We start from the raw sequence: 57671 nt of genomic DNA on the forward strand, positions 1-57671 counted from the left end.
GTAGGACACTGATCCTGGTAGTCAGCAACGCCGTCACCATCTGAATCGATAGGGCAACCATCTTTATCAACCTGTACGCCGGTTGGAGTGTCAGGGCATTTATCGCGTCTGTCACCAACACCGTCCATATCAGTATCTACAGCTTTACCTAAGTTAAAGCCAAGACCAAAGTTGTGCATCAGGAAACGGTCGTTATCGCCACCTGTTAAGCCATCAAACTTGTCGTTACCGGTCAGCATGTAGCCTGTTTGCACGAAAGCACTTACACCATCAGAGAAACGGATACGGATACCAGCACCACCCAGCAGGGCACTTGTTACAAAGTCATCATCAAAGGTAACTCCATCGTTTGTTGCATCTGCTTTTGCAAAGGCACCACCACCGGCTACGGTCAGGTAAGGTCCGATCAAAGCATCTTCTTTCAGAATAGTACCATACATTTTCAGGCGGATGCCCAGCATAGCAGTACCAATAGAAGTATCAAACTTGTTCAGGCCGTTGCTGGCTTCAGCGCCGCCATACGTGAGGTGTAAGCCTGCATCAAAAGATGGGCTTAAATAACGGTTAAGCGAGAGTCCCCCGCCCCACTCCATGTCTTTTTCAAAAAACTGGTTGCCAAGCTCCCCTTTGTATTGAAGCGCGCTACCATATATCTGGAGATTTGTCCGTCTATCAGCATTTTGTGCAAACAAGGCTGTATTCGCAGATAACAGGAATACAAGCACAAAAGCTATTGCACTAAATTTTGTTAATTGTGTTCGCATAGTTTTATTAAGTATATGTTGATATGTCAATACGTACATATTTAAAGCAGGTTTATTTGTACGCCAATAATTAATTGCACAGCAGAAATAAAGATTTATTCTTCCGGGGAGGTTTTTGATGTGTTGTAGAGTTTTACCCATAAGCAAAGGTTAATAGTGAAACTATAGTTATAGTACTAAGCAGTATTGCACTGTTCTGTCGTTTTCCTTTGGCTTTGTTTTATTCCTATACTTCAAACTGATACTACAGTACAAGGTTTTGTATTTACATATTTATTTAAGGTATACGTGTTTTTGAGTGGTAAAAGACAATAAAAAAGACTGCCGGTTTTGCACCGGCAGTCTCTAAGAATTAGCTATATTTTTATAGTTTACTAGCGCTTCATCAGGCGTTCAATATCATCGGCTTCCAGCGGAATATCCTTCATCAGGTCAACAGGACCGTTTTTAGTTACCTGGATATCGTTCTCTAAACGCACGCCAATACCTTCATCCCAGATGTAAATTCCCGGTTCGCAGGTAAACACCATGCCTTCTTCAAACGGACGATACTTGTTGCCAATATCATGCACATCCAAACCTAAGAAGTGCGATGTTCCGTGCATAAAGTATTTCTTATAAAGCGGCGCTGCAGGGTCCTGGTTACGCACATCCTGCTCGTTCAACAGGTCCAGGCGAATCAGCTCATTCTCCATAACCGTACCCACAAAAGCATGATACTGATCGAGTGTGTTGCCTGGCACCAGCATGGCTGTTGCAGCTTTCATAACACGTAGCACAGCTTCGTATACATCGCGCTGGCGTGGCGTAAATGTACCATTCACCGGCACCGTACGGCTCAGGTCAGAGGCATAGTTTGCATACTCTGCACCAAAGTCCATCAGTAGCATATCGCCATCTTTGCATTCCTGGTTGTTATCTACATAGTGCAGAATGCAGGCGTTTGAACCCGACGCAATGATAGAGCCATAAGCAGGCCCGCGCGAACGGTTGCGTAAAAACTCGTGGTATAGTTCTGCTTCGATCTCATACTCCATCACACCCGGCTTTATGAAGTTCAGTAGTCTTCTGAAACCAAGTTCGGTAATGTTACAAGCCTTGCGGATAAGGGCAATTTCGTGATCTGATTTTATAGCACGCAGGTAATGCATGATCGGGGTGCTGCGCTCGTACTTATGTAACGGGTAGCGTTCCTTTATCCATTTGGTGAAGCGGGCATCGCGGGTCTCCACTTCTACCACGGCACGCAGGTGTTCGTTGCTATTTAAATACACGTGCTCGGCTTCAGCCATCAGTGTGTTCAGCACCGACTTAAATTCGTGCGTCCAGAGAATGGTTTTGATGCCTGATACTTCCTGCGCCTGCTGCTTTGTAAGTTTATAGCCTTCCCAAGTCAGGATGTGGTCGTTGGTTTCGCGCACAAACAACACTTCTTTCATGCGGGGATCTTTTGCATCCGGGAAAAGAATAAGTATGGTTTCTTCCTGATCTGCACCCGACAAGTAGAAAAGATCGTTGTTCTGGCGGAACGGCATAGAACCATCCGCGTTGGTCGGCATTACATCATTAGAATTGAAGATGGCGATTGAAGATGGTTTCAGCTCTTTAACAAAGTTGTGCCTGTTATGTATAAACAGGTCCTGGCTGATAGGCAGGTATCTCATGGTTCAGCTTATCTGGTTATATAAAAGTGCAGGATCGAATATCCTGCATTCTGGATGTACGAAGTTAAAACTTATCTCTAAAAGATGAAGAGATAGACTATATTTTATACTTGTAACTATAAATCAACAACTATAACGGTGTTCTGTTCAGGTAAATTATGCATTCTGAATGCCGAATTTTGAATTGCAGAAACTATAATTGCGCAGCTTCGGCCAATTCTAAGACATGTAAAAGTTGCTCGTTACGGATATCATGGGCACATTTAAAATGGCCTTCGGGACAGGCTTTGTAGCCGTGCAACCCACATGGCCGGCAATATAACGGTTCTTCCTTCTCTACGATCTTTGCAAAGTCAGCAAGCGGGCCATAACCGAAACGCGGCACTGTAGAACAATACACTGCGCAGGTGGGCGCATTAACCGAAGTGGCCAAATGCATCGGACCCGAATCGTTTACATAGTTCAGTATGGCATCGCGCATAAGGGCGGTCGACTGTAAAAGATTCAATTGCCCGCACAGGTTTTCCATGTTTGGATGTTGCGCTCTGGTTATTATTTCCTGAGCATGAACTTTATCGGCTGGCGAGCCCAACAGGTAAACTTTATAGTTGGCAGGCAGGCTGTTAAGCAGATCTACCCACTTCTCGGCCGGGTATTGCTTTGTAAACCAAACTGATGTAGGAGCTATCGTTATAAAAGGTACGGTTTTGAGTGGCTGTACTTTTTCGTAGTCCTGGGCTGTTGGGTATAGTTTAGGCCTGGTGGCCGGCCCTTGTGTAATACTACTGATAAGTAACTGGTTTCGCTCTACTTCGTGGCTGCCATTCTCCATGTTATGGGTATACCGGCGCGTGAAGAAACGTGAGAATGGATTTTTATCGAAGCCAAACGTTTGCTTTGCACCTGAAAAAGCGGTGAGCATGCCGGTAGCGCCGTAGCGCTGCACATTAATTACCACATCATATTTTTCGGAGCGGACCTGGCGCAGCAGTTTCCAGAGACTTTTGTACTTGCCTTCGAGTTTGTTCCAGATCAGAACCTGGCGCAGCAGAGGATGTCCTTTCAACAATCCTTCATTACCTTTTCTTAACAAAAAATCAAGTTGAGCACCAGGGTAAGCGGCATATAGTTTTTCAACGAGTGCGGTTGCAAGCACGACGTCACCCAGAAAAGCGGTTTGTATAATAAGTACTTTCTTGATCTCAGGTTGCTGCATCCGGCAAAATTACGGTTTAAACCCAAGAGTTGAAAATGGCAAAAAACAGACTTAAACTATGATGAACTATAACTCCGGTTTCCGTTTACTAAATTTGTAAAAAATGAAGCATAGCTATACTTAATATTTTGTAAAATGCATCGTTGAGAGTCTTAATCCGGAGGACTATTGCTGTAGCATCAGTTACTCGGTCAAAGAGAATTAATTTAAAAGAAGGATGTGCGGGGAGTTAATTTCTCTTGCCAACATAATCACATGAAAAAATCTTTACTATTCTTAAGTTTCGGGATTACAGTCCTGTTATCAGGTTGCGTATCTACCTACATGCCCAATGTGCCCAACGTACCTATGTTTACCGAAAAAGGTGAACTAAGCGCCGGCGGCCACATCACGCCCAAAGGTAACATCACGTTTAATACCGCCTATGCCGTGTCGGACCATTTTGCAGTGGTGCTTAACGGTTCTATGCTCAACAGCGAGCGTCGCAAGCGAGATCTGCGACATAATTTATTAGAAGCTGGCGGTGGTTACTTTACAACTTTTGGCCCGGACGGCAGACGCATACTGGAAGTGTATGCTGGTTACGGCGGTGGCTCCAGTGACCGAACCGACAAGGATGAGCACAGCGAAACCGGCGAAATGACTTATACCCGCCACGAAGCCAACTTCAGCAAATATTTTGTGCAGGTTAATTTCACTTCAAAAAAGAAGAAGTCGCTGGTGCTGTTAAACCGCGAGTTTCCGCTGAACTATGGCACGGCCCTGCGCGCCAGCTACGTTAACATGCACGACTACAAGCTTAACAACGAGCCTGCCACCGAAGAGGACAATATTTTCCTGGAGCCCATTTTTTATACCCGCCTGACGCTCAACCCATCAGTACAATTGCAATACACCAGCGGCACCACCTTCGGCCTTAAAAACCGGAAAACCCTTACCGCAGCCTATTCTGTGTTTTCAGTAGGGTTCGTGATTAATGTGGGAGGAAGAAATTTAGATAGGTAGCGTAATAAATTGCAGCCCGTCGCTTTCGTGAGTAGAATTTTGGCTTTTGCTATAGTTGGGGTTATCGTTTTATAGTTTCGGTGGTCCCAACCATCCCTTTATCCCCTCCTTGGCTAAGGCGGGGAGTTTTAGGTTACTGCTGTAGTTAGATCTTTAGTTCTATAGTTGGTATTTTAACCACCCCTGCCCCTCCCAAGAGGGGAATTGCTGCTGTTGCTATAGCTCAGGCAAACGTTCTATATTTAGTGCATTAACACCCCTGTAGTCCCCTCAAAGGGACAATTCTGCCATTGCCAATTTATAAACTATAGTTCTATAGTTACAGCACATGATCAGGACAGGTTTACCTGTCCCCTCTGAAACTATAGCCACGATAAATATCGAAGCGAGCAGGTTCAAACTATAGTTTAACTGTAACTATGAGAAATGTATCAGTCTTTGGGTGGAGCGCCTTTGATTTGTTGCGGTGGCGAAGCCAACCCGAGCAGAGCGAGGATAGCAAGAAAGCAGCAGCGCGATGCCCGAAGACGAGGCCTCCCGGCCGTGAGGGCACCAAAGCTAACTATAGAACTGTAGGCAAGTAAAGCTCCCAGGATAAAAGGTAATTTGAAAGAAAAGGCTTGATTCAAAATATGGGAGGTTTCAACTATAAGCTGAGATAGATTTCTCGCTTCACTCGAAATGACAAAAGAGGAATTATTGAACAAGTAGATCCTTCGGCTAACACTTGAAATGACAAGTAAGAGAGTTAAACTATAACCCTGACGTTAGCAGGAGTAGTACACTGCCAAGCCTAAATGAAGATCAATAAGCTAACTATACATTACACTGGAATCTCCCCTAACCAATCGGCAGCTTCTTTGTAAGTTATAAACTGCCTCACTTGTAAGTTACCAATGGAAATAGGTTCAGCGCGTCTGACAAACTGTTCAAACTTGGCATGACTTCCGGTATCTTCACCGGCTATGCGGGCCAGCTTTAAAAGATTTGTATTGGCTATAGTTGGAATCAATTCCTGCAGGGTCCATCGCTCATCTTCTTGCGAGATATCACCCAGTTTAGAGGAATCTGCAATCCAGTTTTGTATGTCTTTTTCGCGCAGCTGCTCGATCAATAAAGTATTGCCTTCTCTGTATTCCTGGCTCGTTACGGGGCGCTGCCAGTCGCTGTACATCAGGTGTATAGTTTCATCTACCCAAAGCAGAAGGTAATTATTTTCAAACTCGAACATGCTACCGCCAGTTATTACAGGCCTAATGTAGTAATATTCCGACCACTTTAAAGCCTTTTATAAGTTACGCAAAGCAGCATATAAGGTAAGTTACTTGCTCAGGTAAAAGCAAAATTAGAGGCGCTAAGCCACTGCCAGGTGATCTTTTAGGGGTTTACTATCGCGGCAGTTCAGCAGCATATCTATAACAGCCAGATTTACACCGTATTTAATGTGATCTGATTCCAGTTCGCACCATGTTGTGAAAATGCGCCATGTTGGCTCGTTACCGAAGCCTCTGCTTTCGGCGGGAGTGATGCTGCGCTGGAAAAAGGCATGTAACTGCACATCTTCTTCAGGAACCGGAATATAAATAGTATCTGAGGCGCAATTAAGCACTGCTATTACTTCGGCGGGCTTACCGTTTAGAGTGGGCAGGTAAAAATAACAAACCTGCGGAAGCTGATAAGGGTGATGTAGCATAAATCTGGTTGTATAATTAGCGTCCGAAATCCTTCTCCTGCCATAGCCAAAAATTTTATGGTTTAATCCAAAAAACCACCGACCAACCTAAAGACGTTTATCACATACACCCATATACTTACGACTATAAAAAGGGTTTTACGCAACGTATTAATTCAGAAAACAATGCAATTTTTTATAGTTCGCACAATACAATATTTTAAAAACGCTGCCGGATTTAAACTGGTGATATAGATCATCTTCGCATCTGCTAATTATTTCGTAAATTTGCAGTTGTAGTTTAATCTTAATTAAGAACGATTATGGGAATGTATCCTGAATATATGGTTGCACCTATCCGCGAGGATCTTACCTCAGCAGGATTTGAACAACTAATGACTCCTGAAGAAGTAGAGCAGGCGCTATCTACTAAAGAAGGAACAGTATTAGTGGCTATTAACTCTGTTTGCGGTTGTGCGGCATCTAAGGCGCGTCCTGCCCTTAAAATGGCTGTGGCATCTACTGATCAGAAGCCAGATAAAATGATCACGGTATTTGCAGGCATGGAAGCTGATGCAGTTGCGAAAGCACGTGAGTATATGCTGCCTTATCCTCCGTCATCACCATCTATCGCGCTGTTTAAAAATGGCGAGCTGGTACACATGATTGAGCGTTACCACATTGAAGGCAACGAGCTTAACCGTATTGTAGATAACCTGAAAGGCGCTTTCGAGGCTTACTGCTAACTATAAGCTTACTTTTTTAAACAGAAAGGCCGGTTGATGCAACCGGCCTTTCTGTTTTTATAGTTCAATCTATCGTTTCTATACTTTTTCCTGCTTCAGGTCAAACCCAATATCGCGGCGGTAGTAGCGGCCTTGCCAGGTTATAGTTTCGGCAGCCTGGTTTGCTTTGGCCAGCGCCTCTTCCATCGTATCGCCCAGGGCAGTTACAGCAATTACACGGCCGCCGCTGCTTACCAGTTTATCGCTCACCATTTTAGTACCAGCATGAAACACCAACACATCCGGGCTCACCTGATCTAAACCGGAAATTTCTTTCCCTTTCTCAAAACCTTCGGGGTAACCGCCTGAAACCAGGAAAACCGTAGCGGCAGTACGCGGATCAACATCCAGCTTATAGTCTGCTAGCGTATGATCGTGTAACGCTTTAAACAGTTCAAACAGATCAGATTTAATGCGCGGTAAAATGGCTTCGGTTTCAGGGTCGCCGAGGCGTACATTATATTCAATTACATAAGGCTCGTTGTTTACTTTTATCAACCCGATAAATAGGAAACCGGAGTACTCTAAGCCCTCTTGCTGTAAACCAGCTATAGTTGGCTGTATCACGCGCTCCTTCACCTTCTGCATAAATACTTCATCGGCAAACGGTACCGGCGAAATAGCGCCCATACCACCAGTGTTCAGGCCAGCATCGCCTTCACCAATGCGTTTATAGTCTTTTGCTTCCGGTAGCAGCACGTACTCTTTCCCGTCTGTCAGGATAAATACGGATACTTCAATACCATCCAGAAACTCCTCTATCACTACTTTAGCACCGGCATTGCCAAAGCGCTTGTTGCGCAGCATATCTTCCAAAGCATCCAGGGCATGTTCAAAATCCGGAGATATGATAACGCCTTTTCCGGCAGCAAGGCCATCCGCTTTTAGCACCACCGGGTAATTATGGTTGCGCAGATATTCTACAGCTTCACGGTAGGTATTTTCGGTAAAGGTTTGGTAACTGGCGGTGGGGATGTTGTACTTCTGCAGAAAGGCTTTACAGAAATCTTTGCTGCCCTCCAGCATAGCGCCGGCTTTTTTAGGACCTATAACCAATATGTGCTTCAGGTATTCTTTCTCCTGAAAATAATCGTGAATGCCCTCTACCAGCGAGTTCTCCTGTCCAACTATAAGCATCATAATATTAAAGTCGGTCGCAAATTTAGCTACCTCTTCAAAGTTATGGATGTCAACGGTGGCGTGTGTTCCGAACTGCATGGTTCCGGCGTTGCCAGGTGCCACAAATACTTCCTCACAATATTCACTCTGCTTCAGTTTCCAGGCTATCGTATGCTCGCGGGCGCCGGATCCGATTATCAGTACATTCATAGTTTAATTGCTGGTTGTTGATTGCTGTACTAAGCGTTCTTTAAAAGTGCTGCTGCGAAGTTATAAATTTATAGTTGCGTGTGCAGCACAAACTATAGTTTTATAGTTGCTTCAGCTTATAGTTTACTTTAAAACAAAAAGACCGCTGCTTTATTACAACGGTCTTTTCATAAATTCTATCGCTAATAAAAAAATTAGTTCGCGTACTCACTCAGGAACTTGATACGCATTAAACGCAGATCTTCTTCTGTATAATCGTCGGTGCCCAGTTCTTTCAGGGCTACAGCAATATTGTCAGTGCTGGCCTGCATAAAGTAATCGTAGATCTCTTCCTGGCGCTCATCATCCAACACATTGTTGATGTAATAGTTCAGGTTAAGCTTGGTGCCGGAATAACAGATGTGTTCTACTTCCTCTATCAGTTCCTGCATGGTCAGGCCTTTAGATGACGCAATCTCTTCCAGGTCTACCTTCTTATCTATCTGCTGAATAATATAGATCTTGATCTTGGATTTATTAACGGTTGTTTTCACCACCACATCGGCAGCGGTAACAATGTCGTTTTCATCCACATACTTCGTGATCATGTCCAGGAACGGCTTACCGAACTTCTGCACCTTGCCCATACCCACGCCGGCAATATGCGCCAGGTCTTCTTTAGTGGTCGGGTAAACAGTTGCCATCTCTTTTAATGACGGGTCCTGGAACAGCACGTACGGTGGCAGGTTCTTTTCTTTTGCCAGCTTTTTACGCAGGTTTTTCAGTAAGTCGAAAAGCACTTCGTCGTGGCCGGCAGCAGCTTGTGATTGCTCATTCTCTTCGTCTTCTTTTACCTCCTGCTCAAAGTTGTGGTCTTTGGTTAGCTCTATTGGCTGCGGGTTAACTATAAAATTACGGCCCTTATCTGTCAGCTTTACAACGCCAAAATTCTCGATATCCTTTTCCAGGTATTCCGATAACAGCACCTGGCGCAACACCGAACTCCAGAACTGTACATCCTGCTCTTTGCCAATGCCAAACACTTCCAGGGTATCATGCTCGTAACTACTTACATGCTGGTTACGCAGGCCGGTAAGTACAGCAGTAATATGTTCTATAGTAAAGCGCTCTCCTGTTTGCTCAACTGCTTTCAGGGCATTTACTACTTCGTTCTGCGCCTGGAAACGCTCTTTCGGGTGCAAACAGTTATCACAGAAACCGCAGTCTTTTTCGTAGGCTTCCCCGAAGTAATGCAGCAACTGCTTACGGCGGCAAACGGCCGAGTCAGCGTAAGAAGCCATTTCCTGAAGCAACAGTTTTGAATTATCGCGTTCGGTTACCGGCTTATCTTTATTAAATTTCTCGAGCTTGACGATATCATCGTAACTATAGAACATCAGGCAGTTACCTTCCAGTCCGTCACGCCCGGCGCGGCCCGTTTCCTGGTAATAACCTTCTATAGATTTCGGGGTATCGTAATGGATCACGAAGCGCACATCCGGCTTATCAATACCCATCCCGAAGGCTATAGTTGCCACGATCACATCGCAGTCTTCGTTCAGGAAAGCATCCTGGTTAGCCATACGGATATGAGAATCCAGACCGGCATGGTAAGGCAGGGCTTTTACATCGTTCACACGAAGCAGCTCGGCAATTTCTTCTACTTTTTTGCGGCTCAGGCAGTATACTACGCCGCTTTTGCCTTTATTTTTCTTTACATACTGGATCAGCTGCTTTTTCGTCTTGTGCTTCGGGCGTACCTCGTAGTATAAGTTGGTACGGTTAAACGACGACTTAAAAACAGAAGCCTCATCCATCTGTAAGTTTCGCTGTATATCCAGCTGTACTTTTGGCGTGGCTGTAGCGGTAAGTGCAATAATCGGCAGGTTGCCTATCTGGTCAATAATGCCACGGATGCGGCGGTACTCCGGACGGAAATCGTGCCCCCACTCCGAAATACAGTGAGCTTCATCTATCGCTACAAACGAGATGTTAGAGCTGCGCAGGAATTCTATAGTTTCTTCTTTGGTAAGCGACTCCGGCGCCACGTACAATAACTTTACCTCCCCGGCCAGTGTTTCTTTTTTAACCTTGTTTATCTCAGACTTAGAAAGCGTAGAGTTAAGGAACTGGGCATTAACGCCAAAGGCATTCAGCTGATCTACCTGGTTTTTCATCAGGGCGATAAGCGGCGAGATAACGATGGCCGTACCCGGCAGCGACAAAGCAGGCAGTTGATAGCACAACGACTTGCCGGCGCCTGTAGGCATAATCACAAAGGTGTTCTTTCCGTTGATAATGTTGTTTATTATCAGCTCCTGATTTCCTCTGAATTGATTATACCCAAAAACTTCCTTTAATTTGTTCTTGAGATTGACCTCTGTAAGTGACATGTAATTCCTGCAAAAAATAAGTAAGGTTGCAACGTACTCAAATAAGAGTACATTAACACAAATTTAACTTGAATCTAATTAATAATATAACCCAAATAGCAAAAAAAGTCTTACTATCTGAGGCCGAAGCTATCGCCAGACTGGCAGATTTTATCGACGAAGATTTTCAAAATTGCGTCGAAGCTATTTTAAACATAAAAGGGCGCGTAGTTGTAACCGGGATCGGTAAAAGTGCTAATATAGCCCAAAAAATCGTAGCAACCTTAAACTCTACCGGCACCCCTGCCCTGTTTATGCATGCTGCCGATGCCATCCACGGAGACCTGGGCATGATACAGCCCGAAGACTTTGTCATCTGTATCTCTAAAAGTGGAAATACACCTGAGATCAAAGTTTTAGTTCCGTTGCTTAAACGCAAAGGCTCCAAGCTGGTAGCACTCGTATCAAGCATCGATTCTTACCTGGCCGAAAGCGCTGATTTTGTGCTGAATGCCAACGTAGAACGCGAAGCCTGCCCTAATAATCTGGCCCCTACCACCAGTACCACCGCTGCTCTTGCCCTTGGCGATGCGCTGGCCGTTTGCCTGCTGGAAGCCCGTGGTTTTAGCAGCTCCGATTTTGCACGCCTGCACCCGGGTGGCTCGCTGGGCAAACGTCTTTACTTAAAAGTAGAAGATATTTACAGGCAGAACCAGGCACCTAAGGTTACAGAGAACGCATCATTACGACAGGTTATTATCGAAATATCTTCTAAAAGACTGGGTGCTACGGCTGTAGTAAAAGAAAACTCAGATGAGCTGGTTGGGATTATAACCGATGGCGACTTACGTCGTATGTTGGACAAATATGAATCAACAGAAGGTATAATTGCCACTGATATCATGACTGCCTCTCCGCTAACTATAGAACCGGACCACTATGCTGCTGAAGCAATGGCCATTATGCAGGAGAAAAATATAACTCAACTAATTGTAACCGACTCCGGAAAATTTGAAGGTTTTGTGCACCTGCACGACCTCCTGAAAGAAGGACTTGTATAAAAACTACCCATGAACAACAACACCTATGTGGTGATAATGGCAGGCGGCATTGGAAGCCGTTTCTGGCCATTCAGCCGTACAAACTACCCAAAGCAATTTCATGATGTGCTGGGTATAGGCGAAACAATGCTTCAGATGACGATGAAGCGATTTGAGCAGATCTGCCCGGTTGAAAACATTTTTATAGTTACCAACAAGGACTATGAGCAACTGGTAAAAGAGCAACTGCCGCAACTAAGCGATAACCAGATCCTGCTGGAGCCAGTTGGGCGTAATACGGCACCGTGTATTGCTTACGCATCTTACAAAATTGCCCAGATCAACCCGAACGCTAACCTTATAGTTGCGCCTTCAGACCACGTGGTACTGAAACAGGAGGCTTTTAATCAGGTAATTAACACTGCCCTGGAAGCAGCTGCTGCCGACGATGTGCTGATAACCCTAGGCATTACCCCAAGCCGCCCTGATACCGGTTATGGTTACATTCAGTTCATTGCCGATGGTGATCAGCCTATTAAAAAGGTAAAAACCTTTACCGAGAAACCTAACCTGGAGCTTGCGCAGATGTTCCTGAACAGTGGGGACTTTGTGTGGAATTCCGGTATTTTTATCTGGAGTGTAAATAGCATTCTGAACGCTTTCCGCCAGCACTTATCCGAAATTTCGGAGATCTTTGAAGAAGGTAACACCCAATATAACACCGACCAGGAATCTAACTTTATAGTTAAAGCCTACTCACATTGCCGCAACATCTCGATTGACTATGGCATAATGGAGAAGGTTGATAACGTTTATGTGGTTTTAGCTGATATCGGCTGGTCAGACCTGGGTACCTGGAACTCGCTATACACTATCAGCAATAAGGATGAGCAGGCAAATGTGATTGATGGCGATGTAATGCTCTACGATACGAAGAACTGCATCATTAAAACACCAAAAAATCGCCTGGTTGTAGTGCAGGGTTTAGAAGGCTACATTATTGCCGAGCACGACAATGTACTGATGATCTGTAAGCTGGAAGAAGAGCAGAAAGTAAAAGATTTCACAGCTGATGCCAAGTATAAAAAGGGTCAGAACTATATTTAATCTATAGTTGACTAAGTATTAAAAAGAGCTGAAACGGTCATTCGTTTCAGCTCTTTTTGTTTTGTCTGAATCAGGATTTGCAGGGTTAAAGGATTTGCAGGATTGGGCTTTTGCTATAGTTTCGGTAGTCTAACCACCCCTTTATCCCCTCCTTGTCTAAGGCGAGGAGCTTTACAGCCTTGCTATAGTTTGGGTTATAGTTCTATAGTTGACAATTAACCCACACCTGCCCCTCCCGAGAGGGGAATTTGGGCTATAGCTATAGTTAGAAGTATTGTTTTATAGTTACTACCTTAACACCCCTATAGTCCCCTCAAGGGGACTATCTTGTTATTACCAATTTCTAAGCTATAGTTTCATAGTTACAGCCCAAGAACAGGGCAGGTTTACCTGTCCCTTCGAAACTATAAAGCAGATAAATCTCGAAGCTTATCTTTTCAAAATATAGACAAACTATAGCTATGAGAAACTTCTCAGTCTTTGAGTGGAGCGCCTTTGCTTTGTTGCGGTGCCGCCAGGCAATCCGACGCAGGAGGATAGTAAGAAAGTAGCAGCGCGATGCCCGAAGACGGGGCCTCCCGGCCGTGAGGGCACCAAAGCCAATTATGACAACTATAGGTGAGTAGAGCTCCCAGGAGTAAAGGTTATTTTAAAAGAAGGCTTGGTTCGAAGTGCAACTATAGCAAACCATAGAACTATAAGCTGAGATAGATTTCTCTCTGCGTTCGAAATGACAAAAGTAATATGACAGGACTTTAGCCCAAACACTTATAGCAGCTACGCACACTTCTTAGTCAAGCAACTATAAGCAATACTATGAAACAGAACAGGCTGCCTTTTGAGGGCAGCCTGCAGTAAAGAATATCACTGAATCTTTTAGTTATTAGCTTCGCGCAAACGCTGACTCATAGCTTCGTAAAGAATAATTCCAGTGGCCACAGATACGTTTAGAGAACCGATCTGACCCATCAGCGGAATACGCACTCTGGCATCGGCACGCTTCAGATACTCCGGAGAGATACCGTCTTCTTCACTACCCATCAGAATAGCAGTAGGGACAGACATGTCTACTTTACCGTCTGTCAGGTTCTCTTCTGTTTTTTCGGTACAAGCTACGATCTGCACACCATAATCTTTCAGATAGTCTATCGTTTCTTTCAGGTTTGGCTCGCGGCAAACAGGCACTAGGTTAAGCGCACCCGCCGATGTTTTCATAGCATCCGCGTTTACCTGTGCACCGCCACGGCTAGGTATTACGATCGCATCCACACCCATACATTCTGCATTTCGGGCAATAGAACCGAAGTTACGCACATCAGTAACGCGATCTAAAATAAGCAGCAACGGTGTTTTACCTTTCTCGAAAAGCGAAGTTACAATTTCGTGCAGCGGCAAATATGTGATCGGAGAGATGAATGCTACCGCTCCCTGGTGGTTCTTACGGGTAAGGTTATTCAGCTTCTCAACCGGAACGGTAACTACAGGCACGTCCAGTTTCTTGGCTTCAGCTATAATTTCATCGGTGGTTGGGTTTTTGGCCCCACGCAGCAAGAATATCTTTTCCAGCACTTTGCCAGCCAGCATGGCTTCTAATATTGGCCGGGAGCCGAATATCATCTCTAATTTATCTTCTTTCGGAGCTCTTGGCCTGCCGTAGCTGCCACCGCTCACATATCTGTTATTCCTGCTCTCCATTTTGCAACTGCGCTGTACCAGCTTTCTTCGTACTCACGACGCCGTATCAGCTCATAATGATTTTCGGTAAAGTTATTCTGTTTTTTCGTAAAAACGAACTTGGTATACGGTTGCATATCTGATTCGCGGTAGATCCAGGTCTCTGTATTGGCTACTCGGCTGATATCGCTCGGTGGTCCGTAGATCATATAGATCATGCCGCGGTCGGTGGTCCAGCCGGGCTTATGCGAGGTATAAAGTTTGTTAGCATGCTCTACACGGCCATAATAGGTGCGGATCAACTCACGGGCAAGTTGCTTCTCGCCTGCTACACTTAACCAGAAATCGTCTACCGCTTTTTTAGGATCGCTTGCCTTAAATAGTTTTTCGCGCTCTACAGATGTAGTAAGATAAATAAGAGGCTGTAGCATTTCTTTCGCCATTGTCACCATCGGATAGCTCCATGGCTCTACCAGCAGTCCTTTTGCATAAGGTGTTCCGGCCCACAGCAGGTATAGTCCTTCTTTCTCAAACGTTATCGTATCCTGCGGGGCTATAGTTAGTGAATCAAGTGGCTGAATTGTTTTTGGTTGCAGTTCCGGGCGTTGAGACATCGGTGGCAGAGCAGGTGAAAACTCAGTGCTAAAATAAAAAACCTGCATAGTGGCTGTCGTGTCAGGGTTCTCCAGCACCAGCGAATCAGAAGTGGTGATATAGCTTTGAATAAGCGGCTTACCTGTACCGGCATTTACCAGCAGGGCAGTTTTACCGAGCATACCCGGTTGAAGGTCAATTTTAAAATCAGAATGTACACTGGCTTCTCCGGCAAACCGCTGCCATAGTTTAAAGTGCAGAATATTCGGGCTCTCAACGATAGCTTTAGGAACAGTAATGTCCATCCAGACACCTTCTTTGTTACCAGCACCAGCCTGTTCTGCAACCTGCACTGTATCTTTCAGCAGCACCTCACTATTTTCTCCTCTAACCAGGTAAGTCAGCCTTGAAGCAGTACGATGCAGCTCCATCAGGCGGCTGACATCGTAAAAGGACAGGTAAAAATGTACGCTATCGGGAGTGGCGCGCCATGTATATTGCATGCTTACTTCTGGCGCGGGAGCCGCACGTTGGCTGGGTGCAGATGACTGCTGCCCGGGTCTGGATACCTGCCCGCAGGATGCGGCTAAGCTTATGCTTAAAAGTAAACTATAAACTACCGCTTTCGGAGCCATACCTGATGTATTAAAAGGTATAAATAAAATAGGCCGAACTGCGTGTAGCAGCCCGGCCTATTTCTACTGTAAAATACTATTTTTTGTTTAACGACGCATACTTTGCAGGTACTGTGTAAACTGTCGCTCCAGTTCAAGGGCACGCTCCTGCATACCCAGTTCCTGGGCAGCAAACACCAGCTGCTGCATTACAAGCAGGTTGGTTTGTATTTCCATATCAAAAAGCGCACCTTTTGATAGGTAATAATTTAAAGCCTGGCCAGAACTTTTAGCCATATCGTTCAACAGTTTTTCTGCTTTCTTTTCGTCACCTAAATCAGCATAAATTGTTATAAACTGCGGCGTATAGTAATCATAAGGAACGGTTTCCAGAGGCATTACCTTAAAGCAGTAATCCACCAGTTCTTTTGCACGTTGTTTATTACCATCTGCCAGATATGCTGCAGCCAGCTTTCCAAATTTATCACGGGCATTTGCTGTGAAACGATAGTAATTCTCATCGTAGAAAATGCTCGGATCATCAAAATTGCGGAACTGGAATTCCTTCATCAGGTTATTGTACATAACCTCTTTGTTCAGGTAACCAGGCGAACTCAGGAAGCCCTGGTCTTTATCCGCAGATGTTTTAACCGGAACTATGCGCCATGCCAAACCATCCAGCTGGAAGTACTCTGATAACCCGATGAAATCTGCACTGTTAACTGTAGTGGAGAAGTACACAGGTCTTTCCCAGTTGTTGGTAGCCAGCAGGTCCAGCATAACAAGGTGCTTTTTCTCGAGCAACGATTTGTTGATCACCCACTTCATCTGATCTACTATCTCCCCTTCTTTCTCTTCCGGAATAAAGTTCATGTTATCAACTTTTTCCTTATCTACATTTAGCACAAAGGTCTTCGTCGGGAAGGTCAGCAGTGTATTGCCCGCACCGTACTGCACCTGCAGCGCAGGGTGGTTTTGCTTTACCAGGTCTATAAACTGTTTCAGATCGATACCGGCAGCTACCTGCGGTTTCTGGTCGAAAGGCAGATAATCATTTGTTCCCTGGCGGTAGTTTTCAATACCCAGTGTAAGCGGCCACGGCGCTGATTTGTAAGACGGACGCATCATCTGCTCTACATACCAATCAGTGTTCAGGTAGCTTAGCACGGCCACGCGCACGTCAGTACGGTAGCCTTCCACTTCCTGCACATACCAAAGCGGGAACGTATCGTTATCGCCGTTGGTGAAGAGGATACCGTTTGGTGCTACAGAATCGAGCAGGTTGCGGGCAGAGTCTACAGACTGGTAACGCTTGGAACGATCGTGATCATCCCAACCTTCGGCAGCCATAATACCAGGCACCAGCAAACATAGCATGGTAGCCACAGCGGCGCGGGTGGCATCGCCACGCAACACTTTTTCCAATAGAGCAGCCAGACCAACCACACCCAGGCCAATCCAGATGCTGAATGCATAGTAAGAGCCGGCAAAAGTATAGTCTCGCTCGCGCGGTTCAGATGGAGGCTGGTTCAGGTAAAGCGCAATGGCCAGACCGGTAAAGAAGAATAACAGACCAACTATAAAGGCATTCTTTTCATCTTTTCGTACTTGGTATATTAAACCAAGTATACCTATGATAAGCGGCAGGGCGAAGAAATTATTACGGGCTTTGCTTTCGGCAACCTGCTCCGGCAAACCGGGCTCATTATCAACAAACCAAACCACACCGGCATTCTGCACATCGCTTTCACGGCCTACAAAGTTCCACAGGAAGTAGCGCCAGTACATATGCCCCAGCTGGTAGTTCAGTAAATAACTCATGTTTTGACCGAACGTTGGCGTCTGACCTTCGCGCAGGTCTACCCACTTTTTATATTCATCGATGTGCTGCGGGTTGTCGCTGTAAATACGTGGCAGCAGCGTCAGGTCTTTATCATCGTACACAGGCTCAATTTTAGGCTCTGTCTCGATGTATTTTTTATCTCCTTTAATAAAACGCTTGCCACCTTCTTCCTGGCCAATTGGCTGTGCGTTGTACTGCGGGCCATATAGTAAAGGACGATCGCCGTACTGCTCGCGCTTCAGGTAAGACACCACGCTCATAATATCGTCCGGATCGTTCTCATCGATAGTTGGATCATAAGACGAGCGGATCGGAATGATCATGTAAGAAGAGTAGCCAATCAGTACAAAAACAAGGCTTAGCAAGGCAGTGTTTAATACGCGTTTGTTATGCTTGATAGAATATGTAATACCATAGGCGATAGCCGCAACTACAAGTATAACAAATATGATCAGTCCGGAGCCGAACGGCATACCAAGCGAGTTCACGAAGAATACCTCTACTCTACCTGCCACAGATGGCAGCCCCGGAATTACACCCCAAAGGATTGCCATAACTATAACAGCACTGATACCAAAGGCAATAAGACCACCTGTTAACGTTGGCTTATATAGTCTGTAGTAATAAATAAATGCCAGCGCAGGAATAGTTACCAGGTTTAGTAAGTGGGCACCGATCGAAAGGCCAACCAGGTAGGCAATAAGCACCAGCCATTTATCAGAATGTGCTTCACCAACCTTTTCTTCCCAGCGCAGCATTGCCCAGAAAACGATAGCGGTAAAGAACGACGACATGGCATAAACTTCGGCTTCTACAGCAGAGAACCAGGCAGAATCAGAGAAAGTATAGGCCAGCGCGCCTACCACACCGGCACCCATTACCAGCAGAATATTGCCAGCAGTAGGGGCTTCGCCTTCTTTTATAAGTAATTTCTTAGCAAAAATGGTGATCGTCCAGAACAGGAACAGCACCGTGAAAGAACTGCACAGGGCAGATAACAGGTTAACCCACCATGCCACCTGCGACGGGTCGCCGGCAAACATAGAGAACATACGGCCTACCAGCAGGTAAAACGGAGCTCCCGGAGGGTGCGGCACCAGCAGTTTGTAAGAGCAGGCAATAAACTCACCGGCATCCCAGAAACTGGCCGTCGGCTCAAGGGTTAGCACATACACAACGGTCGCGATAAAAAATACGACCCAACCTACAAGGTTATTTATCTTTCGATAGTCTGTCATGGTAATTATTAGGATTGCGCCCCGAAAATACTAAAATATGTGAAGCGTACAGATATAATTGTTGATTGTTAAATTGCTGGATTGCTAAATTGTTGATTTATGGAAAGTGTAAGAGGCAACGGATTGCTTATCTACATCTTTTAAAGTCCAAACCTTCTCACTTCTTAAACTCCTTTTTCCTCTACACATAAAAAGCCGACCTGAGGCCGGCTTCTTATAAATATATCGTTCACGGGGTAATTACTTTTGAAGGATCAGTCGCTTGGTTTCTACGGTCTTGTCGTTAACAAGTAAACTATAGAAATAAACACCTGATGGGTACGGACTCATATCCAGTGTAATCTCTTTTGCCTCTGTAGAAGCAAGGTCTTTTGTAAAAATCACACGACCTATGGTATTCGAAATCCTGATCTTATAGTTGTCGCCGCCTGACTGTGAAAGTGTTAAGCGGGTATATCCTTTCGATGGATTTGGATAAGCGTTGATAGAAGGTACCGTTTTTACATCGCGGCCCGGCATAAACGAAGCCAGCACAACCGATGCATACAGGCTTTTCTCCGCTTTAGGCACTTCAACATGGAAAGATGGCGCTACGGCAGCTGCATAAATTTGCGAACAGGTATGGTCTGCATCAGAAGTTATAAACACAGGGCGTGCATTTTGCGCTGATACCACAAGCCCTCCTTTCTTCTCCTGCTTTAGCTTCCAGATTTTGCTGCCATCTTTATAGGTTGGTGCAACACCTTCTTCAACGCTGTTGCTGATAGCGTTCGCAGCTATGGCTGTAAAGCCCAGCAAGTACGAACTTACCAGTGTGGATATAAATAATATTTTTGTAAAAGTCTTCATATAGGCTCTTCAGTTTTAACAAGCTATAGATCAGCCAGAAAATCAAATATAATGTAAAAGCTTGAATATATACTATTTTCTATCTGAAAATATGGCGAACATTTTCTAAAAGGTGCAGTCTCTCTGCCTCCTCACCTACTTATTCAAAAATAATGCCTGTTATTCTCAAAGACCACAACCCTCCCTTTATTTACTGATCAGCCCGGCAAGGAAAAACTCATCCAAATACCATAAATATAACTATACCAACACACCTGACTAATACAATCCAATTTTACAACCAACTATAGTTATAATACCACACCACTACATTCAGGCTTAATTATATATAAGGAAGCCTATACAGCTCAAATTTAAATCATTTAATAATACTAAATCAAGAACATGATTGCACTGTAGCTATAACTATAGCTTATAGTGCAACTAGGCAAAAACAGTCGCGTTAGAGCAAATATTAAACTTATTAAAGATTACCCTATGAACTAGATCTACATGAAACCCTATATTTTTTCTTTACTAATGATTTTCCTGGCCTTGCAAACGGTTAGCGCTCAGGACGATCAGCAACCATCCGGATGCAGCATCACAGACGGTTGCTTAAACTATAGCCTCAACGGTGCCACGCGGCACGATGCAGATACCTACATCTTATCTTACACATTAACTGTAAACTGTGACGCCCGCCTGGAATATATTGCTTTTGAGCTACCCGAAGGATCTGATGCAGACGAACCCTCTAACTATTTTGCTTCTCAACCGGACTTTACCGTAGAAGATGGGAAGAGCGGCAAAAGCAACAAAATCGCGACAGACTATAACGCCATACAATTTACAGCCAAACAACAAACCAATATCAGCCATGGAACAAGCTATACTTTTGAGTACCCGATTGCTGTTGAAGACTATAATAAACTTAGTGCGATAAGAGTACAGGCCAAAGTGGCCGGAGCAGCACCAAGCAACATTACCTTCGACCACAGAGTTTGCGCTCCTTTACCTACTACACCAGAAAACGCAATGCCTGAATGCCGCATAGACCTGGGCGCAGCCGTGTTCGGATTTACCGGCGCTACAGATAATGGTGATGGAACAACTGCCCTCCAGTTTGCTATACAAAACAACACAGCCGAAAATGTAACCAGTGTTGCCATCGAAGTACCGGGCGCACCTGCTGGCGTAACTATAGTAAGCGATAACAATGGTAGTGCCTACCATGCCAACTATAAATACAAAGCTACTTACTCCGATGGCATTCTGCTTTTCGAGGCCCAGAACACAAACGGCTATACAGACGGCAACATAGATTATTTTACTTTTACGATGCCTACTGCGGCCTTTAACCCCGAAGAAAGCTTTACTATAAGCCTGGCTACAAGCGCCGAAACAATAGTTACCGGCTTTAACACTGTTACCTGCGAAGAAGACTCTCCTATTGCTCCATTGCCTGTGGAACTGCTCTCGTTTAAAGGCAAAGCAACTCCAAGTGGTATAGAACTGAAATGGGAAACAGCCTCCGAAAGCAACAACGACCGCTTTGAAGTGGAACGAAGCGTGGATGGCAAAAGCTTTGAACAGATAGGATCAGTTGATGGCGCCGGAACTACCAGCGTGAAGCAGAACTATAACTATACAGACCATGTGAGCCGCACCGGCACTTTCTATTACCGCTTGCGCCAGGTCGATTTCGATGGCACTCAGGACTATAGTAAAACGATCGCTGTAAAACTAAGCAGCTTACCTGGCGGCGGAAAATTTGCAGTATATCCTAACCCGGCACTTGGCACTATAGTTACTGTTTCGGTTTTAGGTACAGGGGCTGATGTAAACGGAGGCGTGCTGCAGATTGTGGATATGAGCGGGCGCGTTATGCTGGTACACCAGGTGGCAGCCGGAAGCCGCGAAATTGAGGTATCGTTACCGGAACTGCAGCTACCTAAAGGTATGTATGTGGTAAACCTGCTGCAAGGCACTGATAAACAGACGCAGAAACTGATCATACAATAAGAAGGCCGCACACTTCATAAGCCGAAGTATAAAAAAGGGAAGCAACTATAGTTCTTCCCTTTTTTGCGCGGCAAACAAACTATAGTTCAGATGATATAAATGATCTCTTTAAAATCAAAAAAGCGTAGTTCGCCGTCCAGTTCCACGCCCAGCCTGCCGTCTTCGTCTACACCAACTATACAGCCTTCGGTACGTTTGCCATCAACTATAAACCGATGCACTTCCTGGTAGCGGTACAGTGCCTGCAGGTATTCGTACTTTAATTTGGCATGGCGCACATTACGTAGCTCCAGGTAGCGTTTCTCCAGCAGTTCCAGCAACCTGGTGGTAATCTCTTCCAGGTTTATAGTTGTGCCGGTTATGACGGAGAGCGATGTGGCTGTATTTACATCAAAATTGAGTTGATTTATATTTAAACCAATCCCGACAATACTGTGTTGTAAAGAATGGCTGTTTATGGTATTTTCTATTAAAATCCCGCCAAGCTTCTTATCTTTAAAATACAGATCGTTAGGCCACTTAACCCTGGCATCGGTAGCGCCGTATTCGTGCAGCAGATCCAGCACAGCAAGCGACACCGCCATGTTAAGGTAAAACTGCTGCCTGACAGGAAGAAAAACAGGTGACAGAATAACCGAAAGCGTAATGTTTTTACCCGGCTCAGCCTCCCAATTATTGCCCCGCTGACCACGTCCTTTTGTTTGTTCTGAGGTAAGCACCGTGCAGCCTTCTGTGGCTTTATTTTTGATAAGAAGCTGTTGGGCCTCGGAGTTAGTTGATTCACAAACCGACAGACAGTAGAGCTGCCGGCCTATAAACAGCGTATTAGGCAACATAATTTTGACAAAATTTAATATTTTTGTAGTTCAAATTTAATCAGCACAAATGAAAGATAGTAAGATTGAGGCTAATTCAGACATATTGGCAGAGCTTGTAGTAAAAGGTATGCAGGAAAAAAAGGCAGCCGATATTGTCGTAATGAACCTTAAATCACTTAAGAATGCCGTTTCAGACTACTTTATCATAGCATCCGCAAACTCTGATACTCAACTGGACGCTATTGCCAGCGCAATAGAAGAAGAAGTTTTTAAAGCAACAAAACAGAACCCCTGGCAAAGCGAAGGCCGCACTAATAACGAGTGGGTACTGCTGGATTATGTAGATGTTGTTGCACATATTTTCCTGAAAGACAAACGCGAGTTCTACGCACTGGAAGAATTATGGGGCGATGCCCGTATTCAGCACGTAGAATCAGTTTAACTAACCCCGGGCTGTTAAAACATTTTATACAAGCCGGTGTTCTTCAAATACCTGATAATTAAACCATGGCAGAAAAAAATAATAAAGGCAATAATAACAAAAAAAAGAAGCCTCTGATCCCGAACACGCCGCCACGCCCTACCATGCAGTTATGGATGCTTGCCGTGCTTATTCTGGTGATCTTTGGGCTGACCTACCTTAACAGGAGCAATTCTTCGGTGGAGACCTCGCAGAGAGACTTTGAGGAAATGCTGCTGAGTGGCGACGTGAGCAAAGTAGCGATCGTTAATAATAAAACCGTAGAGATTTACCTGAAAGACGAAGCCCTTGCAAACGAGAAGTATAAGCAGGAACTCTCTGACCGTGGTTCTCTAACAGTAGACAAAGGTCCGCAATACCACTTCCAGATTATTTCTCCGGAAATTTTTAACGAGGATATGGCGGAACTGCAGAAAGATGTGCCACGTGAGCAGCGCGTACCGGTTTACCCGGAAGAGCGCACCGGCTTTATGGACTTCTTCGCAACATGGGGTTTCCTGATCTTATTACTATTTGGTTTCTGGTTCCTGATGCGCCGCGTTACAGCTGGTGGTTCAGGTGGCCAGATATTTAACATTGGTAAATCAAAGGCTGCTTTATTTGATGCTGAGAACAAGGTAAAAATCACATTTAAGGATGTGGCTGGCCTGGAAGAAGCAAAAGAAGAAGTGCAGGAGATCGTTGAATTCCTGAAAAACCCTTCTAAGTTTACTATACTTGGTGGTAAAATACCGAAAGGTGCGTTGCTGGTTGGCCCTCCGGGTACAGGTAAAACCTTGTTGGCAAAAGCCGTTGCCGGCGAAGCCGACGTTCCGTTCTTCTCTCTTTCAGGTTCCGACTTTGTGGAGATGTTCGTGGGTGTGGGTGCTGCCCGTGTGCGGGACCTTTTCAAACAAGCTAAAGCTAAAGCACCTTGTATCATCTTTATAGATGAGATCGATGCGATTGGTCGTCACCGTAGCCGTGGCCAGGTGCCAGGTGGTAATGATGAACGCGAGAATACGCTGAACTCCCTGCTTGTGGAGATGGATGGTTTCGCAACCGATTCAGGTGTAATTATTCTTGCAGCTACTAACCGTCCTGATACCCTGGACTCTGCTTTACTTCGTCCGGGTCGTTTCGACCGCCAGGTGAGTATAGACAAACCGGATATTAACGGCCGTACCGAGATATTTGATGTACACTTAAAGCCGCTTACCCTTGCCCCTGATGTAGATGCACGTAAGCTGGCTGCCCAGACTCCTGGTTTTGCCGGTGCCGAAATAGCAAACGTTTGTAACGAAGCAGCCCTGATTGCTGCCCGCCGCAATAAAAAGTCTGTGGAAATGCAGGACTTTAACGATGCCGTTGACCGTGTAATTGGTGGTTTGGAGAAGAAGAACAAGATCATCTCTCCGGGAGAAAAGAAAATTGTAGCTTACCACGAAGCTGGTCACGCTATTGCAGGCTGGTTTCTGGAGCATACCGATCCGTTGGTAAAAGTAAGTATCGTTCCGCGTGGTGTTGCTGCGTTGGGCTATGCGCAATACTTACCGAAAGAGCAGTTCCTGTATACTACAGAGCAGCTGATCGACGAGATGTGTATGGCGCTTGGTGGCCGTGCCGCTGAAGATATCGTATTCGGCAAGATCTCGACAGGTGCCCTGAGCGACCTGGAGCGTATCACTAAAATGGCTTACAGTATTGTAACTATGTATGGTATGAACGCGAAGATCGGTAACGTTTCGTTCTACGATTCGAAGCAGTCTGATATGCAGTTCAACAAGCCTTACTCAGAAGCAACCGCCGAAACTATAGATAACGAAGTGCGCCTTATCATCGACTCTGCTTACCAGCGCACGAAAGAGTTACTGATGGAGAAACGCAACGAGCTTGAAATAATAGCCAAGGAGTTACTTGATAAAGAAATCCTGTTCCAGAGCGACCTGGAGCGTTTGGTTGGTCCACGCCCGTTTGAAGCCCTGACTACGTACCAGGCACATACAGCCGGCACAGACAGAAGCCAGACAAAAAGTGAAGTAGAGCAAACACATCCTGGTGAGCTGGAAGAAGCGGAACAGTCTCCGCAGCAGAATGGTAACGCAACGGATGCACCGCTTGAAAACGGCCAGCCTACTGCTGAACACGAAGACAACTTCAATTCAAGAACAACAGCTTGAGACAACAGGCATGTACGAAGCTAAAACCAAAGAAATAGTTTTAAGAAGAGTAAGAGAGGCGCTGGCTAAGCCAGCGCCTTTTCTGCCTCCTACCCCTGATTTCACTTCACCCCTTCACCACGCCTCCACCGACGACATGTCGGTTATATTTGTGGAGAACTTCCTGAAGAACAGCGGCGCCTTTTTTTATTGCGAAACTGAAGAGGACTTTTTTGATCAGCTTTATAAGTTCAGGCATGAGCAGAACATACAGCATTTGTTTGTGTGGGAAGCTAACCTGCAGAAGGCGTTATACCACGCGGGCATAGAATATACAGACTCGGAACAGGATTTCCTGGCAAAAGCGGAAGCAAGCCTAACTACCTGCGAAGCCCTGATAACGCGCACCGGAAGCCTGCTGATTAGCTCGGCAAATGCTGGCGGCAGACGTTTGACCGTATATCCGGAGACGCATATAGTTATCGCCAAAGCCAGTCAGCTTGTACCGGACATTAAAGATGGCCTGCAGCATCTGCGCAACAAGTATAAAGAGAACTTCCCATCGATGGTGAGTCTGGTTAGCGGCCCTAGCCGTACTGCCGATATTGAAAAAACGCTGGTAATGGGTGCTCACGGCCCTAAACAGCTCGTACTTTTCCTGATAGATGACCTTCCGCATTGATCAACTGGCGCCTGGTAAGAAAGTATACTTTGCGTCTGATTTCCATTTGGGTGTGCCTGATGCTGCCACCAGTAAAGCACGCGAGCTTAAAATTGTGCGCTGGCTTGATGAGGTAAAGCACGACGCCGCCGCCATACTTTTACTGGGAGATATCTTCGATTTCTGGTTCGAGTACCGCCATACCATTCCGAAAGGCTTTATCAGGTTGCAGGGCAAACTGGCCGAGATAACTGATTCTGGTATACCGGTACTTTTTTTCACGGGGAACCACGACATGTGGATGTTCGATTACTTCCCGACAGAACTGAACATCCCTGTACTTCGTGAGCCGATCTCAACAACTATAAACGGCCATACTTTTTACATTGGCCACGGCGATGGCTTAGGTCCCGGCGACCATACCTATAAGATCATCAAAAAAGTATTTGCCAATAAAGCCTGCCAATGGGCATTTGCCCGCATACACCCGAATTTAGGTATTGGTATTGCCAACATGTGGTCGCGCAAAAGCCGAATCAGCAATGTAAAAAAGGATGAATCTTTTTTAGGCGAAGACGAGTGGCTGCTGCAATATTGCCGCGAAGTAGAAGCCGACAAGCATCACGATTACTACATTTTCGGACACCGCCATTTACCCCTTGACCTGCCTATCGGTGAAAAGAGCCGCTATGTGAACTTAGGAGAATGGGTCAATTTTTGCTCGTATGGCGTATACGATGGCGCTAACCTAACCCTGGAGCATTTTGAGGCTTAGCACAACTATAGTTATACTTTGCCTGCTGCTTTTAACAGCGGTAACGTCTGTGGCACAACAGCCTGAGGCAACGTATATCCGAACTATAGCTGTAGGGTCTTCTACCGCCATTTCTACGGGCACCAACAATGCTGTTTACCTGCTAAATCCAAGGCGTAACATCGTACAACTCGACTCACTGGGAAGACTGGTGACACTCTACTCCCCTACCAGCAATGCCAGAATCACAACTATAGATGCCTGGAACCCAATGAAAGTGCTGGCCTTTTACGCTGACCGCCAGGAACTGCTTTTGCTGGACAGGTTTTTAACGCCAATAACAAGCGTAGCCTTAGCTGATTTTGAAATAAACAATACCGTAAAAGCTGCCGCGCTTGCTGCTGATGACGGATTCTGGCTTTTTGATGAAACTGATTTTAAACTCAGCAAACTAGATTTACGCCTGCGCAAGGTAACTATAGAAACACCGCTGAACCTGGTAATGGACCGTAACAAGTTTGATATACGCATGCTGCGCGAATACCAGAACCAGGTGTATTTGCTGGATTATAACAGTGGAATCTACGTGTTCGATAACCTGGGCAACTATAAGCAAAGGCTACCCTTAACCGGCATATCTTATATCGGGTTTCTGAACGACGAACTTTACTTTGTAAAGGAAGTTAACCTGCACTTTTATGACCTGTACAAGCACGAGCAGCGAACTATAGCTTTCCCGGAAGGCAAGAACTATACAACTGCACTTGCTACTAAAAACCGGTTATACCTGTTCTCAGGCAAAGCTGCTGACGTGTATAGTTGGTAGATAATTACCTTCCCTCAGAAGATCACACAAACTATAGTTGGCTTACACTAACGGCATCAGCATCTCATACTGCCCCAGAAACCTGTTAAAATGTCGCCTTCTCAGAAATGTTTTAAAATCAACCGCAGCAGCATCTACATTTATTAGTAGCAGGGCAGGAGCTATAATTTGTTGCATAGCCTGTTTTAAAAGGGCTTTGCCTATTCCTCTTCCACGCTTGTCCGGCGTTACAGCAAACTGCAGAATAGCCCCATTCTTCGGCAAAAAAACAATATACCCTGCCAGTTCCTGGCTTGCGTCCCTTGCTTCCAGTATTATCTTTTCGTCGGGCGTGTTACGTATAGCTGCAGCGGTATTCTGCCAGGTTGGTTCTACATCCCAGAAATGTTGGTAAGTATTCCAGTCAGGTCTGGTTACCGGCAAAATTGCCACATCCTCCGGCTCATCGCCATACAGCAGTAACTCATCTTTGGTAGCTCTGAAACAGTCGAGGGCGCGGGTAGTGCTAAACCCTGTAGCCTGGTAAGATTTTATAGCCGGCTCATTCTCCTGTATCACTTCCAGCAGGCATTGCTCCACTCCACTTTCGCGCAGTTTAGGTAAAAGATACGCATACATCCTGCGGGTTAGCTGATGGCCCCTATGGTCTGGCAACACGCCTGTACCTGCGTTATAAGCGGTTGGTTTGCCATTAAATTCGCCGAGCCCCGTAAGTATAAATCCCACTATGGTACTCCCTTCAAAAGCTGCCACACAAAAAGCCGGGTCGATGCTTTCGCGTTTCAGCTTCGTTTTAAACTGTTCTTCTGTTAGCTGGATAGGCACAAAGTAATCGTTAAATGCCTCTAGAAACACCTGGTGAAGTTCGGGCATATCGCGCGCCGTCAGAAAAGAGAAAGTATAAGTAGATTCCATAGTTTTATAGATGTAAGGTAAGAGCAGGCAGCATGTCAAAAGTTTATAATTGCAATTTCAGGTTTCTCCGGTAAACAACAGCGGCTACTATAGCCCCAACGCCTGCTATGGCTGTAACTATAATTTTAACCGTAATGGCCATAGTGGCCAGTTCGTAAACTATAAACAGCAATAAAACGGTTAAGGCCATCCACGCCATAGGGTAATACGGCACTAACGAAGAATCTTTATAAGCTCTTATGTAAAAACCCGAATAGCCCATGTACATGAGCGCCGCAAAGGTGGTGTAAGCAGCAGCCTGGTAGCCAAAGATCGGTACAAGTATAAAGTTGAGTAGTACATTTCCCACACCTGCCACGACCGAAAGCCGCCATAGTTTATTGGTGTGCTCCCGGTAGGTGAGTGTATTCATCACAGCCAGGTACATCGGCCTATAGTTATACCCCATCAGGATAATGATTGCCAGCGGATATGCCTGCTGCAATGTTTCGTTTTTAATCAGAACTATAAATATTTCCCGCATCCAGAGGCTGCCTAAGGTAGTGGCAAATAAAAACAAGGCCAGTAACGCAAACGTAAGATGCCGGACCTGCAATGCTGCCGCCCTGTCTTTTTGCTGAGCCAGGTAAGTAAGGTAAAAAGGCGATGCCGCCTGTGTAACAGCCATGGAAGCCAGCAAAAAATAGGTACCAAAACTGGACGCCACGTTGTACAAACCAATCCGCTGTACAGGCACATGCAATATATTCAGCACCAGTTTATCTGATGTGTCCAGCATAAAATTGGCCAGGTTGTGGGGTATGACCGGTAGCGAAATTCTAAGTGAACTTTTAATCCGGCTCCATTTAAAATTAAAGATCGGCCAGAGCTTTTGCCGGATATACACATGATAGCTATTGAGCAGAAACCCGACACCCACGGATATAAATCCGGCATAAAACCATCCCCTGAACCCAAGCCCGAGGTAAGCTATGGTATAGATATTTAAGGCAACTCCGAGAGCACCAACTATAAACGAGCGAAAGGCCAGCGGCAAAGGCTTCTGCGATAGCTGAAAGTAGATGTTGCTTTGCAGTTCCGTCATGGTAAAAAGCATGATGGGCAAACCGGCCAGTAAGGCAATCTCCAGCCGATGCGCAGCGCCCTCTTCCGGAACCAGAAAATATAAGGCAACTATAACCAGCGAGCCATAAACCAGCGACCATAACGTTACAAAGCCATTCAGTTGGCGCCAAACCCAGGGGTAGCGCTGCGGCTGCCGGGCGAAGCTGTTCATCATTACCACTGAAAGGCCCAGGGTAAGCAGCATGGTGAATACCGAAACGTATGCTGTAACGATGCCTGCCACACCATAATCGGCGGGTGTAAGGTAGCGGGTAATGATCGGGAGGGCCAGCACGCCTGCCAACCTTGGAGCCTGGGCCGCTAAACCATAAATTACCGCATGTGACAGTAGTTTCCGAAGCATTGCTTAAAATTATAGTTAAAATTCCAGCAATAAGCATGTAGCCTGCATTTTTGTAATCCGTATCAGGTTTATGGTTAGGCAAGTACCGGCACATTTCATGGACCGCTACAGCATTAGCACAAAAAATTAGTATATTTGTTAATTACCAGAATAGAAAACAAGGATTAACATAGCTATATAAGGAGATTAAAAGTGGGTTGTAATTCATGTTCCAGTGGCGGATGCGGCACCAAAAAAACCAGTGCTGATGGCACAGAGGTTGTTGGCGGCTGCAAAAGCAACGGCGGCTGCAGCACAGGAGGCTGTAACCGTTTAAACGTGTTCGACTGGCTCAGCGATATGGAAATTCCCGTTTCGTTTGAGGAGTTTGACATTGTAGAAATAAGATTTAAAGGAGGCCGCAAGGACTTCTATCGTAATACCAACAGATTAGATTTAACAACTGGTGACGCCGTGGTAGTAGATGTGCCAAACGGCCATCACATTGGTTTTGTATCGCTTAAAGGTGAGCTCGTGCGCCTGCAGATGCTGAAGAAGAAAGTTGACAACAACGAAGAGATCCGCAGCATTTACCGCATTGCCACCGAGCAGGACATGGAGAAATTCAACGAAGTCCGTGACCTGGAAGGTGGTGCCATGTACCGCTCCCGCGAGATCATTCAGCAGCTAAGCCTGCGCATGAAACTGTCGGATGTGGAGTACCAGGCTGACAAAAGCAAAGCTACGTTTTACTACTCTGCTGACGACCGCGTTGACTTCAGAGACCTGATCAAAAAGTTGGCCGAAGAATTTAAAGTGCGGATCGAGATGCGCCAGATCAGTCTTCGTCACGAAGCCGGTCGCTTAGGTGGTATTGGTTCGTGTGGTCGTGAACTATGCTGCTCTACCTGGCTCACCGATTTTAAAAGCGTATCCACTACAGCAGCGCGTTACCAGAACCTTTCGCTTAACCCGAGTAAACTTTCGGGACAGTGTGGCCGCCTGAAGTGCTGCCTGAACTACGAGCTGGAGACCTATATGGAAGCCCTGAAGGATATCCCTACCGTAAACCGCCCACTACAGACACAGAACGGCGATGCTTTTCTGCAGAAGACAGACATCTTTAAAAAGATGATGTGGTTCGGGTTTAAAGGCGACAATAACTGGTACCCGGTACCGGTGCAGCGTGTGCAGGAAATACTGGAACTGAATGCAAAAGGTGTTGCCGTAGAATCGCTGACCGTAGTGGTAGAAGAAGAGCCGAAGCAGAACGAGTTTGTAGCGCAGGTAGAAGGTAACCTGGAACGACTTGACGATAAGTACAAGGCCAAGAAGAAAAAGAAGAAGAAAAAGAAAGGTGGCGATGCTATTGCAGCAGAAGCTGCTCCGATGCAGGGCCCGGAGAGAAAGCCAAGATCAGAAATGGAGCCACGTGAAGGTGAACAGCGCCGCAACCGCGGGCCACGACCTGACAACAGGAACCGCACCCGCGAAGGTGCTCCTGAAAACCGCGAACCACGCCCTGAACGCGAGAACCGCGGCAACAGAGAACGGGAAGGTAACCGACCTGAACAGGCAAACCGCGAACGAGGTAACCGTGAACGTGGAGGCGAGCGCAAAGAGCGTGAAGGCATTCGTGGCGAGAACAGGCCAAAACCAAACCGTGAGCCAAGAGCACCACGCGAAGGTGGAGACAGACCTCCTCAGGCACAGGCGCAGCAGCCAAGTCAGGAAGGCCAGCATCCTAAAAAGCATCGTTCCAGAAAACCGTTCCGGGGTAAAAAACCGGATCAGAATAAACCAGACACTAATGTATAAAACTCTTGTATGCTGGGCAGCAGCCTTTTTATTACTGCTCTCTTCCTGCGACCCGGCACGTGTTTATGAGCAAAATATAGACCTGCCGGAAGGTAACTGGGCTATAGATAACGCACCTGTTTTTGAGTTTGAGATAAAAGACACTACGCAGAAGCATGACGTTTTCGTGAACCTGCGCTATGGCTTAGAGTACGACTTTTACAACCTGTACCTGCAGCACGAGTTAACCGGTCCGGATGGCAAGTTAATCTCTAAGAAGCTGCACGAAATACTGCTGATGGATTCTAAAACTGGCAAGCCGCTTGGGAAGGGATCATCAGATACGTTTGATCTGCAGCAGGTTATTCTGAAGGATATCTCGTTTCCGAAGGCCGGCACATACAAGCTTAAATTAACGCAATACATGCGGCGCGACCCGCTTCCGCATATTCAGGCCGTAGGTATAAGGGTAGCAAAAAAGTAAAATAATTTTAGCATACCAGGAAGTCCCCTGTGCAGCATTAGCCTGTTCAGGGGATTTTGCTTTTATCACTTAATCAAAATTATAGCTGCTGCGTAGTATACCTCACTAAACTATAGTTTGACTATAACGCACGAGAAACCCACGCAGCACCATGGAGCTTACCCTTATCATACTTGGCTTTACCTTTACTTTATTTTCTTTTCTTCCTTTCCTGAAAGTGCCGTGGTGGTGGGTGAGAATACTGGACTTCCCGAGGCTGCATATAGCTGTAATTTTAACGGTTATAGTGGCAGTCTATAGTTTGCAGTACGCCACCTGGTCCACCTCCGAGATCGTGATGGTTGCGCTATGGGTAATAGCCATCCTGAACCAGGTCAGGTACATTTATAATTTCACACCGCTGGCCCGCGTGGAGGCACTCCGCTCCGAAAAACCAAAACCCGCCAATGCTTTTACCATGATGATCGCTAATGTGCGGATGGTAAACAAAAAACACCAGGACTTTCTGAAACTGGTACTAAAGGAGCATCCGGACATTCTGGTGATGAACGAGCCCGATGAAGCCTGGCATGAGAGCGTTCGCAAAGAGCTTGATAAGCGCTATCCGTATAGTATAAAAAAACCGCTGGATAACACGTACGGTATGATGCTGTTTAGCAGGCTGAAACTCTCGAACAGCGAAGTGCGCTTTTTAGTGGAAGATGAGATTCCTTCTTTCTACACAGTGGTTGAATTAGAGAGCGGTGAAAAGTTTGACCTTTACACGGTGCATCCACAGCCACCACGCCTGATGAAGGATACCGAAACCCGAGAAGCAGAACTGTTACTGGTAGCTAAAATGGTTAAAAAAACCAAGATACCATCTGTAGTGGCCGGCGACCTGAATGATGTGGCCTGGTCGAGTACCACGAAGCTGTTTAAGCAGATAAGTGGCCTGCTTGACCCACGTGTTGGCCGTGGATTTTTTAACACGTACAATGCACATATTCCCATGTTCCGCTACCCGCTCGATCATGTTTTTTACGACCCTGCTTTCAGGTTGCTGGGCCTCCGGCGTATGGATAAGTTTGGCTCCGATCACTTCCCGATAAGCATCACCCTGAACTACGAACCGGAACGGGAAGAAGAACAGGATGTACCGGTTGCTGAACCGGAAGACTACCAGGAAGCAGACGAACTGATTCAGGAAGGACTGGAGAAGGGCGAAGAAAAGAACCGCGAAAAAATGAAGGGCAAATAAAAAACCCGCTCAGTTTCCTGAGCGGGCTAAAATAGATGAATGAGCCCGAAGGCTTATTATATTTTATAACTTAGATTCTCTCTACGTTAATAGCATTCAATCCTTTTTTTCCGTCTTTAACTTCATAAGAAACACGGTCGTTCTCACGGATCTCGTGAGTAAGGCCTGTCTGATGAACGAAGATTTCCTGATTTGTATCGTCAGCGATGATGAATCCGAAACCTTTTGATACGTTAAAGAATTTTACTTTACCTGTTTGCATGATAATGAATTTAATTAATTGGCGTAAAGGTAACAAACACTGACAAATACACGCGATATTCCATTAATTTATTTTTAAAATATTTTCGAAAAAGTTTCCGTACCCATCCTTCCCTATCTCCTGCCAACATCTGGCAACATCTGTTTAAAAGCCTATTTCAAACGTTTCTATTGCCATATAGCAATAACCATGTTACAGTAAGCTCGTATAGCTAAAACGTTCTGTTACACTAAAATGAGTACTCCAAAACACTGCTTGTAAAGTGTACCAGACATTAAAGCTGATGCCGGAAAAACAACACTGTTCCAGCATCTGCTTAAAACGTTCCTATTTTTTTAACTATATAAATCCAGGAGATTTTAACTATGAAAGACAACGAGAAAAATCAATCATCCGGCAGCATGTCGGGTAGCACATCAGGATCTTCAGACTCATCATCGATGGGTAATAATACAGGCATGGGCAGCAGCTCGGGTAGCACAGGATCAAGCTCCAGAACTGGTTCAGGATCAAGTTCAGGATCAAGTTCAAAATCCGGCTCAGGCTCTTCAGGTTCAAGCTTATCAAGCTCAAACCTTCCAACTCAGTCAACATCTTCCGGCAAAAGCAGCAAATCATCTTCAACCAGCTCCGGTTCTACAACTACTAAAGCCAAATCAGGAACAGGCACCAAAGCCAAGTCTACTTCTTCTAAATCAGGCAAAAGCTCTACTTCAGGTTCATCATCCGGCTCAGGCCAGTCAGGCGAATCTGGTATGGGCGGCTATGGCTCTATGAGCACAGGCAGCTCACAACAGGGCGATAGCAACTATGGTTATGAAGGCGACTTCGGGTCATCATCTCAGGGCAACTATGGCAACCAGGGTAACTATGGTTCGCAGAGTGGCCAGCAAAGTGGTTATGGCTCGCAGGGCGGTTACGGCTATGGTTCGCAGCACAGCAACTATGGCGGCCAGAGCGGCTATGGTTACCAGGGCGATTATGGTTCGCAGCAGCGTGGCGGTAGCTCACAGCAGGGCGGCCATAGCAACCAGGGTGGTTATGGTTCCTCTTCATCTCAGGGTAACTATGGCTCACAGCGTGGATCATCAGGTTCTGAGAACTGGGGTAGCCAGGGTGGTTACAACTATGGCAACCAGGGTGGCATGGAAGGCAACCGCATGAGAAGCCAGGATTCCTATTCGCAGGGTTCGTATGGCAGCTACGGTGGTATGCAGGGCGGCTACGCTGACAGAGAAGGTGATGAGCAGGGCAGCTATGGCGTAATGAACGACCAGGGTGGCATGGGAAGCTACAATGCAACCAGAGGCGAAAGCCGTTCTAACTATGGCTCATCTTCGCAGGGCGGATATGGTGGCCAAAGCTCTTCCGGCATGGGCAATCAGGGTGGTTATGGCTCATCTCAGGGACAGAGAAGCAGCCAGGGCGGTTACGGATCATCACAGGGTAACTATGGCTCGCACCGCGATTCAGACTATGGTTCTTCTTCACAGGGCAACTATGGTTCATCATCAGGTCGTAGCGGCTCACAGAGCAACTATGGTTCGCAGGGCCAGCATGGTTCATCGCAAGGTGGCTACGGCAGCGGACAGCAAGGCTATGGCTCCAGCATGACAGGATCAGGATCTTCCAGATCAGGTATGCAGAGCGGCTATGGCAGCTCATCTTCTCAGGGTGGTTATGGTTCACAAGGTCGCGACTCAGATCGTTACGGCTCTATGGGCTACGGTTCGTCTAGAGGCATGAGCGAATACGACAGCGATGATATGGGTTCATCAAGAGGTTATGATTCGCAGCGCTCTATGCAGGGCGGTTACGGCTCACAAGGTGGCTATGGCTCAAGAGGAGGTTCTTATAACGATGAGTACCGTTCTTCCCGCTATGGTTCACAAGGCAGCGATTACGGACAGGGTGGCTATGGCTCATCTTCAGGACGTAGTGGCTCACAAGGTGGATACGGCTCGCAGGGAGGTTACGGCTCATCATCAGGTCGTAGCTCTCAGGGAAGCTATAGCAGCCAGGGCGGTTATGGCGACAGCAACTATGGCAGCGGCATGAGCGGTGGTTATGGTTATGGCTCAGGCAGCTCCAACCAGGGTGGCTACGGTTCATCATCGCAGGGCAGAGGTAGCCAGGGTGGTTACAGAGAAGGTGGTTATGAGCAAGGAGGCCGTGGCGGCGATCAGAGCCGTTATGGTTCTATGGATAGCAGCACTTCTTACTACAGCGATAACCGTGGCTCCAGCTCACGCGAAAACTTTAGTGGCCGTGGCAATAGCGGACAGCAAGGCCGCAGCCAGGACCATGACAGCGATCGTTATGAAACACGCCGCAGCGACCGTTACCGTAATCCGGAAACTGACTATTAATCGTATAGATTAATGAACTATAGAAAAAGCCACTCCCTATCAGGAGTGGCTTTTTTATTTTGCATTTCTTAGAAAGGTATCTCAGACAAAACATTCCTGATACTCTTTTACATACTGCCTGAAGGTGTGTGGTTTGCGGCCTGTAAGTTCTTCTACACTGCTGGTTACCACATCAGAACTGCCGGCACGGTGCTGCCCGTATAGTTCCAGTAAGGCATGTATCATCCAGTCCGGCATTTCTTGCTGTTGCATGCCTTGCCTGGCTGCTTGTTCAGGCACATCCACATAGTCTACCTGCCTGCCTGTTACTAAGCTTATGGTAGCGGCCACCTCACCAACTGTTATCGCTTCCGGTCCGGTCAGGTCATAGATTTTGCTTTCGTGCCCGTCGCTGGTCAACGCTGCTATGGCTACGGCCGCTATGTCGCGGGCATCTATGTAGGCTACTTTTCCATCACCTACAGGCAGGTAGATCTTTCCTTCCGATTTTATAGTTGGCGCACTATAGTTCTCGAAGTTCTGCATAAAAGCAGAGGGCCGCAGAAAGGTGTAAGGGATGCCGCTTTGCTCTATGTAATGTTCTATTTCTCGGTGCCAACGAAAAAGCTGTATCATATCTTCATCTCCAACTCCCAGCGCTGATAGTTTTACAATGTGTTTTACGCCTCTTCGCTTTGCTTCGTCAACCAACTTCCTGGCCATCTCAACCTGCCCCTCCGAAAAAGGTGTAACCAGGAAAACTTTGTCGGCATGTGTAAAAGCGGCATGTAATGAGTCGGGGTCTTCAAACTCCATTTCAACTACTTCCACATCAGGTAGCCGGCGCAGGTTCTCGCCTTTTATCACAGAGTGCACTCCTGCCCTTACCCGTATTCCGTCGAGCATTGACAACTGCTTTACTACTTCTCTGCCAACCGTGCCTGTAGCGCCGGTAACTAATATTGTTTGCTGCATAAGTATCTGCTTTTATTATATAGCTATAGTTACGATACTGTTGCTTTTCAGGATGACCCAGCCAGGAGCTATAGTTATTATCGCTACCCGTATTCAGTTTATTTTTGGTGAATTGTTACCAGGTATAGTTTCCCTTTTTCGTTGGTGATGAGCAGCTGTTCCGGCGATAAGAAAAGGACCGCTTCTGCCTGCCCGGTTCTGCCAACCGGCAAACAATAGCGTTTCCCAGCAAAGCTTATAGTTTCAGCATCGGGTTTAAACAGGTACAATCGGCCATAGCCCAGCAAGGCAAACAAGCTAGCGTCTTGCGTAACATCTGCAGCCGTTATCGGAGATTTTACTCTTATCTTTTCGGCAGGTACTATAGTTTGCCTATCTCCTGAAACCGGGAGTTTATATAGTTGTGTGATGCTTTTAAGAGCGCGGCTTTTCGTGAACAGGTAAAGCGAATCAGAGTAATAAAAGAAAGCTTCGAGGTCGTAATGCTGGCGGCTGCGTGGCGGCGGAAATTCGGTCTGATCTGCAAAACTGAAAGCTAACGTATCAGTTACCTGCCTGTCGGTTTTATCTAAACTATAGATCGTCAGGTCGCGGCGCTGGTTGGCATTATTCCCGAAATCCCCGATATACAACTTGCCCTCTTCATCCTGGGTAATATCTTCCCAATCTTTATTGGGTACAGGCAGCGGTATAGTTTGCAGCAGTTCGCCTTTCAGGTTAAACAGGTATAGTTCAGGTGCCGATCCGCCATCAGGGTGCGTGATAAAAGTGGAATCGGTAGCACGGGCAAGTCCGGAGCTTTCTTTGATCCGGATGTCTAGTTTACCGATCTTATCTATCGTTACTGTATAGTCTTTCCGGAGGCGCTCAAAATCGCTGTTACGCTTGTCCGGACCACAGCCACAAAAGGCAGTTTGCAGGTACACATACAGGGTAAAGAGCTTTATGAGCATAGCAAATTGGTCTGTGTAAAGTAACAGATAAGAGTTGTATATATTAAAGCAGATAAATATAACATTAGCTGTATATTTACTTTATTTGTACATCTGAAACTATAAACTCCATTCTTTTGAAAACAGCTTTACTTACATCCTTATTTTTAGTTATCGTTCATTTTGGAGTGCAGGCGCAGCAGCGCGTACCGCGTAATATCCAGATAAAACACATAGACCGGGACAGCGTGCATATCCCGATGAGCAGCAACTACCTGCTTACAGAAGATAACTGTGCGCAAATAATACGCCAGTCGCGCTACAATTACCAGCAAAAAACTTTTTACGGCAACTTTACAGATGTAAACCCTGCTAACGCGACGCAGATACTTGGTAGTGGCGCATATACAACAGATGGCTTAAAAACCGGGCCGTTTGAGCTCCGATACCCTAACGGAAAGTTACGCGCAACAGGCAGCTTTGCTGATGACAAGTTTACCGGAGACTGGAGCGTGTATTTTGAGAACGGAAATCCTAAGCTAAAATTTACAGTAAAAGAGGGCTCGCTTCTGATTCAGGAAGCCTGGGATGAAAGCGGGAAACAAATCGTTACAAATGGCAACGGCAAATACGAAGTAAGAGCAAGCATACTAACCTGGAGTGGCGAGCTGCTGAATGGCAAACCTGAAGGAACCTGGCGTTCTGTAAACCCACTTGACAGATCAAAAGTTGTTTACCTGACCGAGAAGTTTAAAGACGGGAAATTTATAAAAGGGAACGGCATAACCGGGCCTTACACAGACGAATCGAGGATACTATGGTTCGATAACAAGGAATTCCCTTTTCTGAACATCGAGAAATTTATTGTAACTTCTGAGCCCTGCGGATCAACTATAAAACACGGTTTGGTAATTGGTGCCCACTACCGAAACGGGTTAGGTTCATTCAGCGACGAGATCGGCCGGAAAATATCGAAGGCTTTAACTGGGGTAAACATAAAGCCGTATGACAACGAGCTGACTTTTGAAGGGGAGGTAAACGAAAATGGCAGAATCAGTAACTTAAGTTACAAGAATGCTTTTAATGAGCGGATTGCTTCTTCCATAGCCCGGGAGTTAAAGACCCTACCACTCCTGGAGCCAGCCACTCTAGACGGCAAACCAATCAAGCAAAAGTTTGATATCCATTTTAAGATTAACCCGCAGGGGTACACTTTTAACTATCGCTTCCTCCCAATCGATCTGCAAAGCATTTAAGAGGCGTCTGAACTAAACTGCTGCAACCCGGCAATAACTTTTCCCTGTTCAGCCCAGAACTGGCGGCTGTATACTTTTTTGTAAGGCCAGTGGCGTTGCTGCAATAGCTGCGGCACATCGGCATGCGAATGCCTCACCGATACATGACTATAGTACAGGTCATCGTCGGTGAGGACAGCAGCCTTATAGTTGTGATTGGTGGATAAAGTAAGATCTGCGAACGAAACCCGTGGCTGCAGCTCTGGAATTGCTCCTGCCAGTTTCTCTTTCAGCAACGGAATCTGCGTGGGCATAGGCTGTAAATTCGGCTGATAAGTAAAGTTGCCCTGGCTTACCTGCCGCGCATAGTGCAGGTATTGTTTTAGTAGTTTCGGGCCATGGTGCTGGGTATATTCTACGTGCAGTTGCTCCGGGATTATACTCGCTACCACTATAATTTTGCGTTTAGCCCTGGTAACGGCTACGTTTAACCTGTTCTCGCCACCAGCCTGGTTCAGGCTACCGAACTGCATGGCAAACCTACCTTTCTCATCAGGCGCATACCCCACCGAAAGTATGATCACATCCTTCTCATCGCCCTGCATGTTCTCGATGTTTTTTACCAGCACAGTGGGTGGCAAAACTATAGTTTGTTCTTGCGCACGCTCTTCCAGCAAATCCTGCACCAGCATTTGCTGGTTATAGTTGAAAGTGATCACGCCCACATCCTGCTGCCCTTTTTGCAGTAAGTCCAATACCAGTTCTACCACTTTCTCCGCTTCCGGCAGGTTGCTGTTCTGCTCCCACAAGCCTTTTACCTGCAGGTATTCTATTGCTGGCTTCGATGCGTTCAGTTCCTGCAGGTCAGGAATCAGCTCGAGTTTACTGCGGTAAAAATACTGGTTCGAGAATTCGATAAGTTCCGGAAAGTGGCTGCGGTAATGCTGTGTGAGCATGGTTTGCGGCAGGTATAACCCACACAACTGCAACAACGATTCGGCAGACAGTTCTTCCACTTCTTCGTCGGCAGCATCACTCCAGCGGGCACGGTACAAGTCTGATGGCCTGAGCTGCTGTTCATCGCCGGCTACTACCACCTGCGCGCCACGCAGCATAGCCGGTATCCCGGTTTCGGCAAAACACTGGCTCGCTTCATCAAAGATCACCACATCAAAACAACGCTCCAAGGGCAGCACCGCCGACACCGTTTCAGGGGAAGCCAGCCAGCATGGCACCAGGTTCAGAATCTCATCTGAAAAAAGCGAAAACAACTTCCGGATTGGGTAAAGGCTGCGCTTTTTACTGACCTGCGCCTGCAACCTGCGATACGTTACGGCATTGCCCAGGCGGTTAAACTCCATATCGTCATAGGTCTGTTCCCGCAATTTTGACAGCACAATTTCCTGGCTCAGGCGCTGCTTCTCGTTTAGTAAGTGCTGTAGTTCCAGTTCCAGGTTTTCCAGTTCACCGCTCGAGGCCATGCGCAGTTCCGGGTGCTGATTTTCTATCTCTTGGAGCCAGGCCAGGTACAGACTGTTCAGGAAAAATTGCTCGCCTTCGGTAGCACAAGCTATAGTTTGCGACAGTAACTGTTGAGCAACTTCGCGTTCAGCATCGGTAAAAGAGCTGACCAACGCATCATGTGCCACCAACTGCTCAAAATGCTCCTGCAAATCTCGTAGTGAAGCAGCTTTATAGTTGCTATCTGCCAGTAGTTGCTTTACCTGGATTTCGGTGATCCATTTCAGCCAGTGGCTATGGTTTGCCTGTAGTTCGGCTATAGTTTGCGTTATACTTTGCAGGTGCTGCGCTAAATCTATAGTTGGCAAAAGCTTCTCATGAAGCACTTTTTCGCGATGCAGTTTTTTCAGTAGTTTCTGTGCCTGCAGGGCTTTTTCTATAATTGTGATTTGCTGTAAAACCTGGTTCGGATTCGCCTCAATTTTCAGGTTGGCAACTATAGTTTGGTTGATGGCCTGCATCAGGTTTTCCGCCTGTTCGCGTAAACTAATTCTGCGTTGCAGCTCACCTACGCCACTTTCATTCAGTTCAAGTTTATAGTTTGCCAGCGCCTGTTTCAGCACTTTTTTATCTGATGAGAACACCCAGCCTATAGTTCTGAGTAAGTTGTTTTGTTGTTCCTCAAACCTAGCTATAGCCTGCTTTATAGTTAGAATTTCGGTGGCAGCAAGCGCAGCATCAGGAGCCGGACAAACCAGATACAATTCCTTTAACTGCTGTACCTGTTGAGTCAGTTCTTGCACGTTACTTTTCAGTAAGTGCTGTAGCACTCCGGCTACATTTTCCTCTGCCAGCAGCGTTTGTATCTCTGTTATAGTTGGCAGCGCCTGTTTATACTTTTCCAGCTCGTCCAGCTCAAAACCAAAGCCACTCAGGTTACTGATGCTTTGTTGTATTGCTTCAAATTGCTGCGGCAGTTGGTTTATAGTTTGCTCCAGTTCCTGGCGATGTGGCCAGCCATAGTTCTTAAAGCTATGCCTGTTTTTCCATGTGAAATCCTGACGATCATAAACGATTGCCTGCTGCAGAAACTGGCGCAGGCGCGGCAAAAACTCAGCAACTATAGTTGCGTTAAAGAATTTATAGTTCGATGACAGTGAAATGTGCGGGGCCTGCAAATTGCTGCGCAGGTATAGTTCCTTGGCCGACCAGCCACAAACAGATGTATCAAACAGGGCAGACTTAAATTGTTCCAGTTTTTCGATGCAGCGGTTTATGCCACGGCTCACTTCCAGAAACGTACGGTCGGTGTAGATACTGTTGAGCGCCAGGTTCTGCTTTTTATATTCCGGCAATTGGTCTATCTGTAGTTGCAGTTGCTGAAATATATTTTTGCGGTCGGCGTTAATGTCGTGCACCAACGCAGCAAATGCCCCCAGACCTTCTTCAGACAAACGCTTGTGCACCACATCCAGGGCGGCGCGTTTCTGGCTTACTACCAGCACTTTTTTACCACGTGCTGTAAAATCAGAAACCAGGTTACAGATGAGCTGCGATTTACCGGTACCCGGCGGCCCCTGCACTACGATAGACTTGCCCTGTTTTACCTGCTGCAAAGCAGCTTCCTGCGAGGCATCCATTTTAAAAACAGTAAATGTGTGCTGCGCCTGCGTGGCCTGCGTCAGAATTTCAGGCGTCACAAACAGGTCTTCCATCGTCTGCAGGTCTTCGCGCTCCAGCAGGGCGTCGTAATCAGCTAACAGGTACGAGGCAGCTTGCGGGTAAATGCCCAGCACAGCTTCCTGCTCCAGGTATAGTTGTCCCGGCTTCAGATCAGTTTCGTAGTCTGCTTTTTTATAATCCCGGAAAGACTTCAGTTTATCAGCAAAAAAGTCACGGCCGGCATGTATGGCCAGTTGCTCCGACTTCAGTAATTCGTACACCTGCGTCCGGAATTCTAAAGCATGCGTTGGTAACGTGCTTACATCCAGTTCCAGTAAATTCTCGGGTAATGGAGCGCCGTTATAGTGTGCGTAGGCTAGTAAAAAGCTCTGGTTAAAACGGGGCGGCTGCGAAGTACTTTGAACTACGTCCCACTCCTGGGCAGCATTTACCTGCAGCGCTACGGGGTATAAAAAAAGCGGACAACGCACCACGGTACCATCGGCAAACATGCCGTGCACAAAAGGCCAGCCGATGTATAGTTCTTCGCTGCCGCGTTCCTCCAGCAGCATGTCGGAGCGGCGTTTTATATAGCGCAGGCGTTTGCTGATGGCGGCCACAGGCTCATAGCGGCTATCGGTTACGGGGCTCAGAACTATTTTCTTAGCACCTGAAATCAGTTTCTCAACGATAGAAAAAGCCGGCTGACCAACTATAAAATCCAGCGATTCCACATCCAGGTGTAACTCCTTTTGCAGGCGTAGCAGCAGCAACGCTTTGTTGCCGGAGCTTAGGTTCAGGAGCCTGCGTCGGTAGTTCTTCAGGATGTTTTTCATCAACTATAGATACTGATAGGTTATGGGCAAGTTAGCAGCTTTTGGCTATAGTTGATAACGCAGGTTTATGCATCATCGCACTGTAATGTTAAAAAGAAGTTTAGATTTGCAGATATTTTAAAGCACCTGCCCTGTAATACGCAACAAATCATTCTGAATTCAGTTTTAACTAGTCTCCTTTTATAGTTACAACCTGCTACATGCACACCCTGACTTTGCACAAGTATAAAGTTACCTATTGCCTGATTGTAATTTTACTGCTGGCATTTGCTACTGCCTGCAATAAGACCGACAACAAAAAGAAATACCACAAAGGCGACCGCCTGAACCAGTACACTACCACCAAACAATACCCCGGCAAAGTAGCCGACGAAAGCCTGGCAGATTGGGAAAAGAAGATCCCCGAAATACAAAAAGTCTCTATTACCTCCACCATCGACGGTGAAAAACAACCCGCCTTATTCTACGATTCCGGATCATCTGAAAAAAAACCTTTACTGGTAGTGCTGCATAGCTGGAGCAGCGAGTATCTGCAGGTAGTAAGCATACCGTATGCCATCTGGGCCAAACTGAACGACTGGGTATTTATACAACCAAACTACCGCGGCGCTTTTAAACAACCTGAAGCCATGGCATCTGACGTGGCCATACAGGACATTGTAGATGCCGTAAACTTCTCAAAAGGAAGCGCCAACATTGATACGTCCAGAATTTATATCGTTGGCTCGTCGGGCGGAGCTATGACGGCGCTTGTTACAGCCGGGAAACACCCGGACATCTGGGCTGGTGTGGTAGCCTGGGTGCCAGTTTTTAACCTGGTTGACTGGTACAAATTCAGCCAGAACTACCCGCACCGCGATTATAACCGCCACATAGTTACGGCCTGTGGCGGCGTACCTCTCCCGGGTACTGCTGCCGCCGCAGAGTGTCTTCGCAGGAGCCCGAGCTCTTACCTGCAAAATGCCAAAGGTATTCCCGTGTTTTTAGCCCACGGAACCATAGATGTGCTTGTACCACCAGACCATTCCGTGCGTGCGTTTAACATGCTTATAGATTCTACGGACCGGATACCGCAGTGGCAGATGGATTCCCTGGTGATAAACAAGGAAGTACCGAAAGAAATGGTAAGCGATGGCCCCAGCAAGTATTTCGGACCGAAAGATCCTAAAGTATTATATACTAAACACTCGGGCGTGGTAGATTTAGTGCTGTACTATGGCGTGCACGATATGGCCTATAACCCCAGCCTGCAGTGGCTGAGCGAACAGCAGAAAAAGCCTGCACCAGTAAAATAAACTATAGTTGCGTTGGAAGAAAGCATTGAACCCACCGGAAGCAACCCGAAACTACCTGTTGTAGACCAGGTCTCAGCAGGTGGTGTGGCTTACCGTAAAACAGGGGCAACTATAGAAGTAGCGTTGATTTCGGTTGGCAAAGAGAACCGCTGGCAATTACCCAAGGGCATTGTAGACCCTGGCGAAACACCAGAAGTAACTGCAGTGCGCGAGGTGCGCGAAGAAGCCGGCCTGCAAACCGAGTTACTGGAACAACTCGAGAAAATTGAATACTGGTACGTCGGCAACAAAGGCAGCCAGCGTGTGCGGTTTCATAAGTTCGTATACTTTTACCTGCTTCGCTATAGTTCCGGCAACATACAGGATCACGATTGGGAGGTGAATGAAGCCCGCTGGATAGAAATAAGCCAGGCCCAACAACTGCTCGCTTTTAAATCCGAGAAACTGGTGGTAGCCAAAGCCGCCAATAGCATTGCGCAACTATAGTTTTCCGTTTTTCTTTTTATCCAATAACTATAGTTAGCACTCTTTCGGACAAAAAAACGCTCTTTCGGACTTCCAAGTCCGAAAGCATTCTGCCGGGGACTTCCTAGTCCCCGTAGATCAGCCTTCCATTTACGCGGATTAGGAAATCCGCTTCAGGATTCGTTACGGACAAAGATGTCCGGAACAGCTATTTAGATTGTGACTTTAAATAGCCTGCAAAACATCAATAAAAGCTCTCCTTAAATTTGAAAACTATAGACGTTGTGTACTCCAACTATAGTTTAAAACTACATTCCACAAAAGACCTTTCCCGCTCTGGAAACAATTAGCTAATTTGCTCTGAAATCATCTGTGCGTTAACTAACCTTCTTATGAGCCGATTCATCACCCTTCTATTAGCTATAGCCATGCTTGCCGGTTGCGGAACTTCAAAAGCGCCAGCTTCATCATCTGCTAAAACTTTTCAAAATTTACTAGCTACCCACTGCGGCAAATCTTTTGCGGGCACCACTAAATTCCCTTCAGATGGCACTGACCCTTTTGCAGGCAAGGCGCTTGTCATGCACGTGCAAACCTGCACTGATACCGAAACCCGCATTCCGTTTACTGTTGGCGAAGACCGTTCGCGCACCTGGGTATTAACCAGCTTGCCTGAAGGCCTGCAATTAAAACACGATCATCGTCACGAAGATGGCACCCCGGATGAAGTAACGATGTACGGTGGTATTTCAACCCAAGCTCCTGATGCTTTGGAGCAACGTTTTCCTGCTGATATCTATACCGCCGAATTATTACCTGCCGCCGCTACCAACGAGTGGACCATGGCCATCAGCCCGGACGGAAAAACATTCAGCTATATTTTAAAGCGCGATGGCAAAATGCGTTATCAGGCAGACTTCGACCTGACCAAGCCAATAGAATAACTATAGTCTGAGCGATCCGAAAAAATATTTTAAAATTTTTTCAAAAAAAGTATTTCTTCATTTTGTCTTCATCTTGACATAGTAGTTTTGACACATAATCTTATTAAAACGACAAAACGAAAATGAAAAAACTAACACTAGTAGCTATAGCTGTCCTAAGCGCAGCAACTACATTCGCCCAGACTTCTTCAACTGATGTTAAATCAACTACAAAAGCCAACGGCAAAGTAAAAGCCGATACGCATGGTGCTGCCGTAAGCGGTACAGCAACTTCTGTAACAACTGCCGAGTCATCTACAAAAGGTGCGTTGGTAAGCGAAGTAGCAACAAAAGCAGATGCAACTGCCAAAGCCGAAGCAAAAGCTCAGGCCAAAGCAAAAAAGGATCTGAAGAAAGCAGAGCGCGAAGCAAAAAAAGAAGCCAAGAAAAACAAGGCGGAAATAAAAGCCAAAGGTGAGTCAACTATAGAAACTACTGTAGAGACTGGTGCTGAGGCGAAAACAAAAGCTGACAACCACGGCCAGGAAGTATCTCAGCTTGCCCAGACAGTAGTTGCAGGTGGTAGAGCAAAAGGCGAAGCCATCAGCGAAGTAGCTGCTGCCAATGCAAAAGCTACCACCGAAACATCAGTAGACGCTGCCGTTGAAACTGAAGCAAATGTTGCTACAACAATAGATGCCCAGACCGAGCAAGGCGACAAAAAGGCTAAGCAGACAAAAGAGAAGGCTGCCAAAGAAGTAAAAACGCAGAAAGACACACACGGCAAAACTGTTTCTGAAACAGCTAAAGGTGTAGATGCCACTGTAACTACTACAGGCCAGGCAGTAAAAGAAGTTGCCACAGCCAAGCGCCAGGATAAGCCAACTAAAGTAGAAGCTGCAGCTGGTGCTGATGTAAAAAGTGCTGCACGTGTAACTGCTGGCCGTCCGGCAAGCGCTGGCCGCCCGGTAAAAGTGCTTAGAAAAGGTGGTGTTGCTGCCCCTGTAAGAGTAAATACCGGTGCTAAAGTAGGCGTTGGTGTTAAAGTAGGTAAAAACTAAGAAAATCAGATCTCAGAGCAGGGCTTCCGGTAATGCCGGGAGTCCTGTTTTATATAGTAAACTCATGAAAAACCAACTATACTTGTGGATAATGCTGGCTTGGGCGCTTGTTGGTTCTGCTCATGCCCAAACAACAGAAGATTCTGTTACCCGCAAAGCATCCTGGAACTTCGCTATAGAAGCTGCCAACAATTCGTCTTTTTTCGGACGTAATACAGCTACCCAATACCCGTATGCAGCTGCTACCTTAACCTATGCGCACGCCTCTGGTTTCTGGGTATCGGCAACAAGCTACCAGCTTTTTAATACCAAAGATTATATTGACGAGACCGACCTGTCGGTGGGCTATAGTTTTGCCATCAGTAAGCGCATGACCGGTAACCTGAGCTATTCCCGCTTTTTCTTCAGCGAGAACGCGCCTATGGTAAAATCAGTCACCGAAAATGCTGCTTCGCTTAATACTACCCTCGACTGGAAATACCTGTATAGTTCGCTTACCACCAGCTACTTTTTTGGGGAGAGCAATGACCTGATCGTGCAGTTTGAGAACTCGCGCTACATTGGCCTGAACCCGATCTGGAATGGCCGCAACCCGGTTGGGCTGGATCCTAAGATCGGCGTTACCGGCGGTACGCAGGAGTTTTCGGAAACCTATACTGTAGAGCGCAAAAAAGAACTCGGCGACTGGTTTGAAGATGTGCTCACACCGGGCAAAGGCAATAACCCCAAAACCACTACTACCACCACAACCAAGCATAAATTCCAGGTGCTGAGCTATGATCTTTATGTGCCATTGGTGATAATGTTGGGTAACTTTGAGCTGGAGCCGACTTACCGTTATTCTATCCCGGTTAATAAACTGGAAGGTGACGAGTCTGAGGCAAAATCCTTCGTCTCTGTTAAAGCGAGCTATACATTCTAATCTATACCTATAAACTATGCACGTACTGGTTGTAGAAGATGAAGCCGGACTGGCTGCCGAGCTGATGCATTTCCTGAAGCAGGAACACTACAAATGCGACTGGGCCTGCAACGGCGAAGATGCTTCGGAGCGCATTGCCGTAAACCGTTACGATTTTATTTTGCTGGACCTGGGCTTGCCGGATTACGACGGACTGGACCTGCTACAGGAAGCCCGCGAAACTGACTACGAACCGGCCGTAATTATACTTACTGCCCGTGGCGAACTGGAAGACCGTGTAAAAGGACTTGGCCTAGGCGCAGATGATTACCTGGCAAAACCATTCTCGTTACTCGAGCTACAGGCTCGTATGCAGGCTGTGTCGCGCCGTAAGTTCAATGTAAAGTCGTCGGTGCATGCGTTTCATGGGTTTGAGCTGGATAGTACGGCTCGCACCGTAAGTTATAACGGCCAGAACATTTCGCTTACCAAAAAGGAGTTTGACCTGCTGCATTACATGTTGTTGCACAAAAACCGCATCATGACGCGCCTGCAGCTGACCGAGCACATCTGGGGAAACATCCTGGAAGATGATTATGACTCCAACTACATCGACGTACACATTAAAAACCTACGCAAAAAGCTCTCTGCCCACGCCCCTGCCGACTGGATCGAAACCGTTCGTGGTGTTGGCTACAGGCTAACTCTATAGTATGCGGCTGCAATCCAAACTCACCCTTTTCAGTGCTGTTTCCAAAATAGTGGTGGTACTGCTGTTAATAGCAGTGCTCCCACCACTTATCCACCGTGTGGCGCTCGTAAATACCGATAAGCGCCTGAACGAGAAAAAAGACAGCGTACTGGAGATCATCAGCAACCAGGGCATTGGCAATTTTGTGGCCGAAGGCAGCGAAGGAGCTTATGGTAGCTACAACCTGCTGAAAGAAGAGTTTATTTCGATAGAGCAGATACCCGAACCTATAGTTGTAGATACGGTTGAGAACTCGCTGCGCAAAGTTGAGAATGAGATTGTAGAGTACCGCGTGCTTAGCCTGACCTTTGAGGTAGATGGTAGCTATTACCTCCTTGAAATTGGCCGGAGTATAGATACGATACAGGAAAGTATCGAAACCATGCAGCAATATGCGCTGTACTTTCTGGCTGCCGTTATCCTGATCACAGTTTTTATTGACCTGGCCTTTAACAAGATTCTGCTGCAGCCGCTTATAGTGATAGTCCGGCGCCTGAAAAAGATAGGCCACCCCAGCACGTTTACGCCCAAAACTATAAACACCACCACCTCCGATTTCCTGTACCTCAACAACGCCATTAACGATATGATGGGCCAGGTGCAGGACGCCTTTCAGAAAGAGAAAGAGTTTATCGGAAACGTATCGCACGAGCTGCTTACACCGATCTCTATTCTCCAGAACAGGATGGAGAACCTGCTTACCGACCCCGAAATGCCGGAACACCTGCTGGTAAAACTGGTCGATAACCAGAAAACGCTTCACCGCTTAAAGAATATTATCCAGGCCCTGTTGCTGATATCCCGCATCGAGAACGAGCAATACCTGAAGAACGAAGAAGTAAGCTTAGCTGCCCTGGTAAATGAAGTGAAAGATGAAATTGCCGACCGCGCCGAAGCAAAGGAAGTCACCCTGAAAATAGACCTGGAAGACGATTGGACCTTACAACAGGCTAATTACTCGCTGCTGTTCACGATGCTGTTCAACGTGGTAAGCAATGCCATAAAATACAACAAACCCAACGGAAGCATAACGATAAGCGGCGCACCAAAAGGCAAAAGCTACGAACTATGCATAACCGACACGGGCGTTGGAATACCGCAGGAACATTTGCCACACATTTTCAACCGCTTCAAACGCCTGCAGGGCCCCGACAACGAAAGCCACGGCCTGGGCTTACCGATCGTGCAAACAGTTGCGCATTTCCACAAAGTAAAACTAACGGTAGTTTCTACTGTAAATGTAGGCACTACTTTCTGCTTCAGATTTGGTAAGGTGTAGTTTATAGTTGTAAACTATAGTTGCGCAATACTGGTGCCGGTATCCAGCCGGTGATGCACAGTGGGCGCGAGCCTCCAGACTCGCTGTTGCTAGATAGATGCATTAACCCACCCCTTTTTACCTCACCCCGGCCCTCTCCTAAAAACAGGAGAGGGAGTTTGTATTTAGTGCTATAGTTAGCGATTGTCATCCCCCTACCCCCTTCAAAGGGGGACTTTTCTGCTGCTACTTTTCAATGTGTCATTTCGGCCAGCGGGAGAAATCTGAATTTGCTATAGTTACGACTCAAGATAGGACAGGTTTACCTGTCCCTTCGAAACTAACACTACGATAAAGCTCGAGGTTTATCTTTCGAATCAACTATAGAAGTTGCTATCGAACTGATTTCAGTCTTTGGGTTGAGCGCCTTTGCTTTGTTGCGGTGCCGCCAGGCAGCCCGAGCAGAGCGAGGGAAGCAAGAAAGCAGCAGCGCGATGCCCGAAGACGAGGCCTCCCGGCCGTGAGGGCACCAAAGTTGGATTGAAACTGTGAGTGAGTAGAGCTCCCAGGATTAGGAGTAGTTTGAAAGGAAGTCTTGGTTCAAGTTGTAGTTGAGTCAACTATAAGCTGAGATAGATTTCTCGCTACACTCGAAATGACAAAAATAAACTATAAGACATATAAGATCCCTCACCCAGCGCTCGAGATAACATTACCATTTACACTTCTATAAAAGCATTTAGTAACTATAGTTTTCAGCGCAAGTATACTTTTAAGTGTAATTTAGAAGTTACATTCTATTAGCAACTAAAACTATGACAGATAAACCACACGAGCCATCCGAAGAAAAATACCTACACGGATATTCTACTGAAGAACAGCAGCGTCTTTACAAGCAGGCCCGCTTCATGGAAAACAAGATCTATTCTGATATTGATTTCTCGACGGTAACTAACCTGCTGGAAGTTGGCTGTGGCGTTGGCGCGCAATCAGAGATCCTGCTCCGCCGTTTCCCGCACCTTTTCTTAACCGGCATCGACTATTCTGACAAGCAGATTGAACAGGCACAGAATTTCCTGTCGTCGGTGCCTTACGCCAAAGACCGCTTTAAGCTGATGCAGGAAAATGCAATGGACATGAGCTTTACGTCGCAGGCTGAATTTGATGGCGCTTTTCTGTGCTGGGTGCTGGAACATATCCCTGACCCTGCCAGAGTGCTGTCAGAAGTGCGCCGTGTGCTGAAACCAGGCAGCCCCATCGTTATTACCGAAGTGCTGAACTCCAGCTTTTTTGTGGAGCCTTATTCGCCAAGCGTGCTGCAGTACTGGCTGCGATTCAATGATTTACAATACGACATGAGTGGCGACCCGTTTGTGGGCGGTAAATTAGGAAATCTGCTGCAATCAGTGGGTTACCAGCGCATCACCACTGAACCTAAAACGTTCCATTTGGACAGCCGAAACCCGGCCAAGCGCGCCGAAATGATCGCTTACTGGACAGAACTATTACTTAGCGGATTGCCACAACTACTGGAAGCCGGCTATGTAGATGCTGAACTGGCAGATAAAGTGAAAGAGGAAATGCACATTGTAGCCAAAAGCCCGAATGCGGTTTTCTTCTACACCTTTATACAGGCCAAAGCTTTCACGGCATAAATTAAAACCCCTGCAGAGATTAGCTGCAGGGGTTTTAATTTTTGGATACGCCTATAGCTTATATCTTCATCTTAATATTATAAGCCGTTCCCTTGTCTTCGTAGAAAATGTGAAAAAACTCTTCATCAAAAGAGGCAACTCTGAATGCTTTGTGTTTGCTGGCTCCTTCCAGGCTACCTTCTATAGTTAGTAAGCCGTTTTCCTCTTTTATACTTCTGAGTTTCAGAATCCTTTTAGAAGGGTAAACGCGTATGGAAGTGGTCGTCCCTGTGAAGTTGGCACTTTCTACTGCACTAAACTCCGTCTTACCTCCTATCCTGGCTTTAAACTTATTTATGTCCAGCACATCGGTGGAATACACCATACCCGTCAGGAACGATTCAGTAGGTTTAGAATATCTAACATTATTACTACCCCACGAACTTGCTTTTGTTGCCTCATTCTGCGTGATATAAACTAGATTCCCACCCATCATGGCTGCAAAGATCTTAAGACGTTTTTGCGCGCGGTCCTCTACCTGATTTAACGCTGAAAACATCGTATTGCCCTGAGCTATAGAGCTTGCTTCTCCCAGTTTCAGGAATCCGTTTACCTCGTTTTTTTCGAGTGTTATAGTTACATTCTCAAACGCATGCAGGTTGGCTACCTTTTTAGAGTGGGCTGATGGGGCAAATATTTCTTCCCTTCCAGACTTAAATACGATCTTCTGCACAGCGTTTTTGTAAACTGTGTTTATCAACTCCTCACCTGGGAAAGAGTATTTTACAAACTCAGGTGTGATCTCTTTAACAACACAAGGAATTTTAGAGGTGTGGGTATACACCGTGTCTACCTGCGCCATACAAAACGATACGCTTAACAGGAAGCTGGTCAATAAAAAAGCAAGAGTTTTCATAGGGAGTGGTTTTGAACTCTAAAGTTAATACATATAACATTAGGTATATATTTTTTTACACTCCCAGATAAGATTTCAGCTTTTCGTATTGTTCGGGCTTTATTATTTTGATCTGTTTAAGTTCTTCCACGCTCTCAAAGCGGCCATGTTGCTCGCGGTATGCAACTATAGCGCGGGCTAAATTTGATGTCATGTACGGGTGCGTGCGCAGTTCCTCTATAGTTGCAGTGTTCAGGTTAATTCTTGCCGGCGAATGTGCTTTTGCTACAAAGGTGTACTTGCTCAGGCTGTCTATTACTTCAGGCTGCAGGCCATAAACTTCGCGCAGCTGTTCTAAACTATAGAAGCCGCCCAGCCTGTCGCGGTACTTTACAATGCGTGCGGATAGCTTTCTACCAATGCCTCGTATCTGTTTGAGCTGTGCTGTATCGGCGGTATTGATATTGAAGGGTGCCAGCACAAAGCGTTCGCGCGGGCGATTCTCCCAGCCGGGTGCCGGGTGTGGCCGGCTGCTGCCAATACCTTTGCGGCTATAGTTGTCGGGTTTGGTTTCAGGCAGATCAATAAAAGGATAAAGCCGTTGGAAAACAGAATCCGGCATGCCATAGATCTTGCCCAGCTCTGCCCTGTAAGTAAAATCTCCTACCTTACTTCTATAGTTTAAAATGCGCTGCCCCAGGTATTTGGGCAACCCGAAACCCTGCCATTGCTCCAGCGAGAGCGTGTTGGGATTAAATCTATAAAGCGGAACGGTAGCTATAGTTTTCCGGCTTCGGTTATAGGTATCGGGCGCTTTCTCGAGCTGCGCTACCAGGCTATCGAGCAGTTGCTGGTCTGCAGGGTTGGCGCTTATAGGCTGGTTCGAATTATAGTTCCTGGAAAAAAGAAATGGTGCTGCCGTAAGCAGCACCATTATGGTTATCAGCCACAGAAAACCGTTTACCTCACGCTGCGAAAAGCCAAAGTAGTTACGGATCCAGAGCTTCAGTTTTCTCATGTGTTATGCCATCGGTTGCCGTCCCGGCTCATCATCGTTATCCAGGTACGAATCCGGCTCCGGTTTTGGTGGCGCATTTAAAACTCTATAGAAAAAATATACTGTTAATCCGGTTACCATAAACATGGTAACAAGCATGATAACAAGTGCTGATGTATTCATAAGTTCTTAAATTTTACCTTCTCTAACTCTCTTTTTATACGCCATATACACCAGCGCGGCGATGCTCAGGAACACTGCCACCAGCAGTATACGCGATGCATTCACAAAGAACAATGTCTCCTGAAGATGCTCCAGTACCGCTGGGTCTGTAGCTTCAGCTATCTGACGGTGAAGGCTGGTGTTCATCAATTTCTTAATGATAGAGCTGTCATCCAGTTCCCAGTTACCGCTTAATGCCGCTCCCCAGTCATTTCCTTTCGGAGTAATAAGCGCACCAATAAACACAAACAGTAAAAGTAACGGCGTTACAAACTTGATGATGAACTTATAGATACCCGGCACTTTAATATCAGAACCTGACATGATCTCGCGCCAGCCTTTATCAATACCGAATACCCATGCAAACAGGATAGACTCGAACAAGGCGAACACTACCAGCGATACCGTACCAGCCCAGTAGTCATATTCATCAAATACGCCATAGTGGAAGAATAGTACCGTAGGCATACCCAGTACCAGTACGATCAAACCGAATGACCAGGCAGCAGACTTACGTTTCCAGTTAAACTCATCCTGCAGGAAGCCCATCCATGGCGTACCCATCGCCAGCGACGAAGTGATACCGGCAAAGAACAGTAACCCGAACCACATAACCCCGGCAACAGCGCCCAGCACTTCGCCCCACTGCGTAAACAGGAATGGTAAGGTTTTAAAGGCAAGCCCAAGGCCACCAGACTGTACCAGTTCCGTTACACGGTCGATACCCAGGTAACCGATAGAGATCGGGATCAGGATAGAGGCACCCAGTACTACTTCCACAAATTCGTTCATCCAGCCAGCCGACATAGCATTTAGCGCGATATCGTCCTTAGATCTAACATAAGATGCGTAGCAATGGATTGTACCCATACCCACAGACAGGGTGAAGAAAATCTGACCCGCAGCTGCCAGCCAAACAGTTGGCGACCATAGTTGCGTATAGTCCGGCGTCCAGAGGTAGTTAAGGCCAACAGAGCTATCGTTAATAGCACCATCCTCACCGGCTGTAATAGTAAAGCCTTTATAGGCCAGGAACATACCAAATAAGATCAAAAGTGGCATACCTACTTTAGCCACACGCTCCACGCCACCGGCAAGACCCTGAGACAGGATCCAGGTGTTCAGCAGCAAGCAGATCACATAAAATACAACAGCCTCCAGCGGAATACCCAGTGTAGATTCGCCGATGCTCACATATGTGTTAAAGAAAGCGGCAACTCCCTCCTGGTCCATGCCATTAAAGGTACCGAGTACCGAGTGAACCACGTAAGAAAGTGTCCAGGACTCGATGTAGCAATAGTAAGCTGCCACGGCAATGTTTGTCCAGATACCGAACACGCCAATGTATTTCCAGAGGCGGTGTTTACCCATCGTATCCAGAATGTAAGGAGTAGAGTGATTTCCGAATCTACCCCCGAAACGGCCCATAGACCATTCGATCCACAAAAGTGGAATACCCATTACCAAAAAGCATACTAAGTAAGGGATGATAAACGCGCCACCACCGTTCTGTACAGCCTGTACCGGAAACCTTAGAAAGTTACCGAGACCAACAGCATTACCGGCCATGGCCAGAATGAGACCCACTCGGGAGCCCCAGGATTCTTTGTTAGCACTCATAAAAAAGGTAGAAGTTGATTAGTTTAGTTAGGTTGTTAAGTGTGTAGTATTCTGACTTTAAGCTTACAATTTAGGGATTGCCTCCGAAAGTGCCATATTAAATTCCATATTTTTAATATTTCACCGACTAAACGGAGCTTTCTCCTGACGAATCTGGAAACTGCTATTGAGCAGCCTGTTCGGCCACAACCTGTATGCCTTCTGCAAAAGTATGCGGTAAGTAGCCCAGGTCTTTTTTAGCTTTCGTGATAATGAATCCGGTTTTGGGTGGGCGTTTTGCCGGTTGTGTAAAGGTGCTACCGTCAGCCTTATCTATTAGCGATTTGTCCAGGCTAAAGTAATCGGCTACCTGCAGGGCCATGTCATAGGGCGTCAGCATTTCGGAACCTGAGATATGGTATATTCCTTCCGCGTCGTGCTTTGCGGCAAGCCAGCAGCCTTGGGCAAGGTCCTCAGCCAGTGTAGGCGTCCTGAACTGGTCATCCACTACTTTAATTACTTTGCCAGCCTGTAAACTATCGCGTACCCACAGCACAATGTTGGTACGACCATAGTCGTGAGCTACGCCGTACACCAGCACCGTGCGCAATATGGCCCATTTGCATCTGGCCTTCTTCACAATTTCTTCGGCCAGGCGCTTGGTTTCGCCATAAAAATTCACCGGGTTTGCTTTGGCATCTTCGCTGTAAGGTCCGTCTTCGCCATCAAAAATAAAGTCGGTGCTTACATGTATCAGATGCACGTTATATTTTTCGCAGGCATCCACTAAAAACTGAACGGCATCCCGGTTCAGCAGCAAGGCGCCTTCATGGTCTGTTTCGCACTGGTCCACGTTGGTCATGGCGGCAGTGTGTATGATGTGCGTTGGCCGGAACTGGCTGATCACTTCCTCTACCTGCGCTTTAACCGTCACATCCATCGAAGCAAAGGGCAGCGCCGGAACTATAGTTGCCAGTTTGTTTTCGCCGCGGCTGGTTGCCAGCACTTCCACATCAGGTTGGTTGAGTAATAGTTCTGCTAGTTTTTGCCCCAGAAGCCCGTTAGAGCCTGTTATCAGTATTCGTTTCATAGTCAGGGTTAAGCAGACGGCTGGTTATAGTTGTATTTATATTTCTTGGCGATCTTCTTTTTCTTCACGCTCTCTACAGTCACCTTCATTTTGATATCCGTAAGCGGTCGGTCGCGCTGGTTTTTTGGCTGTTCTGCAATTTTATCGATCACGTCTAACCCATCTACTACCTGTCCGAAAACGGTGTAAGCTTCGTCCAGCATTGGAGTGCCATCATGATTCTCCACTATATAGAACTGCGAGCCGCTCGACTCTTTCATTGGGTTTACCTGGTCGCCCATTCTGGCAGCAGCCACAGCACCACGCACATGTTTATGAATTGGGTTGATTTCGGCAGGAATGGTATAGCCCGGGTTGCCAGAGCCATCGTTGTTTGGGTTATCGTCTTTGCTGTTCGGGTCGCCGCCCTGTATCATAAAGCCATCAATTATACGATGGAAAGTAGTGCCATCGTAAAAGCCCTCTTTCGCCAGTTTCAGAAAGTTCTCTCTATGCTTCGGCGTGTCCTCGAAAAGCACGAGTTTTATATCGCCTTGTGGGGTGCTTATAGTTACCAGTTGGTCTTTGCCTTTCAGTTTCTGGGCAGATACAAGGGTGGGAGTTAAAAACAGCAGCGCAACTATAGCGCAGAGCATATTCCGTAGTTTCATAGTTAGTATAGTTTTCCGAAGCTTGAAGATTCCCATTTTTTCGCTGTAATCCAAACTGAACTAAGATTTTCAAGATTTATAGGATTTTAGAATTAGTGGTCTGAATCGGGATTGACCAGGGATTTTCCTGATTAGACATGATGCTATCTCTACCGCAAATTTAGCGCAAGCATACCTTGTGGTTAAACATGGTGCTAATTTACAACTGGCATTCAGCTCGAGCAGGAAAAGACAGTTAGCTGAAACCTATTTATATAAAGAACTATAGTTGTGATAATTACCATGGCGCGAGCGTCTTCGCTCGTGTCGACTATAGTTGGTCTCTTCAAACTCAACACCATAAAAAGACACGAGCTACAAGCTCGCGCCAGCATAGGACAGCATAGTTTATACCAAACTATAGTTGCGGTCATCGCTAACCTTGCTTTTTCAAAGCAAAGCAAGTTGAAAACTTGCTGCCATACAAAGCCACAAGTTACACTCCGTTAAACTTGCGGCAGAAATTGTATCCTGTTAAACCCAGGTATCCTGATTCAGACAAAAAAAGAGGCGCACCATGGTGCGCCTCTTTCATATTTAGGTAGTACCTGTTAAACTACAGTTTAGCTTCGGTGCTCTCTTATTTCTCTCAATATCTCCACACCACCCTGGCCAAGTATGGTTTCAGCCAGTTTCACACCTATAGTTTCGGCTTCTGTAATGGGAGCTTCATATACTTCGTAGAGGTGGCGCTGGCCATCTAAACTAACTATACCACCCTGCACCTGCAGGTTATTATCATCTATGAGCGTAGCCAGCACAAACGACGGAATACTGCAACCTCCTTCCATTGTTCTCAGGAAAGCACGTTCGGCCAGCAGGCAATGATGTGTTTCTTCGTGATCTACGGCTTCTTTAATAGCAGCTTTC

General features: G+C 46.4%; 49 protein-coding genes (2 of these 49 running past the window's edge). 24 read left to right on the forward strand and 25 right to left on the reverse strand.

Going from position 1 to position 57671, the window contains the following annotated elements; translation table 11 throughout:
* The 3 genes from KYK27_RS18500 to KYK27_RS02615 all read right to left on the reverse strand — a co-directional run.
* A protein-coding gene (locus KYK27_RS18500) for an OmpA family protein (protein ID WP_199108499.1) crosses the window boundary here: on the reverse strand, nucleotides 1-764 show its 5' portion. 691 nt of this gene lie to the left of the window's left edge; the window shows 764 of its 1455 coding nt (coding positions 1-764); it begins with the start codon at nucleotides 762-764; the stop codon falls past the left edge of the window.
* A 374-nt stretch (nucleotides 765-1138) separates the two neighbouring features.
* Nucleotides 1139-2428 carry an aminopeptidase P family protein gene (locus KYK27_RS02610; RefSeq protein ID WP_199108500.1) on the reverse strand — a complete coding sequence of 430 codons (1290 nt, stop codon included), beginning with the start codon at nucleotides 2426-2428 and terminating at the stop codon, nucleotides 1139-1141.
* Nucleotides 2429-2621: 193 nt separating this feature from the next.
* The gene (locus KYK27_RS02615) at nucleotides 2622-3644 is read right to left on the reverse strand and encodes a glycosyltransferase family 9 protein (protein ID WP_233150218.1); all 1023 of its coding nucleotides are present in this window, start codon (nucleotides 3642-3644) and stop codon (nucleotides 2622-2624) included.
* Nucleotides 3645-3899: 255 nt separating this feature from the next.
* Between KYK27_RS02615 and KYK27_RS02620 the strand changes: the two genes are divergently transcribed.
* Nucleotides 3900-4649, forward strand: coding sequence for a hypothetical protein (locus tag KYK27_RS02620; protein WP_199108501.1), 750 nt, complete (start codon nucleotides 3900-3902; stop codon nucleotides 4647-4649).
* A 419-nt stretch (nucleotides 4650-5068) separates the two neighbouring features.
* A complete protein-coding gene (locus KYK27_RS02625; RefSeq protein WP_199108502.1) occupies nucleotides 5069-5233 on the forward strand; it encodes a hypothetical protein in 165 nt (54 codons plus the stop codon).
* Nucleotides 5234-5472: 239 nt separating this feature from the next.
* Here the strand turns inward: KYK27_RS02625 and KYK27_RS02630 are convergent, their stop codons facing one another.
* Together KYK27_RS02630 and KYK27_RS02635 are read right to left on the reverse strand one after the other, a co-directional pair.
* On the reverse strand, nucleotides 5473-5880 hold the full coding sequence (locus tag KYK27_RS02630; protein ID WP_199108503.1) for a hypothetical protein: 408 nt from the start codon (nucleotides 5878-5880) through the stop codon (nucleotides 5473-5475).
* A 123-nt stretch (nucleotides 5881-6003) separates the two neighbouring features.
* Nucleotides 6004-6342 carry a hypothetical protein gene (locus KYK27_RS02635; RefSeq protein WP_199108504.1) on the reverse strand — a complete coding sequence of 113 codons (339 nt, stop codon included), beginning with the start codon at nucleotides 6340-6342 and terminating at the stop codon, nucleotides 6004-6006.
* A 308-nt stretch (nucleotides 6343-6650) separates the two neighbouring features.
* Here KYK27_RS02635 and KYK27_RS02640 point away from each other — a divergent pair, with 308 nt between their 5' ends.
* The gene (locus tag KYK27_RS02640; RefSeq protein ID WP_304608381.1) at nucleotides 6651-7067 is read left to right on the forward strand and encodes a BrxA/BrxB family bacilliredoxin; all 417 of its coding nucleotides are present in this window, start codon (nucleotides 6651-6653) and stop codon (nucleotides 7065-7067) included.
* 78 nt (nucleotides 7068-7145) lie between these two features.
* On the opposite strand, the gene purD is transcribed toward KYK27_RS02640, so the two are convergent.
* Together purD and recQ are read right to left on the reverse strand one after the other, a co-directional pair.
* Nucleotides 7146-8435 carry a phosphoribosylamine--glycine ligase gene (purD, locus tag KYK27_RS02645; RefSeq protein ID WP_199108506.1) on the reverse strand — a complete coding sequence of 430 codons (1290 nt, stop codon included), beginning with the start codon at nucleotides 8433-8435 and terminating at the stop codon, nucleotides 7146-7148.
* A gap of 194 nt (nucleotides 8436-8629) precedes the next feature.
* Nucleotides 8630-10807 carry a DNA helicase RecQ gene (recQ, locus tag KYK27_RS02650; protein WP_199108507.1) on the reverse strand — a complete coding sequence of 726 codons (2178 nt, stop codon included), beginning with the start codon at nucleotides 10805-10807 and terminating at the stop codon, nucleotides 8630-8632.
* A gap of 68 nt (nucleotides 10808-10875) precedes the next feature.
* Here recQ and KYK27_RS02655 point away from each other — a divergent pair, with 68 nt between their 5' ends.
* Nucleotides 10876-11847, forward strand: coding sequence for an SIS domain-containing protein (locus KYK27_RS02655; RefSeq protein WP_199108508.1), 972 nt, complete (start codon nucleotides 10876-10878; stop codon nucleotides 11845-11847).
* 9 nt (nucleotides 11848-11856) lie between these two features.
* Nucleotides 11857-12933, forward strand: a complete 1077-nt coding sequence (locus KYK27_RS02660) for a mannose-1-phosphate guanylyltransferase (protein ID WP_199108509.1) — start codon at nucleotides 11857-11859, stop codon at nucleotides 12931-12933.
* A gap of 876 nt (nucleotides 12934-13809) precedes the next feature.
* Here the strand turns inward: KYK27_RS02660 and rlmB are convergent.
* The 4 genes from rlmB to KYK27_RS02680 all read right to left on the reverse strand — a co-directional run bounded on the left by rlmB (nucleotide 13810) and on the right by KYK27_RS02680 (nucleotide 19745).
* Nucleotides 13810-14628 (reverse strand): 23S rRNA (guanosine(2251)-2'-O)-methyltransferase RlmB, encoded by an 819-nt coding sequence (gene rlmB / locus KYK27_RS02665; protein WP_199108510.1) that lies wholly within the window; start codon nucleotides 14626-14628, stop codon nucleotides 13810-13812.
* Entirely contained in the window at nucleotides 14601-15836 is a 1236-nt protein-coding gene (locus KYK27_RS02670) for a GWxTD domain-containing protein (protein ID WP_233150219.1), read from the reverse strand. The genes rlmB and KYK27_RS02670 overlap by 28 nt, the downstream gene beginning before the upstream one ends.
* Before the next feature lie 87 nt (nucleotides 15837-15923).
* Nucleotides 15924-18896 (reverse strand): DUF2723 domain-containing protein, encoded by a 2973-nt coding sequence (locus KYK27_RS02675; protein ID WP_199108511.1) that lies wholly within the window; start codon nucleotides 18894-18896, stop codon nucleotides 15924-15926.
* A 240-nt stretch (nucleotides 18897-19136) separates the two neighbouring features.
* The gene (locus KYK27_RS02680; RefSeq protein WP_199108512.1) at nucleotides 19137-19745 is read right to left on the reverse strand and encodes a T9SS type A sorting domain-containing protein; all 609 of its coding nucleotides are present in this window, start codon (nucleotides 19743-19745) and stop codon (nucleotides 19137-19139) included.
* 492 nt (nucleotides 19746-20237) lie between these two features.
* Here KYK27_RS02680 and KYK27_RS02685 point away from each other — a divergent pair, with 492 nt between their 5' ends.
* Nucleotides 20238-21749 (forward strand): T9SS type A sorting domain-containing protein, encoded by a 1512-nt coding sequence (locus KYK27_RS02685; RefSeq protein WP_199108513.1) that lies wholly within the window; start codon nucleotides 20238-20240, stop codon nucleotides 21747-21749.
* An 86-nt stretch (nucleotides 21750-21835) separates the two neighbouring features.
* Here the strand turns inward: KYK27_RS02685 and KYK27_RS02690 are convergent, their stop codons facing one another.
* Nucleotides 21836-22585, reverse strand: coding sequence for a biotin--[acetyl-CoA-carboxylase] ligase (locus KYK27_RS02690; RefSeq protein ID WP_199108514.1), 750 nt, complete (start codon nucleotides 22583-22585; stop codon nucleotides 21836-21838).
* A gap of 49 nt (nucleotides 22586-22634) precedes the next feature.
* Between KYK27_RS02690 and rsfS the strand changes: the two genes are divergently transcribed.
* The 5 genes from rsfS (at nucleotide 22635) to KYK27_RS02715 (ending at nucleotide 27427) form a co-directional block, all read left to right on the forward strand.
* On the forward strand, nucleotides 22635-23009 hold the full coding sequence (rsfS, locus tag KYK27_RS02695) for a ribosome silencing factor (RefSeq protein WP_162427586.1): 375 nt from the start codon (nucleotides 22635-22637) through the stop codon (nucleotides 23007-23009).
* Nucleotides 23010-23074: 65 nt separating this feature from the next.
* Nucleotides 23075-25207 carry an ATP-dependent zinc metalloprotease FtsH gene (gene ftsH / locus KYK27_RS02700; protein ID WP_199108515.1) on the forward strand — a complete coding sequence of 711 codons (2133 nt, stop codon included), beginning with the start codon at nucleotides 23075-23077 and terminating at the stop codon, nucleotides 25205-25207.
* A 10-nt stretch (nucleotides 25208-25217) separates the two neighbouring features.
* Nucleotides 25218-25868 (forward strand): lactate utilization protein C, encoded by a 651-nt coding sequence (locus tag KYK27_RS02705; protein WP_199108516.1) that lies wholly within the window; start codon nucleotides 25218-25220, stop codon nucleotides 25866-25868.
* On the forward strand, nucleotides 25852-26622 hold the full coding sequence (locus tag KYK27_RS02710; RefSeq protein WP_199108517.1) for a UDP-2,3-diacylglucosamine diphosphatase: 771 nt from the start codon (nucleotides 25852-25854) through the stop codon (nucleotides 26620-26622). The genes KYK27_RS02705 and KYK27_RS02710 overlap by 17 nt, the downstream gene beginning before the upstream one ends.
* Nucleotides 26612-27427, forward strand: a complete 816-nt coding sequence (locus KYK27_RS02715) for a hypothetical protein (protein WP_233150220.1) — start codon at nucleotides 26612-26614, stop codon at nucleotides 27425-27427. The genes KYK27_RS02710 and KYK27_RS02715 overlap by 11 nt, the downstream gene beginning before the upstream one ends.
* A 42-nt stretch (nucleotides 27428-27469) precedes the next feature.
* On the opposite strand, the gene KYK27_RS02720 is transcribed toward KYK27_RS02715, so the two are convergent.
* Nucleotides 27470-28342 (reverse strand): GNAT family N-acetyltransferase, encoded by an 873-nt coding sequence (locus KYK27_RS02720; protein WP_199108518.1) that lies wholly within the window; start codon nucleotides 28340-28342, stop codon nucleotides 27470-27472.
* A gap of 43 nt (nucleotides 28343-28385) precedes the next feature.
* Nucleotides 28386-29810, reverse strand: a complete 1425-nt coding sequence (locus tag KYK27_RS02725; protein ID WP_199108519.1) for a lipopolysaccharide biosynthesis protein — start codon at nucleotides 29808-29810, stop codon at nucleotides 28386-28388.
* Nucleotides 29811-30149: 339 nt separating this feature from the next.
* On the opposite strand from KYK27_RS02725, the gene ricT reads away from it, so the two are divergent.
* The 3 genes from ricT to KYK27_RS02740 all read left to right on the forward strand — a co-directional run bounded on the left by ricT (nucleotide 30150) and on the right by KYK27_RS02740 (nucleotide 33310).
* Complete coding sequence (gene ricT, locus KYK27_RS02730) at nucleotides 30150-31607, forward strand: stage 0 sporulation family protein (RefSeq protein ID WP_199109202.1); 1458 nt, start codon at nucleotides 30150-30152, stop codon at nucleotides 31605-31607.
* Nucleotides 31600-32070 carry a gliding motility lipoprotein GldH gene (locus tag KYK27_RS02735; RefSeq protein WP_199108520.1) on the forward strand — a complete coding sequence of 157 codons (471 nt, stop codon included), beginning with the start codon at nucleotides 31600-31602 and terminating at the stop codon, nucleotides 32068-32070. Before ricT ends, KYK27_RS02735 begins: the two co-directional genes overlap by 8 nt.
* Nucleotides 32071-32221: 151 nt before the next feature.
* Nucleotides 32222-33310 (forward strand): endonuclease/exonuclease/phosphatase family protein, encoded by a 1089-nt coding sequence (locus tag KYK27_RS02740; RefSeq protein WP_199108521.1) that lies wholly within the window; start codon nucleotides 32222-32224, stop codon nucleotides 33308-33310.
* A 70-nt stretch (nucleotides 33311-33380) separates the two neighbouring features.
* On the opposite strand, the gene KYK27_RS02745 is transcribed toward KYK27_RS02740, so the two are convergent.
* Nucleotides 33381-33572 carry a cold-shock protein gene (locus KYK27_RS02745; RefSeq protein ID WP_162347658.1) on the reverse strand — a complete coding sequence of 64 codons (192 nt, stop codon included), beginning with the start codon at nucleotides 33570-33572 and terminating at the stop codon, nucleotides 33381-33383.
* A gap of 365 nt (nucleotides 33573-33937) precedes the next feature.
* On the opposite strand from KYK27_RS02745, the gene KYK27_RS02750 reads away from it, so the two are divergent.
* Nucleotides 33938-35941: a hypothetical protein gene (locus KYK27_RS02750; protein WP_199108522.1), complete on the forward strand. Its 2004-nt coding sequence runs from the start codon at nucleotides 33938-33940 to the stop codon at nucleotides 35939-35941.
* 81 nt (nucleotides 35942-36022) lie between these two features.
* On the opposite strand, the gene KYK27_RS02755 is transcribed toward KYK27_RS02750, so the two are convergent.
* The gene (locus KYK27_RS02755; protein WP_199108523.1) at nucleotides 36023-36895 is read right to left on the reverse strand and encodes an SDR family oxidoreductase; all 873 of its coding nucleotides are present in this window, start codon (nucleotides 36893-36895) and stop codon (nucleotides 36023-36025) included.
* A gap of 98 nt (nucleotides 36896-36993) precedes the next feature.
* Nucleotides 36994-37848, reverse strand: a complete 855-nt coding sequence (locus tag KYK27_RS02760; RefSeq protein ID WP_199108524.1) for a hypothetical protein — start codon at nucleotides 37846-37848, stop codon at nucleotides 36994-36996.
* A 116-nt stretch (nucleotides 37849-37964) separates the two neighbouring features.
* On the opposite strand from KYK27_RS02760, the gene KYK27_RS02765 reads away from it, so the two are divergent.
* Entirely contained in the window at nucleotides 37965-39083 is a 1119-nt protein-coding gene (locus KYK27_RS02765; RefSeq protein WP_199108525.1) for a toxin-antitoxin system YwqK family antitoxin, read from the forward strand.
* On the opposite strand, the gene KYK27_RS02770 is transcribed toward KYK27_RS02765, so the two are convergent.
* Entirely contained in the window at nucleotides 39080-43021 is a 3942-nt protein-coding gene (locus KYK27_RS02770; RefSeq protein ID WP_219337346.1) for an AAA domain-containing protein, read from the reverse strand. The two genes, KYK27_RS02765 and KYK27_RS02770, sit on opposite strands and share 4 nt — an antisense overlap.
* A gap of 200 nt (nucleotides 43022-43221) precedes the next feature.
* Here KYK27_RS02770 and KYK27_RS02775 point away from each other — a divergent pair, with 200 nt between their 5' ends.
* The 8 genes from KYK27_RS02775 to KYK27_RS02810 all read left to right on the forward strand — a co-directional run bounded on the left by KYK27_RS02775 (nucleotide 43222) and on the right by KYK27_RS02810 (nucleotide 51330).
* Nucleotides 43222-44316, forward strand: a complete 1095-nt coding sequence (locus KYK27_RS02775) for an alpha/beta hydrolase family protein (protein WP_233150221.1) — start codon at nucleotides 43222-43224, stop codon at nucleotides 44314-44316.
* A gap of 12 nt (nucleotides 44317-44328) precedes the next feature.
* Nucleotides 44329-44802 carry an NUDIX hydrolase gene (locus KYK27_RS02780; RefSeq protein WP_199108527.1) on the forward strand — a complete coding sequence of 158 codons (474 nt, stop codon included), beginning with the start codon at nucleotides 44329-44331 and terminating at the stop codon, nucleotides 44800-44802.
* Between the two features lie 371 nt (nucleotides 44803-45173).
* On the forward strand, nucleotides 45174-45725 hold the full coding sequence (locus KYK27_RS02785; protein ID WP_199108528.1) for a hypothetical protein: 552 nt from the start codon (nucleotides 45174-45176) through the stop codon (nucleotides 45723-45725).
* A 122-nt stretch (nucleotides 45726-45847) separates the two neighbouring features.
* Nucleotides 45848-46765, forward strand: a complete 918-nt coding sequence (locus KYK27_RS02790) for a hypothetical protein (protein ID WP_199108529.1) — start codon at nucleotides 45848-45850, stop codon at nucleotides 46763-46765.
* 64 nt (nucleotides 46766-46829) lie between these two features.
* On the forward strand, nucleotides 46830-47687 hold the full coding sequence (locus tag KYK27_RS02795) for a hypothetical protein (RefSeq protein WP_199108530.1): 858 nt from the start codon (nucleotides 46830-46832) through the stop codon (nucleotides 47685-47687).
* A 16-nt stretch (nucleotides 47688-47703) separates the two neighbouring features.
* Nucleotides 47704-48378 carry a response regulator transcription factor gene (locus KYK27_RS02800; protein WP_199108531.1) on the forward strand — a complete coding sequence of 225 codons (675 nt, stop codon included), beginning with the start codon at nucleotides 47704-47706 and terminating at the stop codon, nucleotides 48376-48378.
* Between the two features lies 1 nt (nucleotide 48379).
* Nucleotides 48380-49696, forward strand: a complete 1317-nt coding sequence (locus KYK27_RS02805) for a sensor histidine kinase (protein ID WP_199108532.1) — start codon at nucleotides 48380-48382, stop codon at nucleotides 49694-49696.
* A 794-nt stretch (nucleotides 49697-50490) separates the two neighbouring features.
* On the forward strand, nucleotides 50491-51330 hold the full coding sequence (locus KYK27_RS02810; protein ID WP_199108533.1) for a class I SAM-dependent methyltransferase: 840 nt from the start codon (nucleotides 50491-50493) through the stop codon (nucleotides 51328-51330).
* A gap of 58 nt (nucleotides 51331-51388) precedes the next feature.
* On the opposite strand, the gene KYK27_RS02815 is transcribed toward KYK27_RS02810, so the two are convergent.
* The 7 genes from KYK27_RS02815 to hemC form a co-directional block, all read right to left on the reverse strand.
* Nucleotides 51389-52225 carry a hypothetical protein gene (locus KYK27_RS02815; protein WP_199108534.1) on the reverse strand — a complete coding sequence of 279 codons (837 nt, stop codon included), beginning with the start codon at nucleotides 52223-52225 and terminating at the stop codon, nucleotides 51389-51391.
* A gap of 55 nt (nucleotides 52226-52280) precedes the next feature.
* A complete protein-coding gene (locus KYK27_RS02820) occupies nucleotides 52281-53222 on the reverse strand; it encodes a helix-hairpin-helix domain-containing protein (RefSeq protein ID WP_199108535.1) in 942 nt (313 codons plus the stop codon).
* A gap of 3 nt (nucleotides 53223-53225) precedes the next feature.
* On the reverse strand, nucleotides 53226-53384 hold the full coding sequence (locus tag KYK27_RS02825; protein ID WP_199108536.1) for a hypothetical protein: 159 nt from the start codon (nucleotides 53382-53384) through the stop codon (nucleotides 53226-53228).
* 6 nt (nucleotides 53385-53390) lie between these two features.
* Nucleotides 53391-55043: a sodium-dependent transporter gene (locus KYK27_RS02830; protein ID WP_199108537.1), complete on the reverse strand. Its 1653-nt coding sequence runs from the start codon at nucleotides 55041-55043 to the stop codon at nucleotides 53391-53393.
* A gap of 163 nt (nucleotides 55044-55206) precedes the next feature.
* A complete protein-coding gene (locus KYK27_RS02835; protein ID WP_199108538.1) occupies nucleotides 55207-56112 on the reverse strand; it encodes an SDR family oxidoreductase in 906 nt (301 codons plus the stop codon).
* A gap of 8 nt (nucleotides 56113-56120) precedes the next feature.
* On the reverse strand, nucleotides 56121-56762 hold the full coding sequence (locus KYK27_RS02840) for a peptidylprolyl isomerase (RefSeq protein WP_199108539.1): 642 nt from the start codon (nucleotides 56760-56762) through the stop codon (nucleotides 56121-56123).
* 602 nt (nucleotides 56763-57364) lie between these two features.
* Nucleotides 57365-57671, reverse strand: partial view of a hydroxymethylbilane synthase gene (hemC, locus tag KYK27_RS02845; RefSeq protein ID WP_199108540.1) — the 3' end only. Its footprint extends 644 nt past the window's final position; 307 of the gene's 951 nt are visible here — the last part of the coding sequence; the start codon falls outside the window, past its right edge; the stop codon is at nucleotides 57365-57367.

Origin of the sequence: Pontibacter populi (assembly GCF_019336435.1) — a bacterium.
Lineage (GTDB): Bacteria > Bacteroidota > Bacteroidia > Cytophagales > Hymenobacteraceae > Pontibacter > Pontibacter humidus.

What these genes read in the sequence shown, in the direction of transcription:
- KYK27_RS02610 (WP_199108500.1), bottom strand. Translation starts at nt 2,428, where the DNA reads ATGAGATACCTGCCTATCAGCCAGGACCTGTTTATACATAACAGGCAC.
- KYK27_RS02615 (WP_233150218.1), bottom strand. Translation starts at nt 3,644, where the DNA reads ATGCAGCAACCTGAGATCAAGAAAGTACTTATTATACAAACCGCTTTT.
- KYK27_RS02620 (WP_199108501.1), top strand. Translation starts at nt 3,900, where the DNA reads ATGAAAAAATCTTTACTATTCTTAAGTTTCGGGATTACAGTCCTGTTA.
- KYK27_RS02625 (WP_199108502.1), top strand. Translation starts at nt 5,069, where the DNA reads ATGAGAAATGTATCAGTCTTTGGGTGGAGCGCCTTTGATTTGTTGCGG.
- KYK27_RS02630 (WP_199108503.1), bottom strand. Translation starts at nt 5,880, where the DNA reads ATGTTCGAGTTTGAAAATAATTACCTTCTGCTTTGGGTAGATGAAACT.
- KYK27_RS02635 (WP_199108504.1), bottom strand. Translation starts at nt 6,342, where the DNA reads ATGCTACATCACCCTTATCAGCTTCCGCAGGTTTGTTATTTTTACCTG.
- KYK27_RS02640 (WP_304608381.1), top strand. Translation starts at nt 6,651, where the DNA reads ATGTATCCTGAATATATGGTTGCACCTATCCGCGAGGATCTTACCTCA.
- purD (WP_199108506.1), bottom strand. Translation starts at nt 8,435, where the DNA reads ATGAATGTACTGATAATCGGATCCGGCGCCCGCGAGCATACGATAGCC.
- recQ (WP_199108507.1), bottom strand. Translation starts at nt 10,807, where the DNA reads ATGTCACTTACAGAGGTCAATCTCAAGAACAAATTAAAGGAAGTTTTT.
- KYK27_RS02660 (WP_199108509.1), top strand. Translation starts at nt 11,857, where the DNA reads ATGAACAACAACACCTATGTGGTGATAATGGCAGGCGGCATTGGAAGC.
- rlmB (WP_199108510.1), bottom strand. Translation starts at nt 14,628, where the DNA reads ATGGAGAGCAGGAATAACAGATATGTGAGCGGTGGCAGCTACGGCAGG.
- KYK27_RS02670 (WP_233150219.1), bottom strand. Translation starts at nt 15,836, where the DNA reads ATGGCTCCGAAAGCGGTAGTTTATAGTTTACTTTTAAGCATAAGCTTA.
- KYK27_RS02675 (WP_199108511.1), bottom strand. Translation starts at nt 18,896, where the DNA reads ATGACAGACTATCGAAAGATAAATAACCTTGTAGGTTGGGTCGTATTT.
- KYK27_RS02680 (WP_199108512.1), bottom strand. Translation starts at nt 19,745, where the DNA reads ATGAAGACTTTTACAAAAATATTATTTATATCCACACTGGTAAGTTCG.
- KYK27_RS02685 (WP_199108513.1), top strand. Translation starts at nt 20,238, where the DNA reads ATGAAACCCTATATTTTTTCTTTACTAATGATTTTCCTGGCCTTGCAA.
- KYK27_RS02690 (WP_199108514.1), bottom strand. Translation starts at nt 22,585, where the DNA reads ATGTTGCCTAATACGCTGTTTATAGGCCGGCAGCTCTACTGTCTGTCG.
- rsfS (WP_162427586.1), top strand. Translation starts at nt 22,635, where the DNA reads ATGAAAGATAGTAAGATTGAGGCTAATTCAGACATATTGGCAGAGCTT.
- ftsH (WP_199108515.1), top strand. Translation starts at nt 23,075, where the DNA reads ATGGCAGAAAAAAATAATAAAGGCAATAATAACAAAAAAAAGAAGCCT.
- KYK27_RS02705 (WP_199108516.1), top strand. Translation starts at nt 25,218, where the DNA reads ATGTACGAAGCTAAAACCAAAGAAATAGTTTTAAGAAGAGTAAGAGAG.
- KYK27_RS02710 (WP_199108517.1), top strand. Translation starts at nt 25,852, where the DNA reads ATGACCTTCCGCATTGATCAACTGGCGCCTGGTAAGAAAGTATACTTT.
- KYK27_RS02720 (WP_199108518.1), bottom strand. Translation starts at nt 28,342, where the DNA reads ATGGAATCTACTTATACTTTCTCTTTTCTGACGGCGCGCGATATGCCC.
- KYK27_RS02725 (WP_199108519.1), bottom strand. Translation starts at nt 29,810, where the DNA reads ATGCTTCGGAAACTACTGTCACATGCGGTAATTTATGGTTTAGCGGCC.
- ricT (WP_199109202.1), top strand. Translation starts at nt 30,150, where the DNA reads ATGGAAATTCCCGTTTCGTTTGAGGAGTTTGACATTGTAGAAATAAGA.
- KYK27_RS02735 (WP_199108520.1), top strand. Translation starts at nt 31,600, where the DNA reads ATGTATAAAACTCTTGTATGCTGGGCAGCAGCCTTTTTATTACTGCTC.
- KYK27_RS02740 (WP_199108521.1), top strand. Translation starts at nt 32,222, where the DNA reads ATGGAGCTTACCCTTATCATACTTGGCTTTACCTTTACTTTATTTTCT.
- KYK27_RS02745 (WP_162347658.1), bottom strand. Translation starts at nt 33,572, where the DNA reads ATGCAAACAGGTAAAGTAAAATTCTTTAACGTATCAAAAGGTTTCGGA.
- KYK27_RS02750 (WP_199108522.1), top strand. Translation starts at nt 33,938, where the DNA reads ATGAAAGACAACGAGAAAAATCAATCATCCGGCAGCATGTCGGGTAGC.
- KYK27_RS02755 (WP_199108523.1), bottom strand. Translation starts at nt 36,895, where the DNA reads ATGCAGCAAACAATATTAGTTACCGGCGCTACAGGCACGGTTGGCAGA.
- KYK27_RS02760 (WP_199108524.1), bottom strand. Translation starts at nt 37,848, where the DNA reads ATGCTCATAAAGCTCTTTACCCTGTATGTGTACCTGCAAACTGCCTTT.
- KYK27_RS02770 (WP_219337346.1), bottom strand. Translation starts at nt 43,021, where the DNA reads ATGAAAAACATCCTGAAGAACTACCGACGCAGGCTCCTGAACCTAAGC.
- KYK27_RS02775 (WP_233150221.1), top strand. Translation starts at nt 43,222, where the DNA reads ATGCACACCCTGACTTTGCACAAGTATAAAGTTACCTATTGCCTGATT.
- KYK27_RS02785 (WP_199108528.1), top strand. Translation starts at nt 45,174, where the DNA reads ATGAGCCGATTCATCACCCTTCTATTAGCTATAGCCATGCTTGCCGGT.
- KYK27_RS02790 (WP_199108529.1), top strand. Translation starts at nt 45,848, where the DNA reads ATGAAAAAACTAACACTAGTAGCTATAGCTGTCCTAAGCGCAGCAACT.
- KYK27_RS02795 (WP_199108530.1), top strand. Translation starts at nt 46,830, where the DNA reads ATGAAAAACCAACTATACTTGTGGATAATGCTGGCTTGGGCGCTTGTT.
- KYK27_RS02800 (WP_199108531.1), top strand. Translation starts at nt 47,704, where the DNA reads ATGCACGTACTGGTTGTAGAAGATGAAGCCGGACTGGCTGCCGAGCTG.
- KYK27_RS02805 (WP_199108532.1), top strand. Translation starts at nt 48,380, where the DNA reads ATGCGGCTGCAATCCAAACTCACCCTTTTCAGTGCTGTTTCCAAAATA.
- KYK27_RS02810 (WP_199108533.1), top strand. Translation starts at nt 50,491, where the DNA reads ATGACAGATAAACCACACGAGCCATCCGAAGAAAAATACCTACACGGA.
- KYK27_RS02815 (WP_199108534.1), bottom strand. Translation starts at nt 52,225, where the DNA reads ATGAAAACTCTTGCTTTTTTATTGACCAGCTTCCTGTTAAGCGTATCG.
- KYK27_RS02820 (WP_199108535.1), bottom strand. Translation starts at nt 53,222, where the DNA reads ATGAGAAAACTGAAGCTCTGGATCCGTAACTACTTTGGCTTTTCGCAG.
- KYK27_RS02825 (WP_199108536.1), bottom strand. Translation starts at nt 53,384, where the DNA reads ATGAATACATCAGCACTTGTTATCATGCTTGTTACCATGTTTATGGTA.
- KYK27_RS02830 (WP_199108537.1), bottom strand. Translation starts at nt 55,043, where the DNA reads ATGAGTGCTAACAAAGAATCCTGGGGCTCCCGAGTGGGTCTCATTCTG.
- KYK27_RS02835 (WP_199108538.1), bottom strand. Translation starts at nt 56,112, where the DNA reads ATGAAACGAATACTGATAACAGGCTCTAACGGGCTTCTGGGGCAAAAA.
- KYK27_RS02840 (WP_199108539.1), bottom strand. Translation starts at nt 56,762, where the DNA reads ATGAAACTACGGAATATGCTCTGCGCTATAGTTGCGCTGCTGTTTTTA.